Below are 57,671 nucleotides of genomic sequence, written 5' to 3' on the forward strand. Positions count from 1 at the left end.
CTACAATCAAAAATTGCAACGCAGTTATCGAGTATTTTAACAAGCTAGAATGACCAGTTATTTACTACGATTGGTATAACCTATACTCAATCTCACTAAAGCAACCAACCCCATGTGAAACTCCACAAACAAAAGGCTGAGGAGCAGATCTTTACCCTACAAACAATGTACTAGCTATTTTGATTTTGTTAGTTCGTATGGCCTTAATATGAATGTTCAATATAAATAGGAAAACACTTTAGGACTTACTAGAAAAAGTGGGCTCGCAAAATTAGAGCAAAAGTTATCAAGCGGACTCAATTAGTGATGTTTGTATAAAAACACGTACAAGAAATACAAATGATAGATACAAAAAATCCCGCAGGGGATGCGGGATTTTTACTAGTGACTAAATTGGTTTAAAGGTGACTAGCCTTGAATGCCAACGATTAACCATGGCGCATTAGGCGTAGTCAAGTCACGCTCTAGGTGCCAGATATCTTCGATTTCTTCTTCAACACCTTCTACTGTGTCACGGTAACGACCGCTAAACTGCAGACTAAGCTGTGCTTTATTTGCATCGTAATCAGCACGGACGATCTCCGCATCAACGTACATTACGTCAGTATGCTGCTCACCGTCGAGCTTCGCGCGCTCTGCTTTTAGGTCTTCAAACAAGCTTGGAGAAACATATTCTTCAATAGTTTCTAACTGGTTGTGATTCCACGCACCTTGCAGGATTCGATAGTGTTCACGAGAACCATTAATGAACGCTGCTTGGTCAAAACCCGGTGGGTAGTTATGTGGTACGTCTGTTTGAGCGCCAAAACCACCAAAGCCACCATTATTTGTGTTTGGTTGTTGCTCAAAGTTTTGCATGTTTGGTTGCTCAAACTTAGATGCGTTGCCACCAAATGCAGGCTGTTGACGATGCTGGTTCATACTGCCCTGCTTCGCACCTAGCATACCGCGCATTAGTTTAAAGATGACAAAGGCAATCAAACCAATAATTAGGATATCCATAAACTGGATACCTTCAAAAGCACCGCCAAAGAATGCAGCAAGTAGACCACCAGCAAGAAGTCCGCCTAGCAGACCACCCATAAGGCCTTTCTTACTTGAAGACTTTGTCGTCTGATCTTTGCCGACCGTATTGGTGTTTTGTTGCTGTTGTTTCGGTGCTGGTGCAGTTTTGTAGCTCTTACCGAAAGACTTACTGCCACCAAACTTCTTCGCTTCCGCTATAGGCGTTACAGCAACAGTAAACATCAATAAAGCAACAATAGAAAATAAACGTTTCATCGTTATCCTTAAAGTTAGCTATCTAAGATAGTGCCCCATTTTCAAGACGAAACAATCGTTGTTTCAAACAGTAGCACGCCAAAGATGATTTTTAAGTCATCATACTCTGTATACCGATTGATGAAAATAGCTTATAGAAGCTGACATGTATCAGAATATTGCCAAAAATGCAGACTGCTCACACTGCTTACAATTCAGCTGAAGGCGCTTGATCAATGTAAAAAAAGTATGGAATAAGTTCACTAATACTCCAGATTGTTTTACTTGAATTAGAATCAGTGACACAGCTCAGAATCCTACACCTTGAGGGCACTTGGACACATTGCCTTGTTGACGGTTAATAGGTAGCTGACTATCATATTGAACGATGTTCAATAAAGTAGTTTGAGAGTATGGCGCGCAGAAACGATCACACCCGAGAAGAGTTAGTGAATTTGACGTTAACAACGGTCAAAAACTTTTTAGATGAGAATTCTTACCACGAACTCAGTCTTCGTAAAATCGCTAACATGATTGGTTACGTGCCAAGCACATTGGTAAATGTTTTTGGTAATTATAATTTGTTGTTGCTTCATGTTGTCGCTCAAACTTTAGATGAGTTATCTCAAGAAGCACGCAAAGCGACTAATGACAGCAAAGACTCCCATCAAGCGCTTTTTGAACTCGCTTATTGCTACCACGATTTTGCTCAAAAACACCCATACCGTTGGCAGTTAGTGTTCGAACACAACATGAATGGAGCAGAACTTCCGGAATGGCATGCCAAACGTATCGATGGTATGACGGGAATGCTAGAGTCACTATTGGCTCAAATCGCACCACATCGTACTGAATCCGAAGTGATTCAAGCGAGTCGAGTCCTTTGGTCTGGCGTACATGGCATTACTTTACTCAGTGTTGATGATAAGTTTTTCTCTAGTGAACCTATTGATGGCAAAGAGTTGATCAGTAATCTTCTTTCTAACTATCTCACGAACTGGTAGCAAAGGATTATCCATGTCATCCGACAGACAGCCGTCGTTACTTACGCAGAGAAAGTTCCTGCCCTATTTCATTACTCAGTTTTTTGGCGCTTTCAACGACAATATTTTTAAAAACGTTTTGCTGTTGTTTGTCGCATTCGCGGGCTCCAGTGCACTGCCTATTTCGAGCAATTTGTTCATCAACCTTGCGGCAGGCTTGTTCATTCTACCGTTCTTTCTGTTCTCTGCTTCCGCTGGCGTATTAGCCGACAAATATGAAAAGTCATGGTTTATTCGTAAGGTCAAACTATTTGAAATAGCCATCATGCTGTTAGGTGCCATCGGATTCATAACCGAAAGTTATGGTGTGCTTTTATTGCTACTGTTTTTAATGGGCACACAGTCAGCATTTTTTGGCCCAGTTAAATATGCCCTTTTGCCTCAAAAGTTAAATGCTAAAGAGTTAGTGCCCGGCAACGCTCTTGTTGAAGCTGGTACCTTTATCGCCATCCTTATTGGCACCTTAGGCGCTGGGATTATAGCCTCTGCAGACAACGCAAAATACCTCGCCGCATTTTGTGTCGTGATCTTCGCATTGTTAGGCTACTTGTCGAGCCGCTCAATCCCCTTTGCTGCAGCCAGCGCGCCCAATCTCTCTTTTCGTTGGCAACCATACAAGCAAACCAAACACACGCTCTCTATCGCCAAATCCGATCGAGTTGTTTTTCAATGCATAATGGCAATAAGCTGGTTTTGGTTTTTAGGCGCCGCATATCTAACACAATTCCCGAATTTCACTAAGATTTACCTAAATGGCACCGAGAGTGCGGTGTCTTTCTTGCTCGCTCTATTTTCCATTGGTATCGCGCTAGGGTCGCTACTTTGCAATTGGATCTCAAACCATCGTATCGAAGTCGGTATTGTGCCAATTGGTGCCTTTGGCATTACGGTATTTGGGTACCTAATGGCCACTTCCATTCCCAATGATCTACCTACTTTCCATAACTTTGTAGACTTCTTTAGATATGAGCCTTTTTGGCCATTATTTTTCTACCTATTGATGATTGGCGCTTCGGGCGGTTTGTTTATCGTGCCTCTTTACGCATTAATGCAGCATCGAGCAAAGGAAACCGAACGTGCTCAAGTCATCGCAGGGCTCAACATTTTTAACTCTCTGTTTATGGTCGGCAGCGCTGTCTTAGGTATTGTGTGCCTAAGTGTAATCAAGATGACAATTCCTCAGCTGTTTGCATTGTTAGCCATTTTAAATTTCTTAGTCGCCGCTTACATCTTTTTGCAAATTCCTATTTTTGTAGTTCGCTTTGTCATGTGGATGCTTACGCACACCATCTATCGAGTTAAGCATAAGAATCTACACAACCTACCCGAGCATGGTGGGGCATTGATTGTATGTAATCATGTAAGCTACATGGATGCATTGCTACTTAGTGCCGTATGCCCAAGGTTGATTCGTTTTGTGATGGAGGAAGATTACGCCAACCTACCTCCATTAAGGCGCTTTTTACGTCGAACCGGGGTAATTCCAATTTCAGCGAGTAACAGAAGCTCTATCAGACGTGCATTTAACGATGTGGAAGCTGCGCTAAGCGAAGGTCATATCGTCTGTATTTTCCCTGAAGGAAGATTAACTTCAGATGGTGAAATGAATGAATTCATGCGCGGTATTGATATAATCCTACGTCGTAGTCCAGTACCTGTCATACCTGTTGCACTTAAAGGCTTATGGGGAAGCTATTTCAGCCGCGCAAAAGGTCGCGCATGCTGTGGCTTACCGACTCGATTTTGGTCAAAGCTAGAAATAGAGGCAGGACAACCGGTGCCACCAAACGAGGCAACGGCAAAAACAATGTTCGATAAAGTGCATCAACTTAGAGGCGACTGGCGATAAATACACTTGAACACATGTTTAGGATAACTGAACATGTGTTCAAATCATTAAGACAAACTGACCACACCCAGTGCGATATACTCTCCCTTTCATTCACAACAGCGAATAAAAACCTTGAATAGAAACTACCTCCTGTTTGGATTGGCGTTACTTTTTTGTCTAACCCCTCTTGCCTCCTCTCCCATTGCTCTAGTTATCGGTTTTCTACTCGCAAGTTTTGGTTTTGTGCCTTCCGAGCTGCCCATCGCTTCTTTTACTAAAAAGCTGCTGTCTTACTCGATTATTGGCTTAGGCTTTGGCATCAACTTTGAGCAAGCACTTGCAGTCACATCGGATGGTATCGGCCTGATCATCGCCACTATTACAGGCACACTGATCATGGGCACTCTCATTGCCAGGGTAATTAAATTGGAGCGAGTAACCGCTTACTTAATCTCATCAGGTACTGCAATTTGTGGTGGTAGCGCAATTGCTGCTGTGGCACCGGCGATTAAAGCGAAAGACGAGCAGATTGGATTAGCACTGGCAACAGTGTTTGTCCTGAACTCCATTGCACTCTTTGTGTTTCCTGTGATTGGACATGCTTTAGGGCTAGATCAACACACGTTTGGCACATGGGCTGCGATTGCCATTCATGACACATCTTCTGTTGTCGGGGCTGCCTCGGCCTATGGGGAAGAAGCACTAACGACGGCAACAACATTGAAACTCGCGCGCGCTTTATGGATCATTCCTGTTGCTTTGATCAGTGCCGTCATCTTTTCAAGAGGCCAAAAAGAGAATGGAAAGAAAAAACTAGCTATCCCTTATTTCATTTTTTGGTACTGTGCAGCTATCGCGTTTAGCGACTTCTTTCCTCAATTTGAAATGGTCTATCACGGCATTTTCATTGGAGCAAAGCAAGCGTTGGTTGTATGTCTGTTCTTGATAGGTTGCAGCATTTCAATTTCAAAACTAAAGTCAGCTGGAGCTAAGCCGCTGTTGTTTGGTGTGACTCTGTGGGTGCTAATTTCTACCACTTCTCTAAGTTGGTTACTGTTTTAGATATTGGTGGTCTGCTTATCGCGTTGAGGGGACGGTATTTCCCGTTTGCTATTTTTGTATATAACGACCAACGCAATAGCGATCAAAAATGCCGTTAGCTCTGCAAGAGAGCGGGCTAGCCCTTCACTACTTATCGCGATACCAATTTGTAGTGCTACTGCCGCAATTAAAACTAGCTTTGCCATCCTGAACCTTATGCATTTTCTCTCCACTAAGAAGCATAATTATGATTCAGAGTTATAAGGATACGAAATTCTCTTTATGACTAATACATAGCAAAATTGACTAATGCTGAAGTGATGACAACAGCCACTCTTTCACGGCCTTACGTGAAATTTTGATCCCACCTTCTAGTAGAGTTTCTGGCATTACATGGTATTCCACTGGCCATTTAAACTTCTCTAACTTTGATTGCAAGTGCTGGTCATACTCCGACTTGCTGCGCAATCCATTGGTCTGAATCACAGCTACTGGTCTATGACCAAACTCCGCGTCTTCGACTGGAACCACTATACTCTGCACTACACCATCAATTTGGTTCAAAGCGGCTTCAATCTCTTCACAATGGATATTCTCACCACCAGAGATAAACTGATTGTCGGCACGGCCGATTATCTTTAATTCATCACCTTGCCACTCGCCAAGATCTTTGCTGTCAAACCAGCCTTTCTCATCCAGAAATGGGGTAACATGTCCTTGATGGAAATACCCTGCCGCTAATGTCTTACCGCCAACAAAAATGCGTTGGTCAACTAATTTTATCTTACGGTGCTTCAATACATGTCCAGCATTACTGGTGCTGTCAATTCTCTTTGCGGTAACGGTAGAGGCCGCCTCCGTCATCCCATAACCTAACCACGTCTCAATGCCTTGCCCTGATGCTCGTAGTGCCAACTCATGATCAACGTGACTGCCGCCCAGTAGCACATGTGTCAATGACAAATGTGCATCATCATCCAATAACCGTTTGAGCTGAGTCGCAACCAAAGAAGCGTGTGATACGCCCTGAATATCATCAACAAGTTTCCCTGAACCGACTTTTAGTGTTGCTCCGACATATAGCCAACGATAGACAATCGCTAATCCAGAGACGTGATACAGCGGAAGCGATAACAGCCAAGCATCTTGCTGAGTGAAAATGAACTCCTGCAACAAGCCCTCTGCAGACGCAAGATGCTGTCGATGTGTATGAACCACAGCTTTAGGCTCCCCTGTAGAGCCAGAAGTAAATACTACTGAAGCGAGCCGGTCATGATGATAGCTATCTTCAGTCAACGAATCACTCTCTTGCTGTGATACTACAGGCGGTGAAAGCAATGTTGCCTTGAGTTTTTGTACATCATGTTCAGAAAAGGTCGAAGCGCACTCCTGAGAAAACCAGATAAACCGAGTTTGATCAGGCCTGTAAAGTGTAGCAAGCTTACCCTGCAACTTATCTAGTGGTTGTTCCATGGTCAGCGCAGCGAGTGCGCCTAACTGTTTGGAGGCAAGATAAAACAACAGTGTTTCTACTTGGTTCTTGCCAACCAAAGTCAGCACATCCCCCCGAGTTACACCCAAGTCATTCAAATAGTGAGTGTATTGGTCAATACGCTTCGAGAGGTGTTGCCAGTTTAATACTTCTGTTGATGTCTTGAGTGCAATAGAAAAAGGGCTCGTTTGAGCCCAATATTTCCATGGTGCCTTCGCAATATTGTCTACGCAGAATGCCACACAATCTCCTGGTCTTTTAGAGGAAGAACGGGAAGTTCACACTTAGGCCAGCCCTGCTCTAGCTGAGCTTTGAATAAGCCAATCGTATCCAAACCTGGAACTTCATCAGGCAGCTGCCATTGGGCAAAGCGCGCTAATTGAGTTAAACCGAGACTGGATTCAATGCTCGAGCTAATCACTGCTTTCATCCCCAGTGACTTCGCTTTCTCTATCAGTGTAATACAAAAATCCACCGAACCAATGAGTGTGGGTTTGATGATGATCGTTTTCACACCAGTTAGATCTTCAAGACGGAAATCTTCACGACGAACCGCATCTTGCAATGTTTCATCCCAAGCGATAGCAATACCAGTATTAATCGCAAAAGAGAGACTATCGCCAGGAGAGCGGCACGGCTCTTCCAAAAAGGTGATGCGCTGACGCAAAGACGGAGTAATGTATTTAGCAAACTGCTGCGCTTTTTCTGGTGTCCAAGCGCGGTTTGCATCAAGTCGAAGCGTTAATTGAGGGATTGATTCAAGAAAAAGGTTCACAAGCATGCCATCGCGAATTGGCTCATAAAGTCCAACTTTCACCTTAGCGACTTTCTCACCTTCCATTTCGTTCAGCTTTGGAATGAGCTCATCTGGGTCGCCAGTGCATAGTGGCGCTGTTTGGTATTTACCTTGTTGTGGTAAGCCACCAGCTAATTCAAGCTGTGCCATCGATAAACCAAACGCAACCGACGGGTACATATTGGCATAATCCACATCCAACTCTGCAACCCAACGCTCCGCCTGTTCTTGTAGCTGAACACCCGCATCTTCGGCGCTCTCTAAGCTAAAACCAGGAAGAGGAGCGACTTCTCCAAGCCCTGTTTTACCATCTTCGGAAAGCGCAACAACATAACCAACACGTTCGGTTAGCTTGTTGTTACGTAGGATGACACCACTATCCATGGGCAAGCTATAACGATAAATTTTCGCTTCACGCATAATTCAAGTCCTATGTAATGCCGTATATTTGAGCGTTCTGACGAGCAATCCCACCAGCCTCCCAGAGGGCGAGGCGCTCAGGAAAAAAGGAACAGAGGAGCTAACACGCTCCTCATTTAGACGGATTATGGGTTGCGAGGGAATTTATCGAAGTCTGGGCGACGCTTCTCGTTAAAGGCATTACGACCTTCTTGGCCTTCATCAGTCATGTAGAACATCATCGTTGCGTTACCCGCTAGCTCTTGCAGACCCGCTTGACCATCACAATCTGCGTTTAATGCAGCTTTCAGGCAGCGCAATGCCATTGGGCTGTGCTGTAGTACTTCACGACACCAACGAACGGTTTCTTTCTCTAGATCCGCTAGTGGTACAACTGTGTTTACTAGGCCCATGTCTACCGCTTCTTGAGCATTGTAGAAACGACATAGGAACCAAATTTCGCGAGCTTTCTTTTGGCCTACGATGCGAGCCATGTAAGATGCACCCCAACCGCCATCAAATGAACCCACTTTAGGGCCTGTTTGACCAAATTGAGCGTTGTCAGCTGCAATCGTTAGGTCACACATCATGTGCAGAACGTGACCACCGCCAACAGCCCAACCCGCTACCGATGCGATCACTGGTTTTGGACAAGTACGAATATCGCGTTGGAAGTCCAATACGTTTAGGTGATGCGTACCTTGGTCATCTTTATAGCCGCCATAGTCGCCACGGATCTTCTGGTCGCCGCCAGAACAGAATGCGTCTTCACCTAGACCTGTCAGAATGATCACGCCAACACCAGAGTCGTAACGCGCATCTGCCAACGCATCAATCATCTCTTTTACCGTTTGAGGACGAAACGCGTTACGCACTTGAGGACGCGCAATGGTGATTTTCGCGATACCATCTTCAGACTTATGGTAATGAATGTCCTCGTATTTCTCGCCGCAATCTTTCCATTGAACCGGAGCGTAAAGTTCTTCTTCAGAAATGCCTACTGTTTTAGCCATGGTGATTCCCATTGTTCTCGTTACTCTCACCAAAGTGAGACTGAATTATTTGCTTGGTATGTATCGCAAACTGTTTGGGCTGCTCTTGATGGACGTTATGACCAGCGCCTTCAACTTGTCGATACGCCAACCCGCTATGTTGTGCCAGTTGGCTAAATTTTTGGTCTTTCTCACCACACAAGTAATACACTGGTATGTTCTGCTTTTGCAGTGAGGGCAACAAATATGCCTGTTTGGCTAATGATGTCGCCATCGACATATTCGCCACCGCTGAGCCAAGATTATCACTTCGCTTCGCAATGAATGTTTGTCTTTGCTCATGGTTTAGTGAAGAAAACACCGCTTGTTGGTACCAATCGTTCAAAACACGTTCAAGTGGTTCAGTTTTGAAACGCATTGCCCAGCGAGCATCATTCTCTAATCTCACCTGTTTCTCTGACTCAGTTTGAAGCCCGAAGTTTCCCCCTTCAACAATCGCGCCCGCAATATTGAGATCTGGAAAGCATTGATGGGCAATACCATGCATCGCAATGCGGCCGCCCATAGAGTAACCAATCAAAATAAGTGGTTGTTGTGAGGGAAATAATAAAGATAGTGTGGAACCAAGAAGTTTGCAGCAATCATTCAGATCGCTGCAAGAAACAGATTGGCTGTGCCCATGACCAGGGAGGTCAACCGTAACACGTTCATACTCGGGTAACGCGTTGATACACGATTGCCAATCTTCACCGCTGCCAAGCAAACCATGCAAAAACACCAGAGTAGGCATATTACTACTTTGGTGCTTTTCCGTTGCTGGGAAGCGTTTAGAATAGAGCATGCAAATTCTTGTTGAAGGATTTTAGCTGCTCTACCGCTTGGTTCGATGGCGTTTGAACTTCAACCACTAACGCCCCTTCGCCGCTAGCAAAATGCTCAGAGACTATAGATTGATACTCAGCAAGCGTGTTCGGTTTGCGATACTGTAAACCAAACTGTTTCGCTGCATGTTCAAACTCATAACCATGAGGCATTTGATAGAACGACTCGCGATGCTCTTGCGGTACAGGCAGTAAGTCAAAAATCGCACCACCATCGTTGTTAGTGATCACCAACACCGAAGGCAACTTGTTGTGCGTAAACAGTGCCAATGAGTTCAGCCCATATAAGGCAGAAGTATCGCCAATAAACATTAACATCGGGTTCTGGCGCGCGCGTTGTACCCCGCTTGCTGTGGCAAACAGCCCATCAATGCCAGACGCACCACGGTTAGTGAAAACCTCTGTGTTATCAAGCTTGCCGAACATGTCGATCAATCGAACAAACAGACTGTTGCCAACAAACAGATCCACACCCTGAGCACGCTCAGCCACATCAATCGCTAACGCAATTTCGCTCAGCTCACTCTTAGGATCAGAAGCAAACAAGCCTTTCGCGTGTTGCGTGACGTGTTTGATATCCGCGGCAAGTTCATTTGCCCAACCAGCGTGTTCTGATGAAAACTCCGTCGTACGTTCAACCCATGAGCTTGGCTGCTCTGCCCAGTGCCATTGTGGTAAGTGACTTTGGTTATCTCGCTCTAATCGAGGCGATACGTACCAATATTGAATATCACCACCTTGTTGATTGCGCGCTACATGTTTTTCTAACCAGTGATTAAAACGTTTGGAAATGATTCGACTACCGAACTGCACGATTAAGTCACAGCAATCCAGTTGGCTTGCCAATTTCGGATTCTGCAACCATAAATCAAAATGCGCCCAATCCGAGCTCACACCGCTTTGTGGATCGGCAAGTACTGGCCAGCCCATTTGCTCTGCAAACGCTTGCGCGGCTTGCGCCTGAACCAGTGGCAAACTACCAATGACCACCACACCTTTGTTATCCCCACAGCTTGGAATTGCACTGCTAGTTTTCGGGTTAAAGCGCTGGCAATACGTCACCTTGCTATCTCGCCAACCAGCAACGGTATCAAGGTAGTCCTGATAGGTGCTCTTTTCTGTATTGGAGTACAAAGGCTCTGGGAACGCACAGTTAATGTGAACCGCGCTACCTCTTAGGCGCTGAGTAAACATCACTTCATCAACAGAAGTAAGTAACCAATTCAACGGAGTTGATAGCGTAGGGCTCGGCAGGTTAAGACTTTCAGAAACATGTCCTGAAAAAATACCCAATTGATTAATAGCTTGGTTCGCTCCGCACCCTACCAGTTCAACTGGACGGTCTGCCGTTAGCACCACCAGCTTTTCACCCGTTAGTTTTGCTTCAGCAATAGCAGGTAAAAGGTTAGCGACAGCGGTACCAGAGGTCACGATCAACGCAACCGGCTGTTTACTTGCCTTTGCAAGCCCAAGAGCCATAAAGCCTAAGCCACGCTCATCAAAGTGCGTGTGAATAGTAAAATTTGGGTTATCTGCCGCCTCTACCGTTAAAGGTGTAGAGCGGGAACCGGGTGCGATACAAACGTGGTTCACACCAAAGCGGTTCAATTCTGTCAGGATGGTTTCAGACCAGATGCGATTCAATACAGCTTGATCTGCCTTCATGATGCAACCCCAAGCGGTGGGTGGTCTGAAATAAGAGATAGTAACGTCGACATTTTTTTATCTAACTCGGCCCATTCATGTTCTGCAATGGAGCCTGGAACAATACCCGCGCCAGCAAACAGTTGGACTTGATCGCCCAAGATCAAAGCACTTCTGATTGCGACACAAAACTCTGCACGCTCATGGCTAATGTAACCCATAGAGCCTGCATACCAGCCGCGTGCAAACGGCTCATTATCCAAAATAAATTGCATCGACTCTTTACGCGGTAAACCGGCTACCGCGGCGGTTGGCTGTAAAGCTGAAAGCAATTGAACACCGTTGATGCCTGCTTTCAGATCCGCATGAATATTACGCTTAAGATGTTGGACTTTTCTCAGGCGAACAAGTCGAGGCTCTTTTTCTACTTCAACGCTCTCTGAATGTGGCGACAAGCGATCAACAATGTCATCCACCACATACTGGTTTTCGTTCAGGTTCTTTGAATCTTGAGATAACCAGTTCGCTAGTTCCATATCTTGCTTAGCATTGTCACCACGACCAATCGTGCCTGCTAACGCTTCGGTATGTAGCTCATGCCCTACGCGAGAATACAAACGTTCTGGCGTAGACCCCATAAAACTGTGCTTACTGTCTAAGCTCAGCATGAAATGGAAGCTATGATGGTTATTTAAGTAACTTGCTTTAAGTAGCTGTGCAGCACTTAATGTGTTATCAAGCTGCACGGTAGAGCGACGCGCTAAAACCACTTTCTTAAAATCATCATTCTCTATACCAGTCAGAACCTTATGAACTAACTCATTCCATTGAGGCTGACTTGGCGTATGAACAATAGAGCGGATGTGAGACGAAATTGGAGCTAAGGTTGCGACCTCACAAACCAGTTTATTCAACCCAGCTAGAGTTCGCGCTTTGTCTTCTGAAATATTAACTGCGAGAGACCACTGTTGGTCAAAACGAATTAACTCAATTTGAGGCAAAAAGAAAAAAGAAGGCATACAGCGACGATTCTTCTCATGCTGTCCATCAAAAGAGCGCCCGCCCCAGACTCTTTGCCCTTCACCTAGAATGGTATAAGCAGGACCTGGCTCAACAAAAGCGTGCAATTGCCCTAGTGCAACGACCTCTTCACGTGTATCGCGGGACTGCCAATAAAACTTAGGGAAAAGTGGTTGTGCATCAAGCCAATCAATAAATGAGAAATTAGGTTTCTCGCTAAGGGGCTCGACCAGACGTGTTTGATTGCCTTCCGATTGCTGAACTCGCTCGATAATTCTCTTTACGGCTTGATGGAACTGTGACAAATCAACCTCGTTGTATGTGAGGATAAATGGTAACTGACGGCTACTCTAAGTTTAGACCCAAAGCAAATCAAGGTCGTATGCGATCTTTTGCGAAATCCTGTGATAGCAAGCGAGCAAAACTTAACCAGCAGACAGATTATTTACAGATATATATTCTAATAAAAAACAAATTATTGTATTTTAATAAAGAAATTAACGAATTTTTAGGAATTAAACAATGCAAAATATCGGGATGTCGTCAAAACTCGACAATGTCTGCTACGACATTAGGGGTCCTGTACTCAAACATGCTAAGCGCATGGAGGAAGAAGGGCATAAAATCCTAAAGCTAAACATTGGTAACCCTGCCCCATTTGGTTTTGACGCCCCTGATGAGATTTTAGTCGACGTGATTCGTAATCTGCCGACTTCTCAAGGCTATTGTGATTCCAAAGGTATTTACTCTGCTCGTAAAGCTGTGGTCCAACACTATCAGCGTAAAGGTATACGCTCGCTAGATGTCGAAGATGTGTATGTAGGTAACGGCGTGTCTGAGTTGATCGTAATGGCCATGCAAGCGCTATTAAACAATGGCGACGAAATGCTGATCCCAGCACCAGACTATCCGTTATGGACAGCTTCAGTTGCACTATCTGGTGGTAAGCCGGTTCATTATCTATGTGATGAAGAGGCTGACTGGTACCCAGACCTTGAAGACATCAAAAAGAAAATCACACCAAAGACACGTGGCATTGTTCTGATCAACCCGAACAACCCGACAGGTGCGGTATACAGCCGTGACTTCCTACTTGAAGTGATTGAGATAGCACGCAAGCACAAACTGATCATTTTCGCAGATGAGATCTACGACAAAGTGTTGTACGACGGTGCAACACATACCTCAGTCGCCACACTCACTGAAGACGTGCTAGTCATGACATTCAATGGCCTTTCAAAAGCCTACCGTGTTTGTGGTTTCCGTGGTGGCTGGATGTTCCTAACGGGGCCTAAACATCTGGCTCAAGGGTACGTGAATGGCTTGGAGCTGCTTTCATCAATGCGTTTATGTGCAAACGTACCAATGCAACATGCCATTCAAACCGCGTTAGGTGGATACCAGAGTATCAATGAACTGATTTTACCTGGCGGACGCTTATTAGAGCAGCGCAACCGAGCGTATGAATTGATCAATCAGATTCCTGGTGTTTCTTGTGTCAAACCTAAGGGTGCGATGTACCTCTTCCCGAAAATCGACACTAAAATGTACAACATCAAGAACGATCAGCAGATGGTTTTAGATTTCTTAAAACAAGAGAAGGTCTTACTGGTGCAAGGTTCTGGTTTTAACTGGCCAAAACCAGACCACTTCCGCATCGTGACACTACCGCACGTTGAAGATCTAGAAATCGCCATTGGACGTTTTGAAAGATTCCTATCAACCTACAGCCAGTAATGAATCACTGGTAGTAATTAGTGCTGATCTCTCATATGCTTAGAGGAACTCCTAGTGAGTTCCTTTTTTACACCAGAAACGGAGAAAGCCATGAAAGAAAGCCATTTTTTCGCCCACCTGGCTCGAATGAAGCTGATCCAACGCTGGCCTTTAATGCGGTCCGTCTCACCAGAAAACGTTTCAGAGCATAGCTTACAAGTTGCTTTTGTCGCTCATGCCCTTGCCCTAATTAAAAACAAAAAGTTCGGCGGCAACCTTAATCCAGAACGCATAGCGATTCTTGCCATGTACCATGATTCCAGTGAAGTATTAACGGGTGATCTTCCAACTCCAGTGAAGTATTACAACCCTGAAATTGCCAAAGAATATAAGAAGATAGAATCGGCAGCGGAACAAAAATTACTCTCAATGTTACCGGAAGAGTTCCACGATGATTTTGCCCCCTATCTTCTTTCTCACTCTGCACACGAAGAGGACGCAAAAATCGTTAAGCAAGCCGATTCCATCTGTGCCTATTTAAAATGTCTTGAAGAACTAAGCGCCGGCAACCATGAGTTCGCTCTGGCAAAAAAACGCTTAGACGTCACTTTGCAAGAACGCAGAACGCCTGAAATGGATTACTTTCTCAATACCTTTGCCCCAAGTTTCGAATTATCGTTAGATGAAATCAGTTAGCTTACGGAGATAATCGTGTCGTTTGAATTACACCCGCAATGGCAAGAGCGCCATGATGATGAGCATAAAATCCGTCGAGACGACCATCGGAGCCCGTACCAACGAGACCGAGCGCGCATTCTTCACTCGGCTGCATTTCGACGCCTACAAGCAAAAACCCAAGTACACGGCAATAGCTTGGAAGACTTTCACCGCAGTCGGTTAACGCACTCCTTAGAAGCGTCGCAACTCGGGACCGGTATCGTCGCCCAGTTAAAGAAAAAACAACCAGAGTTCCGTGAACTATTACCATCAGACAGCTTAATTGATTCATTATGTTTGGCGCACGACATCGGGCATCCTCCATACGGTCATGGGGGAGAAGTCGCTCTAAACTACGTAATGCGCGAACATGGCGGCTTCGAGGGGAACGCCCAAACCTTTCGTATCGTCACTAAGTTAGAGCCTTATACTGAGCATTTCGGAATGAATTTATCACGCCGCACACTGCTTGGTTTGATTAAGTACCCTGCCCTCATTAGTCAAACACGCTCCGTCAAGTTGCCTCAACCAGCCGAGCATCAACGTAAACTAAAAGCAAAAGATTGGAGCCCAGCTAAAGGCATTTATGATTGTGATAAAGACTTATTTGATTGGGTAATTGCACCGCTTTCTGACAACGACAAGGCATTGCTTAGTCTGATGCGTTCAACGCCAGAATCGGAGTTTGAGCACAGTAAAACGCGTTTTAAATCACTCGATTGCTCAATCATGGAGCTAGCAGATGATATCGCCTACGGTGTTCATGATTTAGAAGATGCAATCGTACTTGGTATGGTGACACGTCAGCAATGGCAAGAAGGCGCAGCAAGTCAATTAGCGGACTGTGGCGACCCGTGGTTTGAAGCTCATATCGATTCCATCGGACAGATGCTATTTAGCGGTAAGCACCATGAGCGGAAAGATGCTATCGGTGGTATGGTTAACGCGCTACTGACCAGCATTTCAATCAAAACGGTGGATGAGCCGTTTAATAACCCGTTACTGTCTTGGAATGCGTGTTTAGAACCACAGATGGCACGTGCACTTGACGTACTCAAGCACTTTGTCAGCACCTTCGTTATCCAAGTCCCGCAGGTCCAGATCGTTGAGTATAAGGGTCAGCAAATTATTATGGATATTTTTGAAGCGTTAACAGCAGACCCAGAGCGATTACTACCCGTTCATACAAGAGATCTGTGGTGTCAGGCGAAGAGCGAGAGCAATAAAATGAGGGTCATCGCCGATTATATTTCTGCAATGACCGATGGTCACGCGCAAAAGCTACACCGCCAACTTTTCTCTTCCATCGTTCTTTAGTAACACTCAACCTTTCAAGTAATTCTTTTCAAAAACGCCCGGAGGCATCTGGGCGATTTGGAATTCGATCATCTTTTCAAACGCACGCATCAGCGGTGTAAAGTCTCGCTCGGGTTCAAGCAAGCGAAGCGAATGATAACCAGCCTCGACTGTCGATAAGCTATTCTCAGAGGGCGCCTTACGAATGGTGTAGTGCCCTTGTAGTTGCTTAGGCAACTGCACGGTTGGGAGTGGATGTAAGTTGCTTGAGAGTTGCCACATTTTGTACGCTTTTTTCCACGTACCATCGAGCAAAATCAAACGTATTTTCTTAGATACACTATGACTCGCTTGAGTGATTTCAGAAATGCATCGTGACTCTTCTGATGGGTAAAGAACAAAATGTTGATATGACTCATCCGCTAATAAGTGATTTAAGGCATCATCACAAGAAAAGTCCTCTCCTATCAAACAAATACAGTTATCTAAACTCAAATTGAGAATCCGTGCCGTACCAAGCGGACGATGTTCTTCACTCGTGTGCTGAAGAATGATAAGTTCTACCTCGCTTGCCAGCGGTACAATCCATTGGCAAATACACGCTTTTTGCGATTTTCCACAACGAGAACAATAACGAGACATAGAGTGAACCTTTATACCTTGCTGAGTATTATCAGCGTGATCTGTTTGATACTTCAATTTGAACCAATGGCAAGCCTAACCGAGTGGCACAGCTACAATATACGCCATGGTGAATGGTGGCGAATCGTAACAGGAAATCTCACACATACCAACTTTGCGCACTTAGGAATGAACCTCGCCGGATTGTGGATCATTACTTTTATTTTTCGCCCAAGCACTCGTAACTTCCTTATCGTTTTTTCAATCTTATGTGCATGTGTTGGTGCGCTGAATTTGTTTACCAACATGTCGGTATACGTGGGCTTATCCGGCGTATTACACGGATTGTTTGGATTTTGGGCGCTCAGAGAAGTCTTTGAAAGCAGAAGAAGCAGTGTGTTGTTAGTTGGAGGACTAATCGCCAAAGTAGCATGGGAGCAGGTCTATGGCCCATCCAGCAGTACTGCTGAGCTTATCGGTGCAAACGTTGCTATTGATGCTCATATGTTTGGCGCACTCGGTGGGTTAGTAATGGCTTTACTGGAAAAAGGCCTTCGCCGTCGTTTATTCGGATAAAAAATCCCGAACCACGAAAGAGGGGCTGGTTCGGGAAAGCAGTAATAGGGAAACAGATATTGTTCTGAATTCAGACTCAATATCTGCAATACATCAAGCTACAGTAAAATGCGGTCTTCGTTTTTCTTAACTGTCGCTTCACCTATGCCTTTTACGCTCTTCAAATCTGCTGCCGTTTTAAAAGGGCCATGTTCCTCGCGGTAGTCCACTATACTCTGCGCTTTCTTATCACCTATACCTTTCAACATGGTCGCAATTTCTTCAGCAGTGGCCGTGTTGATATTTACAGTAATTTCAATTCCTTCATATTTGTCAGTGGCTGAATCCGCAGCCATGCTAAAAGGTGCAAAAACAAATAAGCACAATGTCAAAATCCATTTCATATTGAACATACAATCTCCAAAATAGTAGGCTAAAAACAGTCGTCGAGAGCGAGTCACTATCAAGTTTGCAATGGAAAGCAATATGGTTATGCATTTAACAAACTGAGATGACCCGGAATTCACAACGGCCGCTATCACTTAAACGCGCACTAATTTAAGTAATGCCTATTGATGATTGAAGTTCATAAAGACAAAAATAAAACGGACCGCTTATGCGGTCCGTTTTATTCAACATACAAATTACACTAATTGTGCTTAGTTGCTCACAACAAAGTACTCAATGTCAGTATTTGCACGCAGTACGGCTAGTACAGATGATAAATCTTGCTGAGAAGATGCACGCTGCATTTGCATCGCAACTTGATCTTCTAACTCACTATCTAGCTCTGCGTTTACAGCATCAAGCTCGATGATAATGATGTTACCTTCAAGATCTTTAGACTGACCGTATACTGGTTTACCATCGACTGGTTTTGCCATCGCGAATACCGTTGTTGCTAACGGAGAACGACGATCTACTGTCTCTTGTTCACCAAAGGCAAGATTGTTTTCAGCAAGCACGTTCGTCTTACCTTCTTTCAATGCCGCAACGACTTGTGTTCCAAGTTCCATCGCTTCTTGCTCACCTTTAACACGAGATAGCTCTGCAACAACCTGATCTTTCACTTCTTCTAGTGGAAGAACTGTCTCGTCACGCGCATCTTCAACACGAACAACGATAATATGCTCAGGCGCAACTTCGATAGCTTCAGAGTTTAGGCCATCTTCTTTAACTTCAGGACTTAGGATGGCTTGCATTACCGCAGGGCTACGAAGCACTTCAGGTGCATCAACCTGAGAAATAAAGTCCGTTGTCTTCACTTCTTGGTTAACCGCTTGAGAAGCATCATACAATGAGTCTGGGTATTCAAACGCTACGCGCTCAAGCTCATTTTGCAACTCGTAGAATTGATCGATCGCTTGTTGGTCGACCATCTCTTGTTTGATTTCAGCAGCGACTTCTTCAAATGGCTTCGCCACAGAATCTTTTAGCTCTTCAAGCTTGATAATGTGATAGCCAAAGTCCGACTTTACTAGACCCGACGTATCGCCAGGATTCTTCAGTGCGAATGCCGCTTCTTCAAAAGCAGGGTCCATCACATCACGTTCAATCCAACCTAGGTCACCACCGTTTTCAGCGCTGCCAAAATCGTCAGATTTCTCTTGAGCAAGCGTCGCAAAATCTGCACCCGCGTTTAGCTCATCTAGGATAGCTTGCGCTTTTGCTTCATCGTCCCCTTCTACAAGAATGTGAGCGACACGTCGTTGCTCTTCTGAAGAGTATTTGTTTAAGTGCTCGTCGTAGTACTTTTTCACCTCAGCATCAGAAACATTAACTTGTTCCTTTAGCGCTTCAGCTGACAGTTCGATGTAAGAGACTTTAACCTGCTCTGGGCGTGTAAAGTTGTCTGGGTTTGCTTTGTAGTACTCTTGAATTTCTTCGTCGGTCAATTCAATATTTTTCGCAAACTCCGCTAAGTCGATCTGAATCGTGCGAATATCACGAGTTTGAGTGAACAGCTTGCCTTCTGCTTGTACTTCACCCGGCAGAATAAATTCACTGTTTTGTAGCGCATTCAGCAGTTGCTCACGAACCAATTCACGACGCATGTACTCAGCAAAAGAGTCTGGCGAAAAGCCTGCACGACGCAAAGAAGCTTGATAGGTCTCTTGATCAAACTGACCATTAGATTGGAACTGAGGCATGTCTAGAATCATGCTACGCACTTGAGTGTCGCTGATTCGCAGACCCAAAGCTTCAGCTTGTTGGTCAAGCAACACGTCATTGATCATTCGATCTAAAACGGATTTGCGGAAAGATTCAACATATGCAGGGTCAGCCAGCATTTGAGAGAAGTAGTCACCCAACTGAGCTTGCATACGGTTACGCTCATTTTGGTATGCCATCTCGAACTCACCACGAGGAATCTCAGTGTTACCGACTTTCGCTGCAGAGTTGTTGCTACCACCAACGATGTAGCTACCTACACCTGCAAATACGAAAGACAGGATGATAAGTCCAAGGATAATTTTGACCGCGATGCTATTCACGCCTTCGCGTAGTCGATCCATCATAATTTAACTGCTCTCCACAATTGAAGCCTACTGCTTCTATCTAATAGAAATAATGGCGCAATAATATCAGAAAAAGAAATGCGCATCAGTATGATGCGCATAATTTAAGAAAGTTCGGCTCGAAGTTTGTAAATTTTTGTTCGAAACTTATTGTTTGAGCAAAAGTTAAGCAAATGGCCGGTTACAGAAATAACGCCGTGATTAGTTACAAGCGTCTTTCAGTGCTTTACCAGCTTTGAAAGCTGGTACTTTTGCTTCTGCGATTTGGATTTCTTCACCAGTTTTTGGGTTACGACCAGTACGTGCAGCACGAGTACGAACGCTGAATGTACCAAAGCCAACTAGAGCGACTTGATCACCAGATTGAAGAGTTCCGCTTACTGCTTCGATGAATGCATCTAGAGCACGACCCGCTGACGCTTTAGAAATATCTGCATTTTCTGCGATTTGTTCTACTAACTGAGTTTTATTCACTGTAATTTCCCCTTTGTGTCATCTGTGATTATTTTTGTGATGACTTTCGTTCCATTGTTAAGAAAATATGCTCCACCCCTTATTCATCAAGGGCTGGCAGCTATCGAAACTAACTTAGCGCCCAAAAAAAACGCTGACAAGCCTTTTTGGGCTTATCAGCGTAAACTTTTACTTATTTTTGCTACACATCACTATTTTTGAGACTCAAACTCAACGCCCGTCGGGTCTCGCTCTAGTGCGACTTTCAGTACTTCATCAATCCACTGTACAGGGATAACTTCCAGATCCGCGATAACATTATCAGGAATCTCTTCCAAATCACGCTCGTTATCTTTTGGAATTAGCACTGTCTTAATGCCACCACGGTGTGCCGCAAGTAACTTCTCTTTTAGGCCGCCGATAGGTAGAACCTCACCACGCAGTGTGATTTCACCCGTCATCGCTACTTCTGCTTTCACAGGGTTGCCTGTTAGAGAAGAAACCAATGCTGTACACATTGCTGTACCCGCACTTGGGCCATCTTTTGGTGTCGCGCCTTCCGGGACGTGTACGTGAATATCTTTCTTCTCGTAGAAGTCAGTATTGATACCTAGCTTTTCTGCACGAGAGCGAACCACTGTCATTGCTGCTTGGATAGACTCTTGCATCACATCACCAAGAGAACCCGTTTGTGTCAGCTTACCTTTACCTGGCATTGATTGAGTTTCAATCGTTAATAGATCGCCACCCACTTCGGTCCAAGCTAGGCCAGTTACTTGACCAATTCGGTTACTTTCATCCGCTTTACCGTAATCGAAACGTTGAACACCTAAGTACTCTTTTAGGTTGTCCATCGTTACCGTTACTGACTTGATGTCCTTATCCAGCAAGATGTTCTTCACCGCTTTACGGCAGATCTTAGAAATCTCACGCTCTAAGTTACGGACACCCGCTTCACGCGTGTAGTAACGAATGATGCCAATAATCGCAGAATCTTCAATGACGATCTCATCCGCTTTCAAGCCATTACGCTTCACTTGTTTATCAACAAGGTGACGTTTTGCAATGTTCAGCTTCTCGTCTTCGGTGTAACCAGATAAACGAATAACTTCCATACGGTCTAACAATGGACCCGGGATGTTCATCGAGTTCGATGTCGCAACAAACATAACGTCAGAGAGATCGTAATCCACTTCTAGGTAGTGATCGTTGAACGAGTTATTCTGTTCAGGATCAAGTACTTCTAGTAGAGCCGATGCCGGATCACCACGCATATCGGAAGACATTTTGTCGATTTCGTCCAATAAGAACAGCGGGTTCTTCACACCAACCTTCGACATCTTCTGGATCAATTTGCCTGGTAATGAGCCGATATAAGTACGACGGTGACCACGAATTTCCGCTTCATCACGCACACCACCCAACGCCATACGAACATACTTACGGCCTGTAGCTGAAGCAATTGAACGACCAAGAGACGTTTTACCTACACCAGGAGGACCAACAAGACAAAGGATAGGACCTTTTAGCTTGTTGATACGGTTTTGAACAGCCAGGTATTCAAGGATACGTTCTTTGACGCGTTCTAGACCGTAGTGATCTTCATTAAGAACCTCTTCTGCTTTCGCTAAGTTTTTCTTAACTTTTGAGCGCTTAGCCCAAGGAACGCTGACCATCCAATCGATGTAGCTACGAACCACTGTTGCTTCAGCAGACATTGGAGACATCATCTTAAGCTTTTGCAGCTCTTGCTCTGTCTTTTCACGTGCCTCTTGAGGCATTTTTGATTCGTCAATCTTCTTCTGTAGCGTTTCGAACTCGTCTGGTGCGTCTTCCATCTCACCAAGTTCTTTCTGAATCGCTTTCATTTGCTCATTCAGATAATACTCACGCTGAGATTTTTCCATTTGCTTTTTAACGCGACCACGAATTCGTTTTTCAACTTGCAGCAAGTCGATCTCTGATTCCATCTGGCCCATCAGGAATTCCAGACGCTCAGTGACGTCAACAATTTCAAGCACTTGCTGCTTATCCACCAACTTTAACGGCATATGAGCCGCAATGGTATCCGCTAAGCGTGCGGCTTCGTCGATACCATTAAGTGACGTTAGCACTTCTGGTGGAATCTTCTTGTTTAGCTTAATGAACCCTTCAAACTGATTAATCGCGCTGCGAACAATCACTTCTTGCTCACGCTCATCCAATTCTGGCGTAACAACAAATTCAGCTTCCGCTAGGAAAAAGTCACTCTCTTTAAAGTGATTGATTTTTGCTCGCTGCTGGCCTTCGACCAATACTTTTACTGTGCCATCCGGAAGCTTCAAGAGCTGGAGAATGGTGGCTACCGTACCTACGTCAAATAGGTCGTCAACCGTAGGCTCGTCAGTATCCGCTTGCTTTTGTGCCACAAGAAGAACTTGTTTGTTGGTTTCCATCGCCGTTTCTAGACAGCTAATCGATTTCTCACGACCAACAAACAATGGAATAACCATGTGTGGGTAGACCACTACGTCACGTAGAGGTAGTACCGGGATCTCGATACGCTCGGAACGTTCCAAGTTCATATAATTCTCTCTTCCGCTTTCACGTTTAACGTATTACTTAAGGCAGTATATGGGGGCTAATTGTTTGGATTCAATAAGAGAAATAAAAAAAGGAGGTAATTACTTACCTCCTTTTTCATTATGGCTGAATTTACTCTGCTCCAGCTGCCTGATTGTCTGCGTTACTGTAAATAAGCAGTGGCTCTGACTCGCCATTAATGACGGACTCATCAATCACGACTTTACTAACGTCTGTTGCAGATGGTAATTCGTACATGGTTTCAAGTAGCACGCCTTCAAGAATCGAGCGTAAGCCACGAGCACCTGTTTTACGCTCCATTGCTTTTTTCGCGATAGCGCGCAGCGCATCTTCACGGAATTCAAGTTCGGCGTTTTCTAGCTCAAACAATGCTGCATATTGCTTGGTCAGTGCGTTCTTCGGTTCACATAGGATCTGAATCAACGCTTCTTCATCAAGCTCAGTCAGTGTTGTTGTTACAGGTAGACGACCAATGAATTCTGGAATGAGGCCGTACTTCACTAAGTCTTCAGGTTCAACTTGAGTAAATAGCTCACCTACTGTCTTCGATTCATTCTTCGAACGAACTTCAGCACCAAAGCCAATACCTGTACCTGTTGCAACACGCTGCTCAATCACTTTGTCTAAGCCAGCAAAAGCACCACCACAGATGAACAGGATCTTAGATGTGTCCACTTGTAGGAATTCTTGCTGAGGATGCTTACGACCACCTTGAGGTGGAACCGATGCAACCGTACCTTCGATAAGTTTTAGTAGCGCCTGCTGAACACCTTCACCAGATACGTCACGCGTAATAGATGGGTTTTCAGCTTTGCGTGAAATCTTATCAATTTCATCAATGTAAACAATGCCGCGTTCCGCTTTAGCTACATCGTAATCACATTTTTGCAGAAGCTTTTGGATGATGTTTTCAACGTCTTCACCTACGTAACCGGCTTCGGTTAGTGTCGTCGCGTCTGCCATTGTAAATGGCACATCCAAGAATCGAGCTAATGTCTCCGCAAGTAGTGTTTTACCGCTACCTGTAGGACCAATTAGAAGGATGTTACTCTTACCAAGCTCCACACCTTCGCTCGTTGTATCACCATTGCGTAAACGCTTGTAGTGGTTATATACCGCAACTGCGAGCACTTTTTTCGCGTAATCTTGCCCGATCACATAGTCATCAAGGTGTTCACGGATCTGTTTTGGCGTTGGTAACGCTTCAGATTCTTTCTTAGGGAGAACATCCTTGATTTCTTCGCGAATAATATCGTTACATAGGTCGACACACTCGTCGCAAATGTACACTGACGGACCTGCGATTAGCTTGCGAACTTCGTGCTGACTTTTGCCGCAGAAAGAACAGTACAGCAATTTACCGCTGCCACTTTCTTTGCTTTTATCTGTCATTCGCTAACCTCTTAGCCTTTACTCTTCATGAATGAGTGTATATCAATTTTTGCCAAAATGCGCTGGCTAATTACTCGCCACGGTGGCTTAACACTGCATCCACGATACCGTATTCCACAGCCTGCTCTGATGACATGAAGTTATCACGATCAGTATCGCGCTCAATGACTTCAAGAGGTTGGCCTGTATGTTCTGCTAACAACTTGTTTAGCTTCTGTTTAATCGTCAGGATTTCCTGAGCATGGATTTGGATATCAGAAGCTTGACCCTGGAAACCACCCAATGGTTGGTGGATCATTACACGAGAGTTAGGCAGTACGTAACGCTTACCTGGCGCACCACCTGCAAGCAGGAAGGCACCCATTGAACATGCTTGCCCCATACACACAGTGCTGACATTTGGCTTAATGAACTGCATGGTATCGTAAATAGACATACCAGCTGTTACGCTGCCGCCTGGCGAGTTGATGTATAGGAAAATATCTTTATCTGGATTTTCAGATTCTAGGAAAAGTAGCTGAGCCACGACAAGGTTTGCCATGTGGTCTTCCACTTGACCCGTTAAAAAAATCACGCGCTCTTTCAGCAGACGTGAGTAGATGTCGTAAGAGCGTTCGCCTCGGGAAGTTTGTTCAACCACCATTGGTACTAGCGCGTCCATAATTGGCGACATTGCATTTTTTTCTTGGTAGCTCATATTCTTATGTCCCTAAAATAAATGGCCCGGATGATGACTATCATACGGACCATTGTTAGCAGAATAGTTAACGTTAAGTCAACCTTCTACGCAAGATATTGCTTATTAAGCAGCAGGTTGTTGTTGGTTAAGTAGCTCGTTGAAGCCTACTTCTTTCTCAGAAACCTGTGCTTTAGCGATGATCGCGTCGATTGCTTGCTCTTCTAGAGCTACGTTGCGCATGTTGTTCATCATTTCTTCGTTTTGCTCGTAGTAAGCAATAACTTCTGATGGATCTTCGTATGCAGTAGCCATTTCTTCGATTAGAGCTTTAACTTTCTCGTCGTCCGCTTTTAGCTCTTCAGATTTGATTACTTCACCTAGTAGAAGACCAACAACTACGCGACGTTTAGCTTGTTCTTCGAACAGTTCACGTGGAAGCTGAGCAGCAGCTTCTGGGTTACCACCGAAGCGTTGTGCAGCTTGTTGACGTAGAACTTGGATTTCTTGCTCGATAAGCGCTGATGGTACGTTGATGTCGTTTTGCTCAACTAGACCGTCAATCGCTTGCTCTTTGATGCGGTTCTTAACAGCTTGCTTAAGTTCGCGTTCCATGTTCTTACGAACTTCAGCTTTAAGTGCTTCAACACCACCTTCAACAACACCGAACTTAGCAACGAACTCGTCGTTTAGTTCTGGAAGTTCACGAGCTTCAACTTTGTTCACTTTGATTGCGAACTTAGCTGCTTTACCTTTTAGGTTTTCAGCGTGGTAATCTTCTGGGAAAGTCACGTCGATGTCGAATTCCATACCAGCAGTTTTACCTGCGATACCGTCTTCGAAACCAGGGATCATGCGACCAGCACCCATTTCTAGAGGGAAGTTCTCAGCTTTACCGCCTTCGAACTCTTCACCGTCGATAGAACCAACGAAGTCGATGCTTACGCGTTTGCCATCTTCTGCTGCTTCTTCAACTTCAACCCAAGTTGCTTGTTGCTTACGTAGAGTATCGATCATCTCTTCTACGTCTGCATCTTTAACTTCTGTTAGTGGTTTTTCAACAGTGATGCTCTCTAGGCCTTTAAGCTCAACTTCTGGGTAAACTTCAAAAGTTGCAGTGAAAACTAGGTCTGAACCTTCTTTGTTCTCTACAGGAGCGAAAGTTGGAGCGCCAGCTGGGTTGATTTTCTCTTTAACGATAGCTTCGATGAAGTGGCGTTGCATTACTTCACCAAGAACGTCTTGACGTACTGCTTTGCCGTACATCTTAGCAACCATTTTTAGAGGCACTTTACCCTTACGGAAACCATCGAAACGACGGTTTTTAGCGATGTTGCGTAGTTCAGCTGTTACAGCGTCTTCGATGTTTGCAGCTGGAACAGTAATGTTTAGACGGCGCTCTAGGCCCTCTAGCGTTTCAACAGTAACTTGCATTATATATAAACCTCTAAAGTGGCTCGGTTTTCCGAGCGTATGAGCGAAACTCAGAGGAGCTTACGCTTCATCCTTGTGTAGTGTTCTGTCCGAACACCTAATTTAAAATCGAGTATCGATACTGGTTGTCAGTACCGGACTAATCAGTGATATCTTCGATAAAATAACCAAAGGTATCTCCTATTAGCCTCAGGACAGAATTTTTAGACGCGACATTCTAGCGATCTGTCGCAACCCTGTCGAGCCAATAGCCACTATGTGGACATTGTCTGCGCTAAATTCTCGAATGCTGACCCATTTTTTCTTCAAAAATGCGATTCAGACACCGTCTAAGCATCGCCAGCATATCTAGAATGGGGACAATAGCGACTTTTTCAAGAGAATCGACCGGTTTTTTTATCGAAAAGCCTAAAAAGAGATCTTGCTCTTGTTTTACTCCACAGAGTTGAAAACTAAATCCCCAATCCTTCTTACAAACTATTAACATTTTCTTACGTGACCAAAGGAAGTTGTAAGGAGTGTAAGGATGTCGCAAAAAAAACGGATTCTGCTGACATTTTTTGCTTTCTATTTCCTGTGCGCAATTATCGGTGGCCATTGGGTTTGGCAGACCAGTTATCAATCTCTACTTGATAAACACCAATCACAGCTGGAGCAGTTTTCTGGCCATATAAAAAATAAACTCGATAAGTACGCCCATATCCCAAATCTTCTAGCTAAAGATGATCCTCTTTATCAAGCGCTTCTGCACCCCAACAACAGTGCGCAACTGGAAATCACTAATCGGTATTTAGAATCCGTTAATGGCGTGATTGAAGCAGCGGATACGTACTTAATCGATCAATGGGGTACAACGATCGCAGCCAGCAACTGGCGTAAAGAGCGCTCCTTTATCGGGCGAAATTTTGCATTTCGCCCTTATTTCAAACAAGCCATTGTAGGCAAAAGAAGCCAATACTACGCACTGGGCTCAACATCTGGTAAACGTGGCTACTACTATTCTTATCCCATCGTATACGCTGGCGGTGTACTTGGTGTCGTCGTGGTGAAGATGGACCTAAGTAAGATTGAGGACAATTGGCAGCAACCTAACAGTGTTTTTGTCGCCAGCGACCCATACGGAATTGTTTTCATGAGTAGCCGAAGTGAATGGCTACTCAAAAGCTTACAACCACTGACAAAAAAAGAGAAAAAGCAAGTTTGGGCAAGCCAACAATATCTTGATGCGCCAATTGAAACGCTTGGATTAGTGGGTAGTTTGGACGAGGTGCATTCTGAGCTTAAACAGGGTTACCCATACAATAAAGGAACCTTGGTGGTCTCTTCGCTGCCTCTTCCCGAACTCAAACTGACAATTCGTGTGCTGTCTCCTAAACAGTCGATCGTTTGGTTCACCATGGGTTACATCTTTGTACTCACTCTAGCATTCATGGTTTTGTTTTTAATTGGTCAGCTTATTTATCACCGTCAACAGCGTCACTTGCAAATTGAACGAATTCAACAAGAAGCCAATCAAAAGTTGGAATATCAAGTCATGGCACGGACTGCCGAGTTGCAAGCGGAGATCGCACAGCGTATCGATACCGAGCAAACTTTACGCGTTACTCAAGACGAATTGGTGCAAGCAGCGAAACTCGCGGTGTTAGGACAAATGTCGGCCAGTATCAGCCATGAACTGAATAATCCACTTGCGGCAATTCGTAGCTTTGCGGAGAACGGCAAGCTGTTTCTAAAAAAAGAAAAATATGAGCGAGTGAAAGATAATCTCACTCGCATTTCTGCTCTCACTGACCGTATGGCAAATATCAGTCAGCAACTTCGCTCTTTCGCCAAAAAAACCAGTGGTGACGAGTTGGCTCAATCTCGACTGTTCCCTGTTATTGCCTCTGTAAAAGAACTGATGAAGCCCGCATTTAAATCAGGGCGCGTCACGTTAGAAACAAATTTGCCAGAGCATGATGTTGAAGTGCAGATCAATATTATTCAACTGGAGCAAGTGTTGGTCAATTTACTGACTAATGCGATAGAAGCACTCAAAGAGCAACAAGACAAACAGGTAGAATTATCTGTAGAACACGATGAGCACACTGATTTGGTTTGGATTCATGTTGATGATAATGGCCCAGGGCTTGGCTCTTTCTCACTTTCTGATTTATGTGAACCGTTTCTAACCACTAAACTGAACGGTTTAGGTTTGGGTCTCTCTATCTCGCAACAAATCTTAGCCAGTATGAATGGAAAATTATGTGCCCATAATCGAGAACAAGGCGGCGCTCGATTCTCATTGTGTTTACCTATCACTTCTTACAACACTGAACCATCAAAAGGATAAGATCATGTGTCAGGTGTTTTTTATTGATGATGAGGCCGATCTCAGAATCGCTATAGAACAGACCTTTGAACTGGCGGATATCGACGCCAAGTTTTTTGTGGATGCAGAATCGGCTTTAATAGCGATGCAGCAAGGAGAAGAAGCTGGCGTCGTGGTCACTGATATCTGTTTGCCGGGCATTTCTGGTATGGATATGCTGACAACTTTGACTCAACGCGATGCAAACTTACCCGTCATCATGATCACTGGACACGGTGATATTTCCATGGCTGTGCAAGCCCTTCATCAAGGCGCTTACGACTTTATTGAGAAACCTTTTGCGCCAGAACATTTGGTTGAAACGGTTAAGCGGGCGATTGAGAAGCGCAAACTAACCAATGAAAATGAAAAACTGCGCCTGTCACTTAAAGCCAGTAAAACCCTTGGTCCACGAGTTATTGGTGAAACCTCTAGCATCCAAATATTACGAGAGACCATCACCCAAATCGCCGATACCGACGCCGATATTTTATTGTTTGGTGAAACCGGTACAGGGAAAGAGTTAATCGCTCGTTCTTTACATGAGCAAAGCTCTCGCCGGAACCAAAACTTTGTCGCCGTAAATTGTGGAGCGGTTCCAGAGAACTTAATTGAGAGTGAACTCTACGGCCATGAAAAAGGCGCATTCACTGGCGCCGAAAGCCGTCGTATCGGTAAATTTGAGTTTGCACAAGGCGGCACACTTTTCTTGGATGAGATCGAGTCGATGCCTATCCAAGCCCAAATTCGTTTATTGAGGGTATTACAAGAGCGCGTGATTGAGCGTGTCGGTTCAAATGAATTATTGCCTTTAGATATTCGAGTGATTGCCGCAACAAAGGTCGATTTAAAACACGCAGCTGAAGAAGGTACTTTCCGTCAGGACCTCTATTATCGGCTCAATGTCGTGACCCTGGATCTCCCGCCACTACGCGAACGAAAAGAAGACATTCCCGCCCTCTTTCACCACTTTCTGTTGGTAGCAGCTTCACGTTATGGCAAAAGCTCACCTAGCTTGTCACCCCAAGATCTAGCGCAACTGATGAGCCATGACTGGCCTGGCAATGTTCGAGAACTCAGAAATGCTGCAGAGCGTTTTGTGCTATTGGGTAAGTTAATTCAGTTGGGAGAATCGAACCCAGTTGCTAAGTCTTCCTCAAGCCTTGCAGAGCAAGTGGCGGAGTTTGAGAGAGCAGCCATTGAAGGCGCTTTATTAGAAAACAACGGTAGTATTAAACAGACAATATGCCAATTGAATGTGCCAAGAAAAACTCTTTACGACAAGATGCAGCGCTACCAAATAAATAAAGACCTTTACAAATAAAACACGTTCAAATAGCTGGCATTATATTCAACTTGAATCATAATTTTTAACAACGGGTTTATCATGGTTGTTATAGATATGAACGAAAAAGTGAGAATACCGATTGTTACAGATACCGTGCTCGTAGACGGTTGCTATCAAGAAGAGAGAAGATTCGGTGAAGAGCGTCGCAAAAATAAAAAGAGGTGGCGACACTATGAACGTCGAATTAATTCAGACCCGCGCAAAACTTGTTACAAGTCAATAGACGAAGAGGTGTGAATTCTCACACCTCTTTCTACTTTCTGGCTTCCATTACTTGGTAATGATCTCCGGCCCCATCAAGGTAGTAGGCAACCAAGTCGAAACCCATGGTACATATGTGACGATAATTAGGAATAAGAACATCACTCCAACCCAGGGTAATGCTGCCTTCACTACATTCATCATCGACATTTTGGCAACACCAGCGGTCACAAATAAGTTAAGACCCACGGGCGGCGTTATCATTCCTATCTCCATATTCACCACCATCATTATGCCCAAATGAATTGGGTCTATGCCTAATGCAATCGCAATTGGGAACACGAGCGGCGCAACAATGATCAACAAGCCTGATGGCTCCATGAACTGACCACCAATCAGCAACAAGACGTTCACCACAATCAAAAAAGTGATTGGTCCGAGACCAGCCGAGAGCATCGACTCGGTGATCATTTGCGGGATGCGTTCTTCCGTTAAAACATGCTTCAAAATTAAGGCATTAGCAATGATGAACAGCAGCATGATGGTGAGTTTGCCCGCTTCATACAGGGTGTGTTTGGTGTCTTTATGAACAAAGGTTTGGAAGATTTTAACGAGCGCAGGTTTAGTGTTTTTCTTGTCTGCAAATGGCCCCATGTCTTTGTATACAAAGTTAGCAATAAAGAATGAGTACACAGCAGCAACCGCAGCGGCTTCTGTCGGCGTAAAGATACCGCCATAGATACCACCAAGAATGATGACGACCAACAACAAGCCCCAGCTTGCATCCTTGGCGGCATCAAAAGTTTCTTTCCAACCGACAAAAGGTTGCTTTGGAAGGTTCTTGATTCTCGCGGCAATGTAAATCGCGATCATCAACATGACACCCGCCAGCAAACCGGGAATCACACCACCAAGGAACATACGTCCAACTGACACATCCGTTGCGGCTGCATACACCACCATCACAATCGAAGGTGGGATCAAAATCCCTAGCGTACCTGCGTTACAAATTACCCCAGAGGCAAACTCTTTTGAGTAACCGTTTTTGATCATACCTGCGATAACAATACTACCTATGGCAACAACCGTTGCAGGTGAGGAACCTGACAACGCGGCAAACATCATACACGCTACAACCGAAGCCATCGCCAAACCGCCGCGGAACCAGCCTACAATGGCAATGGCGAAACGAATGATCCGCTTTGCTACGCCACCCGTCGACATAAAGCTTGAAGCCAATATAAAGAATGGAATAGCCAATAGCGTGTAGTGGCCCGCGAATGCATTAAACAGCGTTTGAGCAACTGACGCTAAAGAGGCATCCGAATGCATTAAAAGGAAAAGAACACTGGAAAGGCCCAGCGAAATAGCAATTGGCACGCCAACCAGCATAAAGCCAATTACCATCAAAAATAGAAATAAGATATCCATGGCTTATTGCTCCTTGTTTTTAGCGTCTTGCGAGGCCTTTGGAGCCATTACGTCTTCAGCGTCACTCATCTCAGCTTTAAGAGATTCGAGCTCTTCCTCCGCTTCATGTCCTGCAATCAAGCGATCGAGCTTACCAGTAGCGATTTGCCACGTGACTTGAACAAATCTAAACGTTAGTAGCGCCATTCCAAGTGGCAAAGCGAAGTAAGGAATAAAACGTGGCAGCTTTTCATAACGCTCTCCCTCATTTAACCAGTCGGCCATGAACTGGAGTATTTCAGGCATCGGAATATCGTCCGTTTCATACCACGCTCGGTCGGTAGCGAACGGATACCAGTAGTTCCAGGCGCCAATTAACAGCAAAATAGAGAAGGCTAAGCAACACATTGCTGCAAAAAGCGCCAGGGCTTTTCGTTTACCTTCCGGAACGATGTTAATAATGACATCGACACCAATATGAAAGTGTTTTTTCACACCATAAGATGCGCCAACCAACACCATCCATGCGAACATGAAAACGGTGAGCTCAAGCGCCCAAAGAATATTGTCGTTAAAGACATAACGAAAGATGACATTGGCAAAAGTCAGCAAGGTCATGGCACCCAAGAAGAAAGCAATCAAAGTCTCTTCAATGGCATCAGTGATTCGTCCAGCCTTGGCAAAAAAAGTCTGTTCCATAATTACATCACGTCGTCTGTAGGGGGAAAGAGCCCCCTCAGTTTGAGAGGGCTAAATGTGCTAGGTGTTATTATTTTTGGTTAGACGCCAAAGCGGCTTCGATTAGGTCAGAACCAATGTCTTTTTCGAACTTCTTCCATACTGGTTGAAGTGCAGTGACCCACTCTTGGCGCTGTTCTGGCGTTAGAGTACGAACCACACCACCGGCTTCGATGATATTGTTCTTATTCGCAAGGTTTACTTTGGTTGACTCAGCATTACGCTGCGCAGTTACCTCTTGAATAATGGTATTTAACTGCTCGCGCTGATCATCTGGTAGGTTTTTCCAGAAGTCGTTTGACGTCACAACTAAGTAATCCAGAATTCCGTGGTTCGTTTCCGTAATGCCATCTTGAACTTCGAAGAATTTTTTGCCGTAAATGTTTGACCAAGTATTTTCTTGACCATCAATAACCTTAGTTTGCAAGCCGCCGTAAACTTCTTTGAACGACATTTTTTGTGGGTTAGCACCTAGCTGCTCAAACTGAGCAACGAGTACATCAGAGGCTTGAACACGGAACTTAAGTCCTTCAGCATCAGTTGGAGAAATGAGCGGCTTGTTGGCTGACATTTGCTTCATGCCGTTATGCCAAAACGCAATGCCTTGTAGGCCACGACGTTTCATTGAATTTTTCAGCTTTTCACCCGCTTCCGAGTTTTGGAAACGGTCAACCGCGTCGACATCATCGAACAAGAAAGGAAGATCGAAAAGGCGGTACTTCTTGGTGAATTTCTCAAACTTAGAAAGAGAAGGAGCAGCGAGTTGAACATCACCATTCAGTAGCGCTTCCAACACTTTGTCATCATCATACAGTGTTGAGTTAGGAAACACCTGCATACAGACTTTACCGTTCATCTCTTCGTTGACGCGCTTTTCAAGTAACGAAGCCGCGATGCCTTTAGGGTGTTTGTCCGCGTTCGTTACATGGCTAAACTTGATGACCGTTTCACCCGGGTCACAATTTGCGGCAGCATTAAAACTGGTAACAGCAAGTGCAGAAACAGATAGTAGAGTTAGAGGCTTAAACATTATTATTCTCCTTGTTGAATCACATCCCATCCCGTCCATGAGTAACTAGGTGTTAGGCGATGGGTACGGATATTCAACAAAGAGCAATTAATGGACCATGTTAAAATTTATATGCATTTCAATAAATTAACATAGCCCATTAACATGAATCCGAAGTGTAACGAGTGAATTCCACCCAAGAAAAAGATACAAATGGGTGGGAAATGACCCATTTATGAAGAACAGCTTATCTCCATTTTCTTCCCCCATTCCGGCGGCAATTTCGCGTAATCATCAAACTCAGGTTGCTCATCAAATGGGCGTTTTAACAGTTCGGCCAATCGGTGTAATTCGCTAAAGTCCCCTTCTTCCGCTTTATCAATCGCCAACTGAGCCAAGTAGTTACGCAAGATGTATTTGGGATTGGCTTGACGCATCTGTTTGCAACGCTGTTCGGTTGAAATCAGGCCCCCTAGTTCATCAACCTCTAGCTCACACCGAGCTAAGTACAGTTCAAGCCAAGCTCGCGCAGCTTCTCGGTCGAGAAATAAATCGATTACGGCTTGGGAAGGCGCATTATCAAGGTTTGAAAGCGTTCTGAAGAAGCGAGTGTAGTCCGTTTTGTTCTGGTGAAGAAGCTCAAACATAGCTTCAAACAAACGCCCGTCTTCCGCTATCTTGGTTTTTAAGCCCAACTTCTCACGCATGAGGCGGCTGAACTGCTGGCTTAAATGAACTTCAAATTGACTCAACGACGATTCTAAATCTTCTCGTTCAACGAGTGGCGATAGCGCATGCGCCAGTGCTGACAGGTTCCAAAGCGCAATTCTAGGCTGTTGATCAAATGCGTAACGACCCTGGTAGTCTGAATGATTACAAATGTATTCCGGCTCATAATCATCAAGAAAGCCAAACGGACCATAATCAAAAGTTTGCCCAAGAATTGACATGTTATCGGTATTCATCACACCATGCGCAAAACCAAAAGCTTGCCAATATGCGATCATCTCGGCTGTTTTAGTCACGATGGCGTCAAACATCGCGGCATATGGTTTCTCCGCCGATGCACAATCAGCAAAGTGCCACTCAATCACCTTATCCGCCAACAGCTGCTGCTCTGCTAACTGGTTGGTGTAAAAGAAATGCTCAAAGTGACCGAATCGAACATGGGTTTCAGCCATTCGAAGTAACAAAGCGCCCGATTCCGTTTTTTCTCGATAAACAGGTGTATCACTGACCATCATACCAAGAGCACGTGTCGTGGGAACCCCAAGGCCCGCCATGGCTTCACTGCACAAGTACTCACGGATAGTTGAGCGTAATACCGCTCGCCCATCTCCCATTCGCGAGTAAGGCGTTAGCCCTGCACCTTTGAGGTGAAGATCAAACCAAGTACCATCCTGATGCTCAATTTCTGCCAACAGTAATCCACGTCCATCGCCCAAATCTGGGTTGTAAACGCCAAACTGATGGCCTGCATATTTCATCGCAAGAGGACGAAATTGTTCGAATTCACTTAGCCCAGAAAAAACCGCCAATAACTCATCGTTTTGCTCTTCTGGTAAACCAAACTGCTGTGCAAACTCACCATTCCAAGCGACCCAGCGAGTGTTGTCCAAGGGTTGTGGCTCGACCAACGTATAGAACGCTGACGGTAATTGACTAAAGCGATGGGTGAAATTGACCCGTTGCCAAATGGACATGTAGGGTTCCTTAATAAAAAGAAGTACTGTTGTGAGTATACGTGTGAATGTCCCTGTCATTCAGCCATGAAATGGGCATGGGTATTTTGCGTGAATAACGCGAAGGCGGCAGGAAGGTATCAACCTGCCGCAGACCGTCTCCTAAACGGAGGTAGCATGTAAAAACGATCAAAGGGTTAAGCGGAAAATTCTTCACCCGTTTTTGGTGGCTGTGATGTCGTATCAAAACGAGCGCGTTCGATATCCACTACCGTTTTATAGCTCAACGATAACAATGCCAGCTGGTACGCGCCAAAAATACCATAGGCCACACCGACGAGGCTCAACATAAAGAGATTCGTAAAGTGGCTAAAGATCAGCTGACTGAGCAAGCCCGCACCCAATGGAATTAGTCCCATCAAAATGAATACTTGTTTGTTGTATGCTCTGCTCTGGTTCCACGAACGACGCAAACTGCGCGGCTGATGATCCATTGCAGTCGCTGGCAACACAAATGACCATCGCGCCATTACCCAATAGCCAGGAATGCTTGCAATCGTTGTGATAATAGCCATAGCAACAAAGTCGGCTTCACCACTTTCTGCAATGTAGATAAACGACAACACAAAGATCGGGATACCAATAACGAGCATCATCATCAGTCCAAACAGTATCCACCAGCCTATGAAACGGAATTCTCGAGCTGACAAACGAAATACATCCAACGCAGAGTGCATGTAATCGCCGGCTAAATAAATTCGATGCACACGCACAGCCGCCATAGCGGCAACAAGTGGGTACAAAATAATTGTGACGAAATAAAATCCTGCGACATTGCCTTCTTGAACGTTCGCTTGATCTTGCCCCGTCATTTCAGGATACATAAAAGCAAAAATTGAGTGCACGATAATCAACGGAATACAAGCAATAACAATTGCGAGTAGATTCCTTCTGACCATCACTGCCGCTTCTCGGCATATTTCCGAAACAGAAAAGCCCTCGGTAGACATATAACATCCTTAGTTCATAAAAATCGGCCCCTAGGGTAACCGCAGAGTAGAAAAATCGCTTTAAAAATAATGAGAAACACATCTCATAAGACAATGAGAACGAAACCAAAATAGATCAGATAAAAAATAAGCCACTCAATGTGAGTGGCTTATACCGCAATTCAATACCGTTTTAGACGCGACGTCGCCAGCCTAATGTTGCAAGTAACATCAAAGCCCAATAAGAAACACTGCCGCTACCTTCAGAGTTCTTGAATGTCGTTGTCTTCAAAGAAGCAACAACCGTCACGATAACTTCCCCCGTAGCAGTGGCACCATGACCGTCTGAAACCGTATATTGCAGCTTGATGCCGTCAGTAGGGCTATCCGGTGCTTGAAAACGGATTTTGCCATTCTCTACACTCGCACTTCCCACACCCGTTACGTTCTGTACGCTTTCTACAACCAGTTTATCGCCGTTCACATCCGAATCATTGCTCGCTGCATCAATCAGAATACTTTCACCAACGGCAACGGTCGCCGTATCTGCAAGCGTAAGTGGCGCTGCGTTTTTCATGGTTAAATCGACGGTAGCACTGGACGTTTCATTACTAGGATCAGTCACGGTTAAACGGAATGTCAGAACCTCACCCGCTTTTGCACCTTGAGGCACCGTAAAGCTTGTGCTAACACTGGTTGCATTGCCAAGAGAAACTGAAGTGCCAGCCAACTGCTCCCATTTATAACTCAACACATCACCATCAGCATCCGTACTATTTAACGCAGACAACGTGACTCGCTGCCCAACCGTCATGTCTTTATTATCAACATCAATCACGGCCACTGGCGCTTCGTTGCTGCCAAGCACTTCCACCTGCACATTCACGATTGAAGATGAGTACGCACCATCAACCGACAACAAACGATATTGGAAAGTGTCCAGACCAACGAAGTTAGATTCAGGTTGGTACTGGTTGCCAGAGATGGTGCCGTGCTCAGGCTTCTGCACAATGTCCACATTGAACTGATACCCTACCGCCATGAAATCATTGTCCATCAGGTTCAGTTTGATTGGCGTATTTTTATTGGTTTGTAACGAATCAGATTTCGCTTCAACCAAGTTGCTCGCATCCACATTTAATAATGCTGCAAACGGAATATAAGAGAACCCGGCTTTTTCTAGACCAAACGTGCCAATCTCACTGTAATCACCATTCCACATTACAGGTAGAGAGGCTTTTTCAGTTTTTAGCAAGCGACCGAAATCAAAGTTTGCATCAAATTGACCGCCTTCCAATTCAACGACCAATAAATGCTGACCCGCACTCAATTGGCTTGATTGAGGGAATAAAATTCGAGATGACTTTTGGAAGTTACCTTGCTGTAAAAGCTCAGCGTTGTTTTGATTCAATATTAATCGATAGCCAATGTTTCCAGAAAATGGGAATCGCCAAACTCGATAAGTCATGTCACTTTGAGCGCTATCTCTTTGCGCGTAAAGTTGAAGGCCATCAAGCTCTGTATCACGATTCAAGTCCAGTGACACCGCCAGAGTGTTACTCCCACTCGCGTACACATAACCTTGGTGAAGAGAGTTCAGCCATGCTGACTTATTTGGTTCGTTTGTATGTTCAAGAGAAAAACTACCACCGTTGGTGTTGCTGGCAATGTTGGAAATACGAACCCCAGTATCAAACCCTGTGATCGTTCTCAGACCCGGGGTCGATGTATCTGAAATGACATTGCCACCATTAGGGTACAAATCGTCAGCGTCACTCCTACCACCATTTTCTAACTCATTCAGACCATCAGCCTGCATGATTTGAACCTGCATCGCGCCAACATCATTAAAGCGGTTCTGGACATTGACCGACGTCGCCAGGATACCTTCAGCCGCCAATGCTCGGTCGTAACCGCTAAAGGTGCGATTTTCCAAGTAAACACGTGGGCCAAACTCTTTCAAGTACGGGTCGAGATACACCAGCTTGACATCGTCGTTGTTCACAGAAATAGGCGCTGGACTTTCATGAGTTACCGTTGCTACAACAAAACCAGCAGCGTGTTTGCTCCATGCACTCATGTTCACCGGAGTGTCACCAGCGTATGAATCTCCCGGTTTCTGCGCCCATGAACCGCCACCCATCACGCCCCAAGAGCCGATCGAGGCATCACTGTTCCTTGCGTACAAATCCGGTAAGCCAAGCATTAAGTGGCCAAGCTCGTGTACGATCACGCCCAAGGTCGCTTGATGATCAACTTGATAGTCAGCGAACACACAATAGTCTGTGATCTTTTTACCATCTAGTGTGACATCATCGTGAGAGAATTTGTGCGGCCAAATAGCAGGACGGTTGAGAACCCCTGTTGAACGATCGCCCCCCGCAAAAATAAACATGACAGAGAGTTCTGACGGTTCTACGGTACCATTTTGATTGCTGTCGTAGGCCGAAAGATTAAAGTATGGATCCAGTTTTTGATAAGCCTCGGTGAAAACCGCATTCAACTTGGCGGTGCATGTCTTATCAGTAGAACTAGAGTGACAGTTAGGGTGGCTTTGTGCCACAGTCACATCTATCACACCGTCATTGGCGGTGCCGTAACTCTCAAGTGCAGGAACAACTTTGAATTTACCTTGAGAGTTTTTATCAAAGTAATCCACAACGCTTTGACCATTGGTATTAAATACGCGTTGCTCAAAATCGTGCACCATTGCTTGGTCATCAAACGAAACTTGCACAACCAATAGGGGCTGCTGCTTCACCGTTGAACTGCTCATCGCCTGGTAACCTTGCGCCGGACGCAGTAGGTTTTTTCGTGCCATCGGTTCAATGGTTTTTAGAGAAGATAATTGCGGTTTAACTTGTAAATCCGGGCGAAACTTCGCCGACTCAGGTGGCTCACTCGACTGCGTTTTCACCACACCTGTCGAGATCAATATTGGCGTGTCTGACTCGCGCTGAATCTGCGCGAAAAACCAAACGCCGTCTTCCTGAAGTAAGGCATTGCCCTGCTTATCTTCAAACCAGTGGAAATCTGCCGTTCCACGTAGAATTGCCTCACTGGAGCTACCATCGCTCAACGCAATAGTATGCCAAACCGGCGATGGCGGAGTAGTTGCCATGCTCTTCCCTGCAAGAAGCGCAGTTAGCATAGCCATGGCGAGTGTGTTGAATTTCAAAGTACGACTCCATCTTTTCGATTCGTTCATTCATACCAAGCACAACAAACACAAAGTAACCCTATGGGCATAGAGTAAGACTGAGTGACTATTGACGAAGGCTGGTATCAATTCGCTCAGATAACACGACGTAGTTTGGTGTCACACTACAAAAGCGTCGGATTCCAAAACGCTGTTATGAGCGTAGCTTCTGAGAATATAAATTGAGTGAATGAATAGTATCGAAACGAAAGGAAGAAGAAATGAACTTCTACGAATTTGTAGGTAAAACTGGGCAACATTCCACATATTCTATAAATGTACGAGCACTGCTATTAATCAATGCTCGTAATGGTCGCGCGGCCATTGTTTAACGCTATATTAACCTGTAAGAACGGCGTCTTCTGGATATTTGACCAAGGTAGGTTCAGGACGTGCCAACATGTAGGCAAGCGTGAGCGGCCCAATACGACCAATGATCATCACCACGATCATAATGTATTTACCAGGTTCAGAAAGTTCCGCAGTCAAACCGGCGGTGAGCCCCACTGTGGCAAATGCGGAAATGGTTTCAAACATAACCTTATCAAAGCTGGCCTTCTCGGTAAGCATCAATAAAAACATTGCGCTTGTCAGGATGGCTCCGCTCACAACGATAATTGCCAATGACTTAGTCACAGTTTGCCAATTTATGGTTCGCTTAAACATAACCACATGTTTCTTTTGGCGTAAAAAGGTCCACGTAGCCATAAACGCAACAGCAAATGTGGAAACTTTAATACCGCCTCCCGTTGAGGTGGAACCCGCTCCAATTAACATCAGAACAATCATGACCAGTAAGGCTGGCTGGGTAAACAACGCCAAGTCAACACTATTAAACCCTGCCGTTCGAGCACTCGCAGATTGAAAGAATGCCGCCAACCATTGCCCTGTTGCAGGTAAAGACGCCATTGTGTTTGGGTTGCTTCGCTCAAGTAACCAAAACATCATCGTTCCGACTAAGAGCAATATCGGTGTCGCAATCAGCATGATTTTGGTGTGAAGATGCAAAAAGTGGAAACCTTTGCGCCAGTTTAGCCAGATGTCACCCACAACAGTAAAACCAAGCCCGCCAAAAATGAATAGCCCCGCCAGTGTAAAGATAACCAACGGATCATTCACAAAGCTCATCATACTGTCAGAAAACAGCGCGAACCCAGCGTTGTTAAATGCAGAAATTGCATGAAACAAGGCGTAAAACATACCAGTCTGCCAGCCCATTTCAGGGACCCAGCGGATAGAGAGAAAAATAAACCCGATCGTTTCTGCAACAAGCGCGAAAACAACAATCCGCTTTACTAGTCGGTTTAGATTGACTTGCCGATCTTGCCCTAATGCTTCTTTCGCCAGCGCTTGTTGACGCAAACTCAAACGCACGCCGAACATATAGAGTAAGACCGCCGACAACGTCATCTGCCCCAACCCACCGATTTGCATTAAAAACATCAGCAAGATTTTACCCGCAAGCGTAAAGTGTTGCCCAGTATCGACAACACCAAGCCCTGTCACACTAATAGCGGACGTTGCGGTAAACAAAGCATCCGTTATCGACAGGCCCGTAACAGAAAAAACTGGCAAGGTTAGCAATACCGCAGAAGGCAGTAAAACACCGAGAAAACTGAGCAATATAATTCGCGGTTCGTTGCCTTTCGCTTTCTCTTGTTTACCATCTGGTGCGTAAAAAACACCTTTCTGATGAAAATACGTCATAGCGATTTTAATTTATTTGCGAGCGCATCTTGAGGGCCGACCACAATAATTAGGTCACCAATTTCTAGTGTGGTATTAAGGTCAGGTGCCTTGGTAATTTCTGGGCCCCGTTTAAACCCTAGCACTTGCACGCCATCGACTTTGCACAGAGCCAAATCACTTAGTGTCTTACCCATCCAACGAGAGCCAATCACAAACTCCGTCATAGCTAAGCCACTGCCTAATGGGTGGAACTCAAGAACCCGTTTATCGAGCATTTTACGCGCGACACGTATCCCCATGTCACGCTCAGGCATGATAATGTGGTCTGCGCCAATTTTTTGCAGAACACGAGCTTGGAAGCGATCGTTGGCTTTAACCCATACTGACTTTACTCCCGCCTCTTTAGCAATCAATGTCGCAAGAATACTGGCATTGACATCCGCTCCGATGGCAATCATCACCATGTCGTAATCATCAAGTTTGAGCTCAGCAACCGTCTCTTCGTGAGTACAGTTAGCCACAACCGCCTGACTAACAAAACTGGCGGCTTCTTTAACTCTGTCTTCGTTGATGTCAACGGCTAAAACTTGAGCGCCTGAATCTTGTAACTCTTTACACACTGCCAAACCAAATCGGCCAAGACCAATAACGGCGAATTGCTTATCACCTGTTTTCATTTGTGCCCCATCTTATGCATTCATTAGCAAGCAAAAAAGTTTGCGCCCATTCCTTACCTTGTGCAAACCTGCGGACAGATAATTGACAAAAGCTTAACGCACCTTGATTCACTTTACGTGTTAAGCGTATGACACTGATTAACTTTTTTCCTCATTACCGAATAGAAACCGTCGCGATGGCTACATAATTGGATGCCTTAAAACGCAAAAAGCCGCAAGAATGCGGCTTTTAGATCATGGGATAAACTGGCTATTTTGATTCGCGCTTATCATGCGGTTTACGTTTATTCTTAGGCACGTAATTTAAAATTGAAACTGGTACTGGCTTTCTTGGCGCAAAACCTTCAATTTCCACTCGCTCTAGCAAGTGCCCTAAACGACTTTCAATCATGCAGAGGTTCTTAAAGTCGTCTTTTGAAACCAGTGATATCGCCTCACCTTTCGCGCCAGCACGACCTGTACGACCAATACGATGTACATACTCATCCGCTGGGTAAGGTAAATCGTAGTTGATGACAACTGGCAGATTATCAATATCAATACCGCGCGCAGCAACGCCGGTTGCGACTAAGTACTGGATTTCACCCGCTTTAAACTTTTCTATTAATTCCTGGCGAACACGCTGATTACGGCCACTGTGGAATGCTTCTGCCACAATGCCACGTTTCTCAAGTTGGCTTACCAGTTTGGCTGCACCGTATTTAGTTTCAATAAATACCAGTACTTGCGACCAGTCATTTTCTTTAAGCAAGTGACTTAACAGCGACGACTTCATGTCTTTATCGACGGTCGTGATCCACTGTTTAATATTTGATTTTGATGCACTGTGCTTTGCAATCGTGATCTCTTCAGGATCAATAATCGCATTTTTCGCCAAGTCACGAACAGGGTTAGATAACGTCGCTGAGAACAGCAAACTTTGCACATGTTCTGGCATACAGTCGACGATTTTGTCGATCGCATCGATGAATCCCATATCCAACATTTTGTCGGCTTCATCAAGCACTAGCATTTCCACTTCATCAAAGTGAATCGCGCGTTGACCGTACAGATCAATCAAACGCCCAGGCGTGCTTACCACAATATCGACACCCTCGATCAAGGCTTGTTTTTGTGGTGCATAATCCACACCACCAAACATCGCCATTGAGCGTAATGGTAAGTTTTTACCATAAGCTTCAATACTTTGATGAACCTGAAGCGCAAGTTCGCGTGTTGGCGTTAGGATAATCGCACGAGCGCGTTTTTTACGTTGCGTTTCGCCTCGACTAAGCTTTTCTAAGATTGGCAGAACAAAACTGGCCGTTTTACCTGTGCCCGTTTGCGCTGCTGCAATTAAATTGCGGCCACGCAATACGATTGGAATGGCTTTTTGTTGGATAGAAGTGGGTTTTTCATAACCTAGCGCTTTTACTGCATCAGCAATCGATGCGCTTAAACCAAGCTTAGAAAATGGCATAGAAAGGTCTCAACAGAGGAAATGGGCGCGTAGTGTATCAGAATCCCCGTGAAGTAACAGAAGGATTCATGCGCGAAAAACTAGGAACATGACACAATCTTAGCCCATGAAATTGGGCTGCAAACCTTTTTCTAATTTTTTCCTCACTTTGTAGGAAACATCATTAAGCGTGATTTTCCCCGTTTTGTGGCGGTCGATACCTGCATTCTGTCGATAGGCAATTGAGCCTTGTCTGAACAAAACGAAAGACGGCGGTTTACCAATCGCAGCAGGGTAGAGAATGGCCATGTAAGCATCTTCTAAGCTATTAATTTTATTTCGATAGGGCCAATAGTACGCTTTCACATAGTCAAGTTGTTCAAGCGCGCTCATTCTCGCAAGAGTCTTTGTGTTCACTCCTAATGATTCTGCGGTAGAGGGCATAAATTGAATTAACCCTGTAGCCCCGCTTCCGGAACCATTTTTGATGCTTGGACTGAAAGTTTCAGCAGTTTCAAATGCCATGCACGCCATAAGATGATTAGGATTGATCTTTAGCTCTTTACTAATACGGATGACTTTAGATTTGAACTCTGGAGAAACTTTACCTCCCCACGCGACCGCGTTCTCGGGATCTGCAATCGAAGAGACCGTTGATGCGTCATGTTCTTCGACAATTTTAGAAAGTAGAGGAAGCGTTTGGCGTAGTCGATGGCTCGAACTCACCAAGCGAATTGATTTGGTAAGAAACTTGTCTTTTTTTTGATGTAGTTTTTGGAACTTTACTAACTTATACAGTTGCTTATAAACCGTTTTCACAACGAAGCCGGATGTAGGGAACACTCCCAGAATGTAATCCATTTCCTACAAATTTAATATAAATATCAGCAACAGGAATTCTAGATGTGATCAATGTCACCATAAAAATTCTCAAATTCGATACACACCGATGTAAGTGGTCAATGTGTCTCCAACACGCTAGAAGTAAAAGTAAAGAGGCATTAAAAAGGTCTTACCAATTTTTTGGTAAGACCTGGGCTTACTGATTCTCGGATAAGCGAATGTATATTCTTACAGTTCAGCTTCCCGAACCAGTTCTGCAAGCGTCGACAAACGCTGCTCACTTTGTTTTACGTAAGGATTATTCGTATCCCAAGCATATCCAGCCAAAATCGCACTAATCATCTGTTTAATACGTGGGTTCGGGTTTTGATAGAAAATCACATCTTGCAACGTGCCGTTGTACCAGCCTTCCACATAAGTGCGGAATGTGTTCACTCCCACCATTAAGCGTTGCGAGTACTCTTCTTGCCAATCAACCTTTTCACCATTCAGGTGACGAACCACGCAGTCCGCTGCAAACTCTGCCGATTTCATGGCGATAGTGACACCCGATGAAAATACAGGATCAAGAAACTCACCAGCATTACCAAGCAACGCGTAGTGCTCTGTCGCTAAACGTTTGACGTTAGCAGAATAGCCACCCAACTCGCCTGCTGGATTCGGGTAATTCGCGTTTCGCAATAAAGCAGCCAAACCCGGCTCTTCATTGGCTAACTGCTGCAACGCTGCAATCTTATCTTCTGGGTATTGTTCGAAAAATTCTGGCTCACCCACCACACCAAACGAACAGGTACCATTAGAGAATGGGATTAGCCAGTACCATACGTCGTGATTTTCAGGATGAACTGAAATTAAAATTTTGTTGCGATCGTATTCCGGCTCTTGGGGAGAGATATGATCTTCGATATGGGTAAAGATCGCTTTTCTAGGCGGAAGACAAGAAGGTTCTTCTAGCTCCAACAAGCGTGGCAAAACACGCCCAAAGCCACTTGCATCCAGCACAAAATCTGCTTCGATTTGATAAGCCTTCTTATTTGAGTCGAGCACTTCTAATCGAGACTTTTTCCCTTCAAACACTAGGTTGAGCAGCTCATGCTGATAACGAATCTCTACGCCTTGCACTTCAGCGCTATCTGCCAATACTTTATCAAAGTTGGCACGTTGAACCTGAAACGTCGTGCCCGGTCCTGGTGTGTATTTGTTTGTAAAGTCGAACTGGGTGTATACGCCATTACGACGAAATGCAGCACCATCTTTATACTGGAAACCAAACTGCTTTACTGCATGAGTCATTCCTGCTTGTTCAACAACTTCCATACATGCAGGGAGTAGGCTTTCTCCTATGGAAAAACGTGGAAAAGTCGCTTTTTCTAAGACAACAACATCTATGCCACGCGATTTTAATAAGGCAGAAACGGTTGAACCTGATGGCCCCGCTCCTACGACAACAACTTGCTTGAGCTCTGTTTTCATTCTGAATTTAGTTTGCTTGTAGTTTTAATAAGGTATGACCAAGGCCAATATTGTCGGTTCTTTCAACGACAGATAAACCTGCCGCTTCGACAATTTCTAAGAAATCATCACTGCGATAAAAGCGACTATTACCGTTAGCTAAACAGGTAAAATAAAGAGAAGTGGCATTAAGGCTATAGGAAGCTCCCGCGTATTTTTGAGCATCCCAAAACAGCTCCAATACGTAAATAGTATCTCCCTTCGTTAACTGGGCTTTAACTTTTTTAAGGATATTGAGGATCTCAATTGGGGAAAAGCAATCCAAGAACTGGCTCATCCACCATACGTCAGCATGCTCAGGCAATGTTTGTGCTTTATCAAGCATGTTTGCAGGGTATGGACGTACACGCTCGACGAACTGGTTTTCTGAAACATTCTTCATCGCTACTTCTAATTGCTGCGGTAAATCAACAATCGTCACTTGAACGTCAGGGTCATGTTTACAACACTGAATCGCCCATTTTCCCGTATTTCCGCCAATATCCACAAGATGCTTTGGCTTCCTTGCAAATACCTCTTTAAGCAGAAGTGGGAACGAGCGATCCGAATAGAAATGATCGAACTTAAACCAGCTCTGTTTGGCTTGTTCTGGTAACGTCGATAGACCTTGATAAATGGTCTCCCAATTGCCCAACTCTTTCAAACCTGACGGTTTACCTTCTTGAATTGCTTCCGTCAAATGCATCATCGCGGCGTAACAAACATCTGCCGTAAAATCCATGTTTGCATTCGTCATACCATCATGAAGAAGGTAAAAACCAAGGTTTGCAAGCGAATAGTTAGGTCGTTCCCATAAAACAATATGCGCACTAATCGCCATATCCAACAGTACTTTAACACCATATTCTGATACTCCCGTTTTCTCGGCAATATCTGTGGCACTCATGCCTTGTGCGCCAGCGCTGTCTAAAGCGGCTAAAATACCTAAATCTCGAAGCGTTTTGGCGGTCTGGAACACGATTGGTGCAAAAGATAACTTCTGAGCTTCTGTCTTCGCTTCAAAAGCATTAAAAGGGTCATTATTTTGATTTAACACGGAAAAACCTAACTGCAATTAATAGTTTTATTGTTGAGATTGATTGCCCAACAATGCAATAGCTCGCTGAATATCAACATTCAAGTTGTTTACCCAACGATTGTAATTGCGGTGGATTTTGCCATCACTTGCTTTGAGATTTACTGAGTTGAGATAAATAATTGAGTAATATTTATTATTGTATGGGATTTTTACTTCTGCAGAGTGTTTACGAACGTGGATTTTTGCAATAAGAACACCAGGGCTTACTTCTTCGATCGTCCAGCCTCGGTTAGTTGCTGATTGCACTATGGCCATTTTTACTTGTTTATTTTGAAGATCATAAGCAACTGGAGTATCCTCCACATTCATTACAGGTTGTACTCGTCCACAACCAACAAGAAGCAAAGTTAATAATAACGAGACATACAGCTTAAAACGCGACATGATAATTTCCTTTTTATTGTGAATTTGGGTCAACCCCAATTTGTATCGAGCTGTAAAATAAACAATTTAACCCAATATGCCAAACTCGAAGATCAACATTTCGTTCAATATTGATGCGTGGACAGCGAATTCATTCGGTTTATCCGAATCCAATGAATGGAAACAATGGGCAACAGAGATAAAATGGCCAGAAGATGGCAAAATCAATGTTGCAAATATTCCTGCGATGATGCGCAGAAGAATGAGCCCACTCAGTAAACTGGCGGTACAAACTGCAATCGAAATGCTTAATCAACATCAAGTTGATTACCTTGTATTTTCAAGCCGTCATGGTGAACTGCATCGCAGCGTCGCACTAGTTGAAGATATAATTAATGGAGAAGAGGCGTCTCCGATGGCTTTTTCTCAATCGGTGCACAATACCGCCGCAGGGCTTGCCACTATCGCAACTAAACAACCCATTCCCCTAACTTCTATCGCTGCGGCAGAAAACACATTCCAAAGCGCAATATTAGAAGCATGGCTGTTTTTGTACGACAATCCTGACAAAAAAGTACTGCTTGTTGATTTTGATGAGCCTATGCCTGACTCTTATTTAGAATATGAAAACCAACAATACCAAGGGTTTGGACTTGGCTTAATACTTTCTCATGGAGACAATTTCGCGATACAAAGCTCCATAAACGCAGAACGTTCCGGTCATCCTCTTCCTCAAGGTTTAGTATTTTTGCAACAATACTTGTTAGATAAAAGCCAGTGGACTATTTTCGCTCCGCAACAAGCTTGGGAATGGCACAAAAAATGACTCGCTTAAATCAGTATTGGCGTGTGCTAGCAACAGGCTTTTGTTTTTCAGTATTTGGGTTAGGTGGTTTAGTACTGAGCTTCATTGTTATTCCGACCATTCGTATTTTTGTTTCAGACCAAACGGAACGCGAATATAAAGTTCAAGGTGCGATTCGATATTCATTCAACACATTTTGTAAATTGATGAAGTTGAGTGGCGCAATCGATTATCAAATTATTGGTGCCGATATTCTTCAACAAGATCGTAATTGTTTAATTGTTGCCAACCACCCTAGTTTAATCGATTACGTTCTCATTGCTTCACAATTAAATCGCTGCGACTGTTTAGTAAAATCGGCAATATGGTCGAATCCTTTTATGAAGCACATCGTAAAAGCAGCCGGATATATTCCCAATGAAGCACCGGATGATTTATTAGCACTTTGTGATGAACGATTTAACAAAGGCAACGTGTTGCTTATATTTCCTGAAGGAACAAGAACAACGCCAGGTGTAGAACCGAAATTACAACGTGGTGCAGCACAAATTGCGGTAAGAACAGAACGAGATTTAAGAGTTGTCCATATTACGGTAACGCCAAGTTTCCTCACAAAAGAGAAAAAATGGTATCAAGTACCGGCAACAAAGCCCTTTTTCAGGGTTGAAGTTAAGGATAAAGTTGAGATTACCCCCTTTATAAAGCAAACTACGTCGCCGACAATAGCGGCGCGACGCTTACAACAGCACCTAGCTGAAAACATTTTTCCAGAAAACTTTTATTAATAAGCAGGTCCCAGTGGAACAGTTACACAACGACATTAAGCAACTTATTATTGATGCTTTAAACCTTGAAGATTTAACCGTAGATGATATTGAAACGGATGCACCACTTTTTGGTGATGGACTTGGCTTAGATTCTATCGACGCGCTTGAGCTTGGACTCGCAATAAAAAAACAATACAACATCGTTATTGATGCCGACGACTCAAATACGCGCGAACACTTTGCTTCTGTAGCAAATCTAGCGAAATACGTTTCTTCTCAAACTAATGAATAAGTTGTAGGTATATTCATGACTGATGTAAATAAAGATCAAGTATTTGAACAAGTTAAAGATGCGCTTGTTGAGCTGTTCGAAATTGATGCAGCCGACATTCAATCAGATGCGCACTTATACCAAGATCTCGATCTTGATAGCATTGACGCCGTTGATTTGGTCGTACACCTACAGAATGTCACTGGCAAAAAAATCAAGCCGGCAGAGTTTAGTACAGTAAGAACCGTTGACGATGTGGTTAACGCTGTTACTGAGTTATTGAAGGAAAGTTAATGCGCCAATTGCTGACTGGTCTGTCTGCAATTGTACTGTTTGCCTACCCCTTCGCCGTCTATTTCGGTATAGATAAATTTGGCTTGAACTTAGTTGGGGGCTTGTTAATTGCTGCGTTACTTTTGCGTGTTTTCGTCGCAAATAAGACCCCACTAAAAGAGTTTAAGTTCTTGGCGCTCGTTACAGGCGCTGTTGGCATTGTCCTAATTACGCTTGGCATGGTGTTTAAACAACATGGGTGGCTTCAGTTTTACCCTGTCGTTGTCAATGTATGTATGCTGTGTGTATTTGGACTGAGCTTAAAACAGCCGCAATCGATCATAGAGAGGCTTGCTCGCTTGCAAGAACCCGACCTTCCGGCTAGTGGCGTGGCTTACACTCGCAAAGTGACGATGGTTTGGTGCGCCTTTTTTACGCTCAACGCTGCCGTTGCACTCTATACCTGTTTCCTACCAGTAAAAATATGGACGCTTTATAACGGCCTCATCAGCTACTTACTTGCTGGTGGCTTGTTCGCTGGAGAATGGATCGTGCGTCAATTTGTTCGAAAGGAACACTAATCGTATGAATACAACGTATTCGAGCTTTACCTCCCTAGCGACCTTGTTCATCGCAGAGAGGTCTGAGCAATCCCCAGTCTCTTACGATCGCGACACGGTTATCACGTGGGGTGATTTCCAGCAGCACGTCGCAACACTTGCTCAGCAGTTAGAAACCCAACCAACGCAAAACATTGCGTTGTGTTTTGGCAACAGCTACCTGTTTGCCGTTGGCTTTTTTGCTTGTTGTTATGCAGGAAAATCCATTGTATTACCTGGTAATTACCAACCAGAAGCACTCAAAGAGCTCAGTGAGCACTACGATTTGTTGCTGCATGATGCCGATGTCTCGGCTCCAGAACTCGTGAGCTCGCTTTTGATCGAAGCTCAATCATTGCTAGAAACCACCGTGATTAACGAGCCAGAGGCCAAACAACCTTATTTTTGGCGTGAATTAAACCTGGCGGAAATACCGGTAACGCTATTCACTTCGGGTTCAAGCGGCACACCAAAAGCCATTGCAAAAACGCTGAAACAGCTCGATATCGAAGTTTCTATTCTAGATAACCTATGGGGCGACACGGTTGCCAGCACACGCATTGAAAGCACCGTTTCTCATCAACACATTTACGGCTTGCTGTTCCGCGTATTGTGGCCTTTGTGCTCTGCACGTCCATTTTCAGCACACAACCTTGAGTTCCCAGAGCAAATTGTCCATCACGCTGATGCTGACACCACGCTAGTAAGCAGCCCTGCGTTACTAAAACGACTCAGTGAAGAGCACAATCCGGTTGCGATTCGGTGCGTATTTTCTTCTGGTGGTCCCTTGCCAAACCAAGCCGCGCAGCACAGCCAGTTGTTGTTTGGGTCACTTCCTATTGAAGTTTTTGGCAGCACAGAAACCGGCGGCATCGCTTACCGTCAGCAGCACGTAGCTAGCACTCCCTGGACGTTATTCCCTGGTGTTGAAGCCGAGCTTAACCATGAAAATTGTTTAAAGCTCCGCTCGCCACACATTGATGAAAACACTTGGTACCAAACTGCGGATGAATGCTATTTCCATGATAGTATTTCTTTTGAATTGCGTGGACGCACTGACCGAATCGTCAAAGTCGAAGAAAAGCGTATTTCCCTTGTCGAAGTGGAAAAACGTTTAGAGCAACTGCCGTGGGTTCAAGAAAGCGTGGTGATCCCAATGGAAGAATCTGGTCGCCTCACGTTAGTCTCGATCATCGTACTTAACGATCAAGGCAGCGATGTGCTTAATGAACTTGGTAAAGGCAAATTTTGGCTTGAGCTTCGCAAGGCACTGCGCAATTGGCTAGAACCGATCGCTATCCCGAGAAAATTCCGAGTGGTCGACGAAATTCCATTGAACAGCCAAGGCAAACGCCAAGTTGCTGAAATTGAAAAACTATTCCAATAAAGCTAGTAACATGGAAAAAAGAAAACCAACTATTCAGAATATTGAAGTGAGTGACCATACCGCGGAGCTGTCGCTGCGAGTGGATGCTGACATCTTAGATTTCCAAGGTCATTTCAATCACTTCCCTCTTTTACCCGGCGTCACTCAAATTGATTGGGCGCTGTTCTACGCCGTTCAATATTTGAATACTCCCAAGGTATTTAAAGGAATGGAAGTCATCAAATTTCAAGAGCCGATTCTGCCAAACGCCGACGTTTGCCTCTCACTCTCTTGGGACAATGAGCGTGAGAAATTGACCTTTAAGTACACATCGAAAAACGGTGAAACCTTGGTGACTCACTCGTCAGGAAAAATGAAACTGGGTGAGTCACGTGAGTGATTATCGCCCCTGCTTTTTAATTCCTTGCTACAACCACGGCAGCACAATTGCAGACGTGGTGGCATCGTTATCCTCTTTCGCTTTGCCAGTGCTGGTCGTGGACGACGGCTGCAATGAAGACACCAAACAAGCGCTTTCTGCTTTGAGCAAGAAAGGGCTGATAAAACTGATTAGTTTGAGCGAAAACCAAGGTAAAGGTGGCGCGGTGATGGCTGGCCTACATCAAGCTCACAAACTTGGTTTTACGCACGCAATTCAAATCGACGCAGACGGTCAACACGACCTAGAAGCATTGCCGAAATTGCTCAGCGCCAGCGAAACAAAACCAGATAACCTGATTTCGGGCCAACCGATATACGACGAGAGCGTACCTAAATCCCGTTTGTATGGTCGCTACGCTACGCACGTTTGGGTGTGGATAGAAACCTTGTCACTGTCTATCAAAGACAGCATGTGCGGTTTTCGCGCCTACCCAGTGGCGAAAACGGTCGCCGTGTTGAACAAGTACAACATCGGCAAACGCATGGATTTTGATATCGAAATTCTGGTGCGAATGTATTGGGAAGGCGTCGATATTGATTTTGTTCCAACGCGCGTGATCTACCCTGAAGGTGGCATTTCCCACTTCGACGCATTGTGGGATAACGTCAAGATAAGCTGGATGCACACTCGCCTATTTTTTGGCATGTTGCCGCGCATTCCTTCGCTACTCGCCAGAAAGCGCCAAAACACAGATGACAGTAATGCCCACTGGTCGAAACGAAAAGAACAAGGCACGATTTTAGGCATCAAAACCTTACTCGCGGTTTACCGCTTGTTCGGCAGAAAAGCGTTTGACCTGATTTTAAAATTAGTCATGCGCTACTACCACTTCACGGGTAAATCTGCCCGTGAAGCGTCTGAGGTTTACCTGCAAAACTTGCAGTACTACGCAACGCAGCAGAGCATCGCACTACCAAAACAGTTGGACAGCTATCATCATCTGCTTTCTTTTGGGCGAACCATGCTCGACAAACTGGCTGCCTGGCAAGGTGACTTTAACGTCGATAACCTAACCATTCACGGCCAGCATCATTTCGAAGAGATGGCGCAGAAAAAACAAGGCGTGCTCATTTTAGGCTCGCACCTTGGCAATATCGAACTCTGCCGTGCGCTTGGTCGTCGACACTCTCATGTCAAAATCAATGCCTTGGTATTTACCCAACACGCTGAACAATTTAATGCGGTAATGAAGGCGGTAAACCCAAATTCGGAACTGAATCTGATTCAAGTCAGCTCAATGGGACCAGACACCGCGATTCTGCTTCAACAAAAAATCGAGCAAGGCGAATGGGTGGTGATCGTTGGCGATCGCACTTCTACCAGCAAAGAAAATCGTGTCGTTTGGGCAGATTTTCTTGGTAAACCAGCGCCATTTCCGCAAGGCCCATTCATGCTGGCCTCGGTATTAAAAGCGCCGGTTTATCTACTCTTCGGCCTACGCGACGATGAAGCAAACACTCCGCATTTTAATGTGTACTTTGAACACTTTAGTGACCAAGTCACGCTACCACGCAAGGAGCGTCAGCAGGCACTAGAACGCGTTGTTCAACAGTACGCACAAAGATTAGAACACCACACACTGCAAGCGCCGTTACAGTGGTACAACTTTTTTAACTTCTGGACTTTAAGTAATCAGCCACATGACAAACAACAATAATCACAATATCACTTTTGGTGCCCAATCTTTAACCATCGAAGATGTCGTTGCCATTGCTCAAGGTGCAAAGGCACACATGAACACCTCGCCAGAATTTACCGCGAAAATTGATCGTGGCGTGGCGTTTCTGGAACGATTACTGAAGGAAGAAGGCGTTATTTACGGCGTGACCACGGGTTACGGCGATTCATGTACTGTGGCGATTCCACCCGCTCTTGTGGATGAACTTCCGTTGCACCTTACACGCTTCCATGGTTGTGGCTTAGGTCAAATCCTTTCTCATGAGCAAGCTCGTGCGGTGCTGGCAACACGTTTATGTTCATTGTCGCAAGGCGTATCTGGCGTGTCTCACGATCTGTTGAACCAAATCGTTACGCTTATCAACCACGACATTGCGCCGCGTATTCCACAAGAGGGCTCGGTGGGCGCAAGTGGCGATTTAACGCCTCTGTCTTACCTAGCGGCGACCTTAATTGGCGAACGTGAAGTGCTTTACAAAGGTGATGTGCGACCAACACAAGAAGTGTTTGCAGAGCTGGGCATTGAGCCAATTCGCCTAAAACCAAAAGAAGGTTTGGCGTTAATGAACGGTACATCCGTGATGACGGCCCTCGCCTGTCTTGCCTACAAACGTGCAGAATACCTAGCGCAGCTTTGCACCAAGATTACCGCGATGGTCTCTGTGGGTATGCAAGGTAATGACTTCCACTTTGATGAAGCGTTGTTTGCGGTAAAACCTCATCCTGGTCAACAGCAAGTTGCGGCTTGGCTGCGTGATGATCTCAATGCTGAGCGTCCGCCACGCAATAGCGACCGACTGCAAGATCGTTACTCGCTGCGTTGTGCGCCACACGTCATTGGCATGGTGCAAGACTCACTGCCTTGGCTACGTCAATTGATTGAGAATGAACTAAATAGTGCCAACGACAATCCAATCATCGATGGCGACAATGAGCGCGTTCTGCACGGCGGTCACTTCTACGGTGGTCATATCGCAATGGCGATGGATACGTTGAAAGTGAACATTGCCAACTTAGCTGATTTGCTGGATCGTCAGATGGCGCAATTGATGGATTACAAGTTCAATAACGGCCTGCCGTTTAACTTAACCGGTGCAGAAGGCGAGCGTAAACCGATCAACCACGGCTTTAAAGCGGTTCAGATTGGTATCTCAGCTTGGACGGCAGAAGCGTTGAAAAACACCATGCCAGCAAGCGTTTTTTCTCGCTCAACCGAATGTCACAACCAAGACAAAGTGAGCATGGGCACCATCGCGGCTCGTGATTGCTTACGCGTACTTGAGTTAACAGAGCAAGTTGCTGCGGCTTCACTCCTAGCAAGCGTTCAAGCGGTTGAGATTCGTCGCCGTCATAACGAATTGGACGAACACCACATGAGTCAGAGTTTGCGAGTAATTCGTGACGCCGTACTGAGCGAGTTTGAATTTGTGATTGAAGATCGCCCATTGGAACAAGATTTGCGTCATTTCATTGAACGCATTCAGCAACGTCATTGGCCACTCTACGCGGAGGTATAATGCAAGAGCAGGTTCTCTACCCATTAGAAGCGGAGGTGACTATGGTCACCTCATTCCAAGATGCTGACCCGATGGGCGTGATTTATCACGGCAACTTCTTTCGATATTTTGAAGAAGCGCGTCGTGTGCTGATGGAGAAGATCCAATACAGCTATCGCGATATGCAAGACTCTGGGTATATGTGGCCGATCATCGACACGCGCGTTAAATACGTCAAGGCGATTCCGTTTAATCACACCATTCGCATTACCGCGCAACTCACGGAATGGGAAAACCGCTTGCGTGTGGATTACGTGATTTACGACGCCGAAACGAATCAACGTATGTGCAAAGCGCATACAACGCAAGTCGCCGTATCCATTGAAAAGCAAGAGATGTGCTTTGTTTCTCCAGCAATCTTTTTAGATAAAGTAAAGCAATGGCACAACCATGGGAGTCTGGACTAATGCAAAAGTGGTTACTCTCTTTTTTGCTGATATTTTCTGTTTCAGCACTGGCCACACCGACAGCAAACGTAACGGATTTGGCATCGCTTCAACAGCAGTTGTCTCAGCATGAAATCGTGCGCGGAGATTTTACGCAGCAGCGTCATCTGGAAATGTTCAGTCAACCTCTAACCTCTAAAGGTCAGTTCACACTGAGCAAAACACATGGCTTGTTGTGGCAACAAACAGAACCTTTCGCAGTCAATTTGGTATTGACGGAAAACAAACTTCGTCAAACTTTTGCCGACCAAGCACCGAAAACGATCTCTGCACAAGAAAACCCAATGGCGTTCTACTTTAGTCATGTGTTTTTATCCGTGTTCCACGGGGATACTTCTGCACTGCGAGAACAATTCACACTCGATTTTTCAGTTGAGAACAATCAGTGGCAGCTCGTTTTAGTGCCAAAACAGTCACCATTAAATGCGGTGTTTCAATCCATCACTCTTTCCGGTAAAACGCACATTGATCGCCTAACCCTACAAGAGCTGCGTGGCGATAAGACCGAAATCACGTTTACGAACCAGACCTCTCTACCTCAGGAACTCACGGATGCCGAAGACGCTCAATTCCGTTTCTAAACTCAGTCTTGGCACTCACACCTTTGCTCTGGTTTGGCTCAATCTCGTTGTTTTAGCGGGCGCGTTGCTACTCAAACAATGGGTTTGGAGTGCAGAATCTCCGATTGAGACCAACATTTTAAAACTGTTGCCGAAGAACCAACAAAACCCGGTGGCTGAGCAAGCCTTTGAGTCGGTCTCGGCAAGTATGAGCGACAAAGTCATTTTCGTGATCACAGCCCCGGACAAAAATGCCCTTTTTGCAGCAGCCGCTGAATTTGATAAGGGTTTGCGTCAGAGTAATCATTTTCGCGATGTGGTGGGAAAAATCTCACCTCAAGAGCAGCAAGCTTGGGCGAGTTACTACTTTAAGCACCGCTTCCAATTGCTGACGCCTGAACAACGAGAGCGTTTAAGCCAAAATCCAGAACAGCAAGTGCAGCATGTGATTCAGTCGCTGTACAACCCGTTTTCTGGAGTGACCGGGCAAGAGTTACAAAATGATCCTTTCTTGCTATTTCGTGATTATTTGAGCCAAGTTACCCAGCAATCGTCCTCTTTCCGATTGGATAACGGCTATCTGTCCGTCGAAAAAGACGGTGCTCAATACTTGCTTATTACTGCCGAGCTAAAAGACTCGCCTTATAGCCTAACTGGGCAGCTTGCAGTCCCTGATATTCAAGCGCTAGAACAAGGCGTCGCGCAGAAATATGGCGCTGAAGTCGCACATACTGGCGTTCTATTTTACGCCGACTTTGGTACGCAAAGTGCAAAATCGGAGATCAGTACCATCGGTGTGTTCTCTCTGCTCGGTATCATTGCATTGTTCGTATTGGTCTTTCGTAGTGTGGTGCCACTGTCTCTCGCACTGCTTTCAATCACCATTGGCTTGCTCGTTGCGTTGTCCGTTACGACGTGGATTTTTGGAAAAGTCCATCTGTTCAGTTTAGTGTTTGGCGCAAGTTTAATCGGCGTGTCTATCGACTACGCATTCCACTACCTAACCGAACGTCTTGCGGCGGGAAATGAATGGGATAGCGAGCAAGGATTAAAGCATATTTTCATAGCTATCACACTTGGCTTAATCACCAGTTTGATCGGCTATTTGGGCATGTTAGTGGCACCGTTTCCAGGTTTGCAGCAGCTTGCGCTGTTTTCATCCATTGGTCTGATTGCTGCTTACATCACCGTGGTGGCTTGGTATCCGATACTGGCTCGTAACCCATCGCGATCCATTTCGAACTTACCAGGACAATCACTGTTGGCGAAATGGTTAACGCTTTGGAATCAACCTCGAATTAAAGTCGGATTGCCGATGTTATGTGTGGTTGCGAGTGGCTTTTTCTTGCTGCAATTGAACTACGATGACGACATTCGTCTACTGCAAACGATGCCGAACGATCTCAAGCAGCAAGAAACCTTGATTACGACGCTTAGTGGCATGCAATCTTCGCAGCAAATGTTGGTCGTTACCGCCGACGATGACGAAAACCTAATGAAAAAGCTGGAGTCTTTGACGCCAACATTAGAAGCGTGGAAAGCGGACAGCACCATCGAAAGCTACCAAAGTCTGAGCCGCTACTTGAGCTCGGTGGAGCGTCAGCAACAAGACTATCAATTGATTCGCGATCTTTACGCGACACAATCCAGCCCACTAGCTTCCGGACTGAGCTTAAGTAAAAAGCCTAAAATGGACGCCGACTTTATCCCTGTCACGGTTGATCAGTACTTGCAAAACCCAGTATCAGCGCCTGTGCGTTTTCTCCATTTGGGTAAGATCAAAGGAAAATCTGCAACGGTAGTGGTGTTAAACCAATTGCAAGACTCCGCCGTTGTTAAGGCATTTGCCAAATCGCAGTCTGATGTTGTTTATCTAAACAAAGCTGAGGAAATATCCGCCCTATTTGGTGAATACCGAATCAAAATCATGGAACTATTGGCAGCCGCCAGTGCTGTGATCTTTCTGGTATTAATCAAGCGGTACGGTCTGCAACACAGTTGGCGAGTTTTACTGCCATCATT

The 57,671-nt window shown here is 44.9% G+C and carries 52 protein-coding genes (1 of these 52 running past the window's edge); 22 read left to right on the forward strand and 30 right to left on the reverse strand.

Annotated elements, in window-relative coordinates:
- Positions 1-408 precede the first annotated feature (408 nt).
- Positions 409-1,281: a Tim44 domain-containing protein gene (locus tag R7R24_RS15185; protein ID WP_054577992.1), complete on the reverse strand. Its 873-nt coding sequence runs from the start codon at positions 1,279-1,281 to the stop codon at positions 409-411.
- Between the two features lie 392 nt (positions 1,282-1,673).
- Here R7R24_RS15185 and R7R24_RS15190 point away from each other — a divergent pair, with 392 nt between their 5' ends.
- The 3 genes from R7R24_RS15190 (at position 1,674) to R7R24_RS15200 (ending at position 5,196) form a co-directional block, all read left to right on the forward strand.
- Positions 1,674-2,264 (forward strand): TetR/AcrR family transcriptional regulator, encoded by a 591-nt coding sequence (locus R7R24_RS15190; protein ID WP_005382308.1) that lies wholly within the window; start codon positions 1,674-1,676, stop codon positions 2,262-2,264.
- A 13-nt stretch (positions 2,265-2,277) separates the two neighbouring features.
- Entirely contained in the window at positions 2,278-4,152 is a 1,875-nt protein-coding gene (locus R7R24_RS15195; RefSeq protein WP_005384269.1) for an MFS transporter, read from the forward strand.
- A gap of 114 nt (positions 4,153-4,266) precedes the next feature.
- Positions 4,267-5,196: a YeiH family protein gene (locus R7R24_RS15200; protein WP_005384270.1), complete on the forward strand. Its 930-nt coding sequence runs from the start codon at positions 4,267-4,269 to the stop codon at positions 5,194-5,196.
- Here R7R24_RS15200 and R7R24_RS15205 read toward each other — a convergent pair.
- From R7R24_RS15205 to R7R24_RS15235, 7 genes are all read right to left on the reverse strand, one after another.
- On the reverse strand, positions 5,193-5,381 hold the full coding sequence (locus R7R24_RS15205; RefSeq protein WP_017634658.1) for a hypothetical protein: 189 nt from the start codon (positions 5,379-5,381) through the stop codon (positions 5,193-5,195). The genes R7R24_RS15200 and R7R24_RS15205 overlap by 4 nt on opposite strands.
- A gap of 100 nt (positions 5,382-5,481) precedes the next feature.
- Positions 5,482-6,909 carry an o-succinylbenzoate--CoA ligase gene (gene menE / locus R7R24_RS15210; protein ID WP_054577993.1) on the reverse strand — a complete coding sequence of 476 codons (1,428 nt, stop codon included), beginning with the start codon at positions 6,907-6,909 and terminating at the stop codon, positions 5,482-5,484.
- Positions 6,894-7,883 (reverse strand): o-succinylbenzoate synthase, encoded by a 990-nt coding sequence (gene menC / locus R7R24_RS15215; RefSeq protein ID WP_054577994.1) that lies wholly within the window; start codon positions 7,881-7,883, stop codon positions 6,894-6,896. Before menC ends, menE begins: the two co-directional genes overlap by 16 nt.
- A 125-nt stretch (positions 7,884-8,008) precedes the next feature.
- The gene (gene menB, locus R7R24_RS15220; RefSeq protein WP_005382318.1) at positions 8,009-8,875 is read right to left on the reverse strand and encodes a 1,4-dihydroxy-2-naphthoyl-CoA synthase; all 867 of its coding nucleotides are present in this window, start codon (positions 8,873-8,875) and stop codon (positions 8,009-8,011) included.
- Entirely contained in the window at positions 8,868-9,695 is an 828-nt protein-coding gene (gene menH / locus R7R24_RS15225; RefSeq protein WP_054577995.1) for a 2-succinyl-6-hydroxy-2,4-cyclohexadiene-1-carboxylate synthase, read from the reverse strand. Before menH ends, menB begins: the two co-directional genes overlap by 8 nt.
- Positions 9,682-11,400 carry a 2-succinyl-5-enolpyruvyl-6-hydroxy-3-cyclohexene-1-carboxylic-acid synthase gene (gene menD / locus R7R24_RS15230; RefSeq protein WP_054577996.1) on the reverse strand — a complete coding sequence of 573 codons (1,719 nt, stop codon included), beginning with the start codon at positions 11,398-11,400 and terminating at the stop codon, positions 9,682-9,684. Before menD ends, menH begins: the two co-directional genes overlap by 14 nt.
- Positions 11,397-12,704 (reverse strand): isochorismate synthase MenF, encoded by a 1,308-nt coding sequence (locus tag R7R24_RS15235; protein WP_054577997.1) that lies wholly within the window; start codon positions 12,702-12,704, stop codon positions 11,397-11,399. The genes menD and R7R24_RS15235 overlap by 4 nt, the downstream gene beginning before the upstream one ends.
- 217 nt (positions 12,705-12,921) lie before the next feature.
- Here R7R24_RS15235 and R7R24_RS15240 point away from each other — a divergent pair, with 217 nt between their 5' ends.
- The 3 genes from R7R24_RS15240 (at position 12,922) to R7R24_RS15250 (ending at position 16,149) form a co-directional block, all read left to right on the forward strand.
- Positions 12,922-14,136, forward strand: coding sequence for a pyridoxal phosphate-dependent aminotransferase (locus R7R24_RS15240; RefSeq protein WP_053303263.1), 1,215 nt, complete (start codon positions 12,922-12,924; stop codon positions 14,134-14,136).
- Positions 14,137-14,226: 90 nt separating this feature from the next.
- Complete coding sequence (yfbR, locus tag R7R24_RS15245) at positions 14,227-14,811, forward strand: 5'-deoxynucleotidase (RefSeq protein ID WP_017634778.1); 585 nt, start codon at positions 14,227-14,229, stop codon at positions 14,809-14,811.
- A 15-nt stretch (positions 14,812-14,826) separates the two neighbouring features.
- A complete protein-coding gene (locus R7R24_RS15250) occupies positions 14,827-16,149 on the forward strand; it encodes an anti-phage deoxyguanosine triphosphatase (RefSeq protein ID WP_053303264.1) in 1,323 nt (440 codons plus the stop codon).
- Positions 16,150-16,155: 6 nt separating this feature from the next.
- Here the strand turns inward: R7R24_RS15250 and R7R24_RS15255 are convergent, their stop codons facing one another.
- Positions 16,156-16,770, reverse strand: coding sequence for a tRNA-uridine aminocarboxypropyltransferase (locus R7R24_RS15255; protein ID WP_025766956.1), 615 nt, complete (start codon positions 16,768-16,770; stop codon positions 16,156-16,158).
- A gap of 3 nt (positions 16,771-16,773) precedes the next feature.
- Between R7R24_RS15255 and rrtA the strand changes: the two genes are divergently transcribed.
- Positions 16,774-17,325, forward strand: coding sequence for a rhombosortase (gene rrtA / locus R7R24_RS15260; protein WP_005382331.1), 552 nt, complete (start codon positions 16,774-16,776; stop codon positions 17,323-17,325).
- Between the two features lie 98 nt (positions 17,326-17,423).
- Here the strand turns inward: rrtA and R7R24_RS15265 are convergent, their stop codons facing one another.
- The 8 genes from R7R24_RS15265 to R7R24_RS15300 form a co-directional block, all read right to left on the reverse strand.
- A complete protein-coding gene (locus R7R24_RS15265; RefSeq protein WP_054578035.1) occupies positions 17,424-17,708 on the reverse strand; it encodes a ComEA family DNA-binding protein in 285 nt (94 codons plus the stop codon).
- Positions 17,709-17,963: 255 nt separating this feature from the next.
- Positions 17,964-19,823: a peptidylprolyl isomerase gene (gene ppiD / locus R7R24_RS15270; protein ID WP_054577998.1), complete on the reverse strand. Its 1,860-nt coding sequence runs from the start codon at positions 19,821-19,823 to the stop codon at positions 17,964-17,966.
- 201 nt (positions 19,824-20,024) lie between these two features.
- The gene (locus R7R24_RS15275; RefSeq protein WP_005382341.1) at positions 20,025-20,297 is read right to left on the reverse strand and encodes an HU family DNA-binding protein; all 273 of its coding nucleotides are present in this window, start codon (positions 20,295-20,297) and stop codon (positions 20,025-20,027) included.
- A gap of 191 nt (positions 20,298-20,488) precedes the next feature.
- Complete coding sequence (gene lon, locus R7R24_RS15280) at positions 20,489-22,840, reverse strand: endopeptidase La (RefSeq protein WP_005382343.1); 2,352 nt, start codon at positions 22,838-22,840, stop codon at positions 20,489-20,491.
- A gap of 130 nt (positions 22,841-22,970) precedes the next feature.
- Entirely contained in the window at positions 22,971-24,251 is a 1,281-nt protein-coding gene (gene clpX / locus R7R24_RS15285; protein ID WP_005382345.1) for an ATP-dependent protease ATP-binding subunit ClpX, read from the reverse strand.
- 70 nt (positions 24,252-24,321) lie between these two features.
- Entirely contained in the window at positions 24,322-24,948 is a 627-nt protein-coding gene (clpP, locus tag R7R24_RS15290; protein WP_005382347.1) for an ATP-dependent Clp endopeptidase proteolytic subunit ClpP, read from the reverse strand.
- A 105-nt stretch (positions 24,949-25,053) separates the two neighbouring features.
- A complete protein-coding gene (tig, locus tag R7R24_RS15295) occupies positions 25,054-26,361 on the reverse strand; it encodes a trigger factor (protein WP_005382251.1) in 1,308 nt (435 codons plus the stop codon).
- A 274-nt stretch (positions 26,362-26,635) separates the two neighbouring features.
- Positions 26,636-26,848 carry a hypothetical protein gene (locus tag R7R24_RS15300; RefSeq protein ID WP_054577999.1) on the reverse strand — a complete coding sequence of 71 codons (213 nt, stop codon included), beginning with the start codon at positions 26,846-26,848 and terminating at the stop codon, positions 26,636-26,638.
- A 39-nt stretch (positions 26,849-26,887) separates the two neighbouring features.
- Between R7R24_RS15300 and R7R24_RS15305 the strand changes: the two genes are divergently transcribed.
- The 3 genes from R7R24_RS15305 (at position 26,888) to R7R24_RS15315 (ending at position 30,296) form a co-directional block, all read left to right on the forward strand.
- Positions 26,888-28,693 carry a sensor histidine kinase gene (locus tag R7R24_RS15305; RefSeq protein WP_054578000.1) on the forward strand — a complete coding sequence of 602 codons (1,806 nt, stop codon included), beginning with the start codon at positions 26,888-26,890 and terminating at the stop codon, positions 28,691-28,693.
- A 4-nt stretch (positions 28,694-28,697) separates the two neighbouring features.
- Positions 28,698-30,035, forward strand: a complete 1,338-nt coding sequence (locus tag R7R24_RS15310) for a sigma-54-dependent transcriptional regulator (protein WP_054578001.1) — start codon at positions 28,698-28,700, stop codon at positions 30,033-30,035.
- 78 nt (positions 30,036-30,113) lie between these two features.
- A complete protein-coding gene (locus R7R24_RS15315) occupies positions 30,114-30,296 on the forward strand; it encodes a hypothetical protein (protein WP_021034161.1) in 183 nt (60 codons plus the stop codon).
- A 33-nt stretch (positions 30,297-30,329) separates the two neighbouring features.
- Here the strand turns inward: R7R24_RS15315 and R7R24_RS15320 are convergent, their stop codons facing one another.
- The 13 genes from R7R24_RS15320 to R7R24_RS15380 form a co-directional block, all read right to left on the reverse strand.
- A complete protein-coding gene (locus R7R24_RS15320; RefSeq protein ID WP_005382255.1) occupies positions 30,330-31,691 on the reverse strand; it encodes a TRAP transporter large permease in 1,362 nt (453 codons plus the stop codon).
- Between the two features lie 3 nt (positions 31,692-31,694).
- Entirely contained in the window at positions 31,695-32,369 is a 675-nt protein-coding gene (locus tag R7R24_RS15325) for a TRAP transporter small permease (protein ID WP_005384308.1), read from the reverse strand.
- A 70-nt stretch (positions 32,370-32,439) separates the two neighbouring features.
- Complete coding sequence (locus R7R24_RS15330; RefSeq protein WP_017634784.1) at positions 32,440-33,438, reverse strand: TRAP transporter substrate-binding protein; 999 nt, start codon at positions 33,436-33,438, stop codon at positions 32,440-32,442.
- 212 nt (positions 33,439-33,650) lie between these two features.
- A complete protein-coding gene (locus R7R24_RS15335) occupies positions 33,651-35,120 on the reverse strand; it encodes a protein adenylyltransferase SelO (RefSeq protein WP_054579944.1) in 1,470 nt (489 codons plus the stop codon).
- A 176-nt stretch (positions 35,121-35,296) separates the two neighbouring features.
- Positions 35,297-36,109: a hypothetical protein gene (locus tag R7R24_RS15340; protein ID WP_054578002.1), complete on the reverse strand. Its 813-nt coding sequence runs from the start codon at positions 36,107-36,109 to the stop codon at positions 35,297-35,299.
- 172 nt (positions 36,110-36,281) lie between these two features.
- Entirely contained in the window at positions 36,282-39,266 is a 2,985-nt protein-coding gene (locus R7R24_RS15345) for a M6 family metalloprotease domain-containing protein (protein WP_196333376.1), read from the reverse strand.
- Positions 39,267-39,626: 360 nt separating this feature from the next.
- On the reverse strand, positions 39,627-40,994 hold the full coding sequence (locus R7R24_RS15350) for a TrkH family potassium uptake protein (protein WP_005388288.1): 1,368 nt from the start codon (positions 40,992-40,994) through the stop codon (positions 39,627-39,629).
- Complete coding sequence (locus tag R7R24_RS15355; protein ID WP_005388291.1) at positions 40,991-41,653, reverse strand: potassium channel family protein; 663 nt, start codon at positions 41,651-41,653, stop codon at positions 40,991-40,993. The genes R7R24_RS15350 and R7R24_RS15355 overlap by 4 nt, the downstream gene beginning before the upstream one ends.
- A gap of 250 nt (positions 41,654-41,903) precedes the next feature.
- Positions 41,904-43,112, reverse strand: a complete 1,209-nt coding sequence (locus R7R24_RS15360) for a DEAD/DEAH box helicase (protein ID WP_054578003.1) — start codon at positions 43,110-43,112, stop codon at positions 41,904-41,906.
- Positions 43,113-43,211: 99 nt separating this feature from the next.
- Positions 43,212-43,952, reverse strand: a complete 741-nt coding sequence (locus R7R24_RS15365) for a transglycosylase SLT domain-containing protein (protein WP_080960101.1) — start codon at positions 43,950-43,952, stop codon at positions 43,212-43,214.
- 210 nt (positions 43,953-44,162) lie between these two features.
- Positions 44,163-45,407: an NAD(P)/FAD-dependent oxidoreductase gene (locus tag R7R24_RS15370; RefSeq protein WP_054578004.1), complete on the reverse strand. Its 1,245-nt coding sequence runs from the start codon at positions 45,405-45,407 to the stop codon at positions 44,163-44,165.
- Between the two features lie 7 nt (positions 45,408-45,414).
- A complete protein-coding gene (locus R7R24_RS15375) occupies positions 45,415-46,482 on the reverse strand; it encodes a class I SAM-dependent methyltransferase (RefSeq protein ID WP_017634791.1) in 1,068 nt (355 codons plus the stop codon).
- Between the two features lie 27 nt (positions 46,483-46,509).
- Positions 46,510-46,908, reverse strand: a complete 399-nt coding sequence (locus tag R7R24_RS15380; RefSeq protein ID WP_005382272.1) for a hypothetical protein — start codon at positions 46,906-46,908, stop codon at positions 46,510-46,512.
- Positions 46,909-46,984: 76 nt separating this feature from the next.
- Here R7R24_RS15380 and R7R24_RS15385 point away from each other — a divergent pair, with 76 nt between their 5' ends.
- The 12 genes in view from R7R24_RS15385 to R7R24_RS15440 are tightly spaced (at most 15 nt apart) and all read left to right on the forward strand, a layout consistent with a single transcriptional unit that may run on beyond the window.
- Positions 46,985-47,713, forward strand: a complete 729-nt coding sequence (locus R7R24_RS15385; protein WP_025766965.1) for a beta-ketoacyl synthase chain length factor — start codon at positions 46,985-46,987, stop codon at positions 47,711-47,713.
- A complete protein-coding gene (locus R7R24_RS15390) occupies positions 47,710-48,477 on the forward strand; it encodes a lysophospholipid acyltransferase family protein (RefSeq protein WP_005388305.1) in 768 nt (255 codons plus the stop codon). Before R7R24_RS15385 ends, R7R24_RS15390 begins: the two co-directional genes overlap by 4 nt.
- A 13-nt stretch (positions 48,478-48,490) precedes the next feature.
- Positions 48,491-48,751 (forward strand): phosphopantetheine-binding protein, encoded by a 261-nt coding sequence (locus tag R7R24_RS15395; RefSeq protein WP_005382278.1) that lies wholly within the window; start codon positions 48,491-48,493, stop codon positions 48,749-48,751.
- Positions 48,752-48,766: 15 nt separating this feature from the next.
- Positions 48,767-49,024 carry an acyl carrier protein gene (locus R7R24_RS15400; RefSeq protein ID WP_025766966.1) on the forward strand — a complete coding sequence of 86 codons (258 nt, stop codon included), beginning with the start codon at positions 48,767-48,769 and terminating at the stop codon, positions 49,022-49,024.
- Positions 49,024-49,584: a hypothetical protein gene (locus R7R24_RS15405; protein ID WP_025766967.1), complete on the forward strand. Its 561-nt coding sequence runs from the start codon at positions 49,024-49,026 to the stop codon at positions 49,582-49,584. The genes R7R24_RS15400 and R7R24_RS15405 overlap by 1 nt, the downstream gene beginning before the upstream one ends.
- A 4-nt stretch (positions 49,585-49,588) precedes the next feature.
- Complete coding sequence (locus R7R24_RS15410) at positions 49,589-50,989, forward strand: AMP-binding protein (protein ID WP_054578005.1); 1,401 nt, start codon at positions 49,589-49,591, stop codon at positions 50,987-50,989.
- A gap of 10 nt (positions 50,990-50,999) precedes the next feature.
- Complete coding sequence (locus tag R7R24_RS15415; protein WP_047102874.1) at positions 51,000-51,368, forward strand: 3-hydroxyacyl-ACP dehydratase; 369 nt, start codon at positions 51,000-51,002, stop codon at positions 51,366-51,368.
- Positions 51,361-53,067, forward strand: a complete 1,707-nt coding sequence (locus R7R24_RS15420; RefSeq protein WP_054578006.1) for a glycosyltransferase family 2 protein — start codon at positions 51,361-51,363, stop codon at positions 53,065-53,067. The genes R7R24_RS15415 and R7R24_RS15420 overlap by 8 nt, the downstream gene beginning before the upstream one ends.
- Positions 53,051-54,604 (forward strand): HAL/PAL/TAL family ammonia-lyase, encoded by a 1,554-nt coding sequence (gene hutH / locus R7R24_RS15425; RefSeq protein ID WP_047102876.1) that lies wholly within the window; start codon positions 53,051-53,053, stop codon positions 54,602-54,604. The genes R7R24_RS15420 and hutH overlap by 17 nt, the downstream gene beginning before the upstream one ends.
- Positions 54,604-55,050: an acyl-CoA thioesterase gene (locus R7R24_RS15430; protein ID WP_054578007.1), complete on the forward strand. Its 447-nt coding sequence runs from the start codon at positions 54,604-54,606 to the stop codon at positions 55,048-55,050. The genes hutH and R7R24_RS15430 overlap by 1 nt, the downstream gene beginning before the upstream one ends.
- Positions 55,050-55,670 (forward strand): LolA family protein, encoded by a 621-nt coding sequence (locus tag R7R24_RS15435; RefSeq protein WP_054578008.1) that lies wholly within the window; start codon positions 55,050-55,052, stop codon positions 55,668-55,670. Before R7R24_RS15430 ends, R7R24_RS15435 begins: the two co-directional genes overlap by 1 nt.
- Positions 55,642-57,671: the 5' portion of an MMPL family transporter gene (locus R7R24_RS15440; protein ID WP_054578009.1), read on the forward strand. The gene runs 313 nt beyond the window's last position; the window shows 2,030 of its 2,343 coding nt (coding positions 1-2,030); its start codon is at positions 55,642-55,644; its stop codon lies off the right edge, out of view. The genes R7R24_RS15435 and R7R24_RS15440 overlap by 29 nt, the downstream gene beginning before the upstream one ends.

This window comes from Vibrio sp. 704, assembly GCF_033339295.1.

Excerpts from the sequence above, each read along its gene's own strand:
- ppiD (WP_054577998.1), bottom strand. The coding sequence starts at position 19,823 with ATGATGGATCGACTACGCGAAGGCGTGAATAGCATCGCGGTCAAAATT.
- R7R24_RS15305 (WP_054578000.1), top strand. The coding sequence starts at position 26,888 with ATGTCGCAAAAAAAACGGATTCTGCTGACATTTTTTGCTTTCTATTTC.
- R7R24_RS15405 (WP_025766967.1), top strand. The coding sequence starts at position 49,024 with ATGCGCCAATTGCTGACTGGTCTGTCTGCAATTGTACTGTTTGCCTAC.
- clpP (WP_005382347.1), bottom strand. The coding sequence starts at position 24,948 with ATGAGCTACCAAGAAAAAAATGCAATGTCGCCAATTATGGACGCGCTA.
- R7R24_RS15430 (WP_054578007.1), top strand. The coding sequence starts at position 54,604 with ATGCAAGAGCAGGTTCTCTACCCATTAGAAGCGGAGGTGACTATGGTC.
- R7R24_RS15265 (WP_054578035.1), bottom strand. The coding sequence starts at position 17,708 with ATGAAATGGATTTTGACATTGTGCTTATTTGTTTTTGCACCTTTTAGC.
- R7R24_RS15335 (WP_054579944.1), bottom strand. The coding sequence starts at position 35,120 with ATGTCCATTTGGCAACGGGTCAATTTCACCCATCGCTTTAGTCAATTA.
- R7R24_RS15385 (WP_025766965.1), top strand. The coding sequence starts at position 46,985 with ATGCCAAACTCGAAGATCAACATTTCGTTCAATATTGATGCGTGGACA.
- R7R24_RS15315 (WP_021034161.1), top strand. The coding sequence starts at position 30,114 with ATGAACGAAAAAGTGAGAATACCGATTGTTACAGATACCGTGCTCGTA.
- R7R24_RS15355 (WP_005388291.1), bottom strand. The coding sequence starts at position 41,653 with ATGAAAACAGGTGATAAGCAATTCGCCGTTATTGGTCTTGGCCGATTT.
- R7R24_RS15240 (WP_053303263.1), top strand. The coding sequence starts at position 12,922 with ATGCAAAATATCGGGATGTCGTCAAAACTCGACAATGTCTGCTACGAC.
- lon (WP_005382343.1), bottom strand. The coding sequence starts at position 22,840 with ATGAACTTGGAACGTTCCGAGCGTATCGAGATCCCGGTACTACCTCTA.
- menH (WP_054577995.1), bottom strand. The coding sequence starts at position 9,695 with ATGCTCTATTCTAAACGCTTCCCAGCAACGGAAAAGCACCAAAGTAGT.
- R7R24_RS15370 (WP_054578004.1), bottom strand. The coding sequence starts at position 45,407 with ATGAAAACAGAGCTCAAGCAAGTTGTTGTCGTAGGAGCGGGGCCATCA.
- R7R24_RS15410 (WP_054578005.1), top strand. The coding sequence starts at position 49,589 with ATGAATACAACGTATTCGAGCTTTACCTCCCTAGCGACCTTGTTCATC.
- R7R24_RS15360 (WP_054578003.1), bottom strand. The coding sequence starts at position 43,112 with ATGCCATTTTCTAAGCTTGGTTTAAGCGCATCGATTGCTGATGCAGTA.
- R7R24_RS15310 (WP_054578001.1), top strand. The coding sequence starts at position 28,698 with ATGTGTCAGGTGTTTTTTATTGATGATGAGGCCGATCTCAGAATCGCT.
- R7R24_RS15195 (WP_005384269.1), top strand. The coding sequence starts at position 2,278 with ATGTCATCCGACAGACAGCCGTCGTTACTTACGCAGAGAAAGTTCCTG.
- hutH (WP_047102876.1), top strand. The coding sequence starts at position 53,051 with ATGACAAACAACAATAATCACAATATCACTTTTGGTGCCCAATCTTTA.
- tig (WP_005382251.1), bottom strand. The coding sequence starts at position 26,361 with ATGCAAGTTACTGTTGAAACGCTAGAGGGCCTAGAGCGCCGTCTAAAC.
- menC (WP_054577994.1), bottom strand. The coding sequence starts at position 7,883 with ATGCGTGAAGCGAAAATTTATCGTTATAGCTTGCCCATGGATAGTGGT.
- yfbR (WP_017634778.1), top strand. The coding sequence starts at position 14,227 with ATGAAAGAAAGCCATTTTTTCGCCCACCTGGCTCGAATGAAGCTGATC.
- R7R24_RS15205 (WP_017634658.1), bottom strand. The coding sequence starts at position 5,381 with ATGGCAAAGCTAGTTTTAATTGCGGCAGTAGCACTACAAATTGGTATC.
- R7R24_RS15400 (WP_025766966.1), top strand. The coding sequence starts at position 48,767 with ATGACTGATGTAAATAAAGATCAAGTATTTGAACAAGTTAAAGATGCG.
- R7R24_RS15340 (WP_054578002.1), bottom strand. The coding sequence starts at position 36,109 with ATGTCTACCGAGGGCTTTTCTGTTTCGGAAATATGCCGAGAAGCGGCA.
- R7R24_RS15185 (WP_054577992.1), bottom strand. The coding sequence starts at position 1,281 with ATGAAACGTTTATTTTCTATTGTTGCTTTATTGATGTTTACTGTTGCT.
- R7R24_RS15365 (WP_080960101.1), bottom strand. The coding sequence starts at position 43,952 with ATGGATTACATTCTGGGAGTGTTCCCTACATCCGGCTTCGTTGTGAAA.
- R7R24_RS15390 (WP_005388305.1), top strand. The coding sequence starts at position 47,710 with ATGACTCGCTTAAATCAGTATTGGCGTGTGCTAGCAACAGGCTTTTGT.
- R7R24_RS15255 (WP_025766956.1), bottom strand. The coding sequence starts at position 16,770 with ATGTCTCGTTATTGTTCTCGTTGTGGAAAATCGCAAAAAGCGTGTATT.
- R7R24_RS15435 (WP_054578008.1), top strand. The coding sequence starts at position 55,050 with ATGCAAAAGTGGTTACTCTCTTTTTTGCTGATATTTTCTGTTTCAGCA.
- R7R24_RS15350 (WP_005388288.1), bottom strand. The coding sequence starts at position 40,994 with ATGACGTATTTTCATCAGAAAGGTGTTTTTTACGCACCAGATGGTAAA.
- R7R24_RS15300 (WP_054577999.1), bottom strand. The coding sequence starts at position 26,848 with ATGTTAATAGTTTGTAAGAAGGATTGGGGATTTAGTTTTCAACTCTGT.
- R7R24_RS15330 (WP_017634784.1), bottom strand. The coding sequence starts at position 33,438 with ATGTTTAAGCCTCTAACTCTACTATCTGTTTCTGCACTTGCTGTTACC.
- menB (WP_005382318.1), bottom strand. The coding sequence starts at position 8,875 with ATGGCTAAAACAGTAGGCATTTCTGAAGAAGAACTTTACGCTCCGGTT.
- R7R24_RS15190 (WP_005382308.1), top strand. The coding sequence starts at position 1,674 with ATGGCGCGCAGAAACGATCACACCCGAGAAGAGTTAGTGAATTTGACG.
- R7R24_RS15320 (WP_005382255.1), bottom strand. The coding sequence starts at position 31,691 with ATGGATATCTTATTTCTATTTTTGATGGTAATTGGCTTTATGCTGGTT.
- clpX (WP_005382345.1), bottom strand. The coding sequence starts at position 24,251 with ATGACAGATAAAAGCAAAGAAAGTGGCAGCGGTAAATTGCTGTACTGT.
- R7R24_RS15325 (WP_005384308.1), bottom strand. The coding sequence starts at position 32,369 with ATGGAACAGACTTTTTTTGCCAAGGCTGGACGAATCACTGATGCCATT.
- R7R24_RS15380 (WP_005382272.1), bottom strand. The coding sequence starts at position 46,908 with ATGTCGCGTTTTAAGCTGTATGTCTCGTTATTATTAACTTTGCTTCTT.
- menD (WP_054577996.1), bottom strand. The coding sequence starts at position 11,400 with ATGAAGGCAGATCAAGCTGTATTGAATCGCATCTGGTCTGAAACCATC.
- R7R24_RS15415 (WP_047102874.1), top strand. The coding sequence starts at position 51,000 with ATGGAAAAAAGAAAACCAACTATTCAGAATATTGAAGTGAGTGACCAT.